Raw genomic sequence first — 57,347 nt, 5'->3', positions numbered from 1 at the left:
TGACCGTGCGCCGATTGGCGTGGTGCGTCAGCGTATTCATCGTGTACGTGCCAAGCGTGTGGTGCTGGCCACCGGTGCGTGCGAGCGTCCGCTGGTGTACGGCAACAACGACGTGCCGGGCAACATGCTGGCCGGTGCGGTCTCCACTTACGTGCGCCGCTACGGCGTGGCACCGGGCAAGAAACTGGTGCTGTCGACCAACAACGACCACGCCTACCGCGTTGCATTGGACTGGCTGGACGCGGGCCTGCAAGTGGTGGCAGTGGCCGATGTGCGCCACAACCCACGCGGTGCACTGGTTGAAGAAGCCCGCGCCAAAGGTATTCGGATCCTCACCGGCAGCGCCGTGATCGAGGCCCGTGGCACCAAGCGCGTGACCGCTGCGCGTATCGCCGCGATCGACGTCAAGGCGCATAAAGTCACCAGCCCCGGCGAATGGCTGGACTGCGACCTGGTGGCCAGCTCCGGCGGCTACAGCCCGGTGGTCCACCTGGCCTCGCACCTGGGCGGCAAGCCGACCTGGCGCGAAGACATCCTCGGCTTTGTACCGGGTGAAGCCCCGCAGAAACGCGTGTGCGTCGGTGGCATCAACGGCGTCTACGGCCTTGGCGATTCCCTGGCCGATGGTTTTGAAGGCGGCGTGCGAGCCGCCAGCGACGCCGGTTTTGCCCCGGTGGAAGGTACGCTGCCAAAAGCCTTGAGCCGTCTGGAAGAGCCGACCCTGGCGCTGTTCCAGGTGCCTCACGAGAAAGCGACCGCACGGGCGCCGAAGCAATTTGTCGACCTGCAAAACGACGTCACCGCCGCCGCCATCGAACTGGCCACCCGCGAAGGTTTCGAGTCGGTGGAACACGTCAAGCGCTACACCGCGCTGGGCTTCGGCACCGACCAGGGCAAGCTCGGTAACGTCAACGGCCTGGCGATTGCCGCGCGCTCGCTGAACGTGACCATTCCGCAGATGGGCACCACCATGTTCCGCCCCAACTACACGCCGGTGACCTTCGGCGCGGTAGCGGGCCGGCACTGTGGGCACATCTTCGAGCCGGTGCGCTACACCGCCCTGCAAGCCTGGCACGTGAAAAACGGCGCCGAGTTCGAAGACGTCGGCCAATGGAAACGTCCATGGTACTTCCCGCGCAACGGTGAAGACCTGCACGCCGCGGTGAAACGCGAATGCCTGGCCGTGCGCGACAGCGTCGGCCTGCTGGATGCGTCCACCCTCGGCAAGATCGATATCCAGGGCCCGGATGCCCGTGAGTTCCTCAACCGCATCTACACCAACGCCTGGACCAAGCTCGACGTGGGCAAGGCGCGCTACGGCCTGATGTGCAAGGAAGACGGCATGGTCTTCGACGATGGCGTCACCGCCTGTCTCGCCGACAACCACTTCCTGATGACCACTACCACCGGCGGCGCCGCCCGTGTGCTGCAGTGGCTGGAAATCTACCAACAGACCGAATGGCCGGACCTCAAGGTGTACTTCACCTCGGTCACCGACCATTGGGCGACCATGACCCTGTCCGGCCCCAACAGCCGCAAGCTGCTGGCGGAAGTCACCGACATCGACCTGGACAAGGACGGCTTCCCGTTCATGACCTGGAAAGAAGGTTTGGTGGGTGGCGTACCGGCGCGGGTGTTCCGTATCTCGTTTACCGGTGAGCTGTCGTACGAAGTCAACGTGCAGGCCGACTACGCCATGGGCGTGCTGGAGCAGATCGTCGCGGCCGGCAAGAAGTACAACCTGACCCCGTACGGCACCGAAACCATGCACGTACTGCGGGCCGAGAAGGGCTTCATCATCGTCGGCCAGGACACTGACGGCTCGATGACCCCGGACGACTTGAACATGGGCTGGTGTGTCGGTCGCACCAAGCCGTTCTCGTGGATCGGCTGGCGCGGCATGAACCGGGAAGACTGTGTGCGTGAAGAGCGCAAGCAACTGGTGGGCTTGAAGCCGATCGACCCGAACGTGTGGCTGCCGGAAGGCGCGCAACTGGTGTTCGATCCGAAGCAGACCATTCCGATGAAGATGGTCGGTCACGTCACCTCCAGCTACGCGCATAACTCCCTGGGTTATTCGTTTGCCATGGGCGTGGTCAAGGGCGGCTTGAAGCGCATCGGTGAGCGGGTGTTCTCGCCCCAGGCGGATGGCAGCGTGATCGAGGCGGAGATTGTGTCCTCGGTGTTCTTCGACCCTAAGGGTGATCGGCAGAACATCTGATAGACCCAGTCGCCTGCATCGGGGGCAAGCCCCCTCCCACAGGGGAATGCATTCCAAATGTGGGAGGGGGCTTGCCCCCGATGAGGCCAGAACAGTCACCACAGAATTCAAGACAGGTGCTTTATGACAGCAGCCAATGTTTACCAGCAACGCCCCACCTCCGGTGCCAAGGCCGAATCGTCGCTGCACCATGCCGACCTCGCCAGCCTGGTCGGCAAGGGCCGCAAGAACGCCGGCGTGACCGTGCGCGAAAAGAAATTGCTTGGTCATCTCACGATCCGTGGCGACGGCCATGACGCCGCTTTCGCGGCTGGCGTGCACAAGGCCCTGGGCATCGAACTGCCCGGCGCCCTTCAGGTCATCGTCAAAGGCGAAACCAGCCTGCAATGGCTCGGCCCGGATGAGTGGTTGCTGATCGTGCCAGGCGGTGAGGAATTCGCCGCCGAACAAAACCTTCGCGCCGCCCTGGGTGACCTGCATATCCAGGTCGTCAACGTCAGCGGCGGCCAGCAGATCCTCGAACTCAGCGGCCCGAATGTGCGCGATGTGCTGATGAAGTCCACCAGCTACGACGTGCACCCCAACAACTTCCCGGTGGGCAAGGCGGTGGGCACAGTGTTCGCCAAGTCGCAGCTGGTGATTCGCCATACCGCTGAAGACACCTGGGAGCTGGTGATTCGCCGCAGCTTCTCGGATTACTGGTGGTTGTGGTTGCAGGACGCCTCGGCCGAATTTGGCCTGAGCGTTCAAGCCTGAGGAATGACCCATGAGCCGCGCACCCGATACATGGATTTTGACCGCCGACTGCCCCAGCGTGCTCGGCACGGTGGACGCGGTTACCCGCTATCTGTTCGAGCAGGGCTGCTACGTCACCGAGCACCATTCGTTCGATGACCGCCTCTCGGGCCGGTTTTTTATTCGCGTGGAATTCCGTCAGCCGGATGGCTTCAATGAGCAGGCGTTCCGCGATGGCCTGGCCTCGCGGGGTGAAGCCTTTGGCATGATCTTCGAGCTGACGGCGCCGAACTACCGGCCAAAAGTGGTGATCATGGTCTCCAAGGCCGATCACTGCCTCAACGACCTGCTGTACCGCCAGCGTATCGGCCAACTGTCGATGGACGTGGTCGCGGTGGTGTCCAACCATCCCGATCTCAAACCTTTGGCCGACTGGCATCAAATTCCCTACTACCATTTCCCCCTCGACCCTAACGACAAACCGTCCCAGGAGCGTCAGGTGTGGCAAGTGGTGGAAGAGACCGGCGCCGAACTGGTGATCCTTGCGCGCTACATGCAAGTGCTGTCGCCGGAGCTGTGCCGCAAGCTGGACGGCAAGGCCATCAATATCCACCACTCGTTGCTGCCGGGGTTCAAGGGCGCCAAGCCGTATCACCAGGCCTACAACAAGGGGGTGAAGCTGGTGGGGGCCACGGCGCATTACATCAACAACGACCTGGACGAAGGCCCGATCATCGCCCAGGGCGTGGAGGTGGTGGATCACAGTCACTATCCCGAGGATCTGATTGCCAAGGGGCGGGACATCGAAGGGCTGACATTGGCCCGGGCGGTGGGGTATCACATTGAGCGGCGTGTGTTCTTGAATGCCAATAGGACTGTGGTGCTCTGACTGCCGCCGATGAGGCCCTCACAAACAACACAAGAAACAGCATCTGTACCCGAGCACTTAAACGCGCTGCCCACCCAAAAGGGCAACGCAGTTCCATAAAAACAACAGCGAGGTGAAAGCATGTCTGGTAATCGTGGTGTCGTGTATCTCGGCAACGGCAAGGTCGAAGTACAGAAAATCGACTATCCCAAAATGCAGGACCCCCGTGGCAGGAAGATCGAGCACGGCGTCATCCTGCGCGTGGTCTCCACCAACATCTGCGGCTCCGATCAACACATGGTGCGCGGCCGTACCACCGCCCAGACCGGCCTGGTGCTCGGTCACGAGATCACCGGTGAAGTGATCGAGAAGGGCAGCGACGTCGAAAACCTGAAGATCGGCGACCTGGTTTCCGTGCCCTTCAACGTCGCCTGCGGCCGCTGCCGCTCGTGCAAGGAGCAACACACCGGCGTGTGCCTGACCGTCAACCCGGCCCGTGCCGGTGGCGCCTACGGCTATGTCGACATGGGCGACTGGACCGGCGGCCAGGCCGAGTACGTGCTGGTGCCGTACGCCGACTTCAACCTGCTCAAACTGCCGGACCGTGACAAGGCCATGGAGAAAATCCGTGACCTGACCTGCCTCTCCGACATTCTCCCCACCGGCTACCACGGCGCCGTCACTGCCGGCGTTGGCCCTGGCAGCACCGTGTACATCGCCGGTGCCGGTCCGGTCGGCCTGGCGGCTGCCGCGTCTGCACGCCTGCTGGGTGCCGCGGTGGTGATCATCGGCGACGTCAACTCCATCCGCCTGGCCCACGCCAAGGCCCAGGGTTTTGAAATCGTCGACCTGTCCACCGATACGCCGTTGCATGAACAGATCGCCGCGCTGCTCGGCGAGCCGGAAGTGGACTGCGCCGTCGACTGCGTGGGCTTTGAAGCACGCGGTCATGGCCACGACGGCGTCAAGGCCGAAGCCCCGGCCACAGTGCTCAACTCACTGATGGGCGTAGTGCGCGTGGCGGGCAAGATCGGTATCCCTGGCCTGTACGTTACCGAAGATCCGGGTGCCGTGGATGCCGCCGCAAAAATGGGCAGCCTGAGCATTCGCTTCGGCCTGGGCTGGGCCAAATCCCACAGCTTCCACACCGGCCAGACGCCGGTGATGAAGTACAACCGCCAACTGATGCAGGCGATCATGTGGGACCGCATCAACATTGCCGAGATCGTCGGTGTGCAGGTGATCAGCCTGGATGACGCGCCACGTGGGTATGGCGAGTTCGATGCGGGCGTGCCGAAGAAGTTTGTGATTGATCCGCATAAGTTGTTCAGCGCGGCATAAATCCCGGGCACAAGAAACCCAAATGTGGGAAGGGGCTTGCTCCCTCCCACATTTGGGTTTTCGTGTTTGGGATATCTACGGTTGGCCAACGCACTTGGTATACGGTCGTGCCCGTTGGCCGCTTACTCACTGATCCTCCTTTGCTTTCCGAGCTCACTATCAGTCCCCCGGGGTTGCTGATCGATTGCTGCTGACGCGGATTCAGGCCGGCTTATTCCGATGGGGTTGCAGAGGTGCCTGGAACAACCGACGGGATACCCAGTCCAACGCCTGCGTTCACCCCGACATCCAGAGGTTGCTCCAATGAAGATTTCACGCGGTTTCGCCCTTTCCTGCCTGATGAGCCTGGCCGCCACCCCGGTGTTTGCCGCAGGGTTCAGCCTTGGCGATGCGGCCAATGCCATCGCGGGCATGCAAGGGGGCAACAACAAGGCCGCAGCTGCCGCACCGTCGTCCGAGACGGCCGGCCTGCTCAGCGCCCTGACCTCGCAACTGAACATCACCCCCGAACAAGCCGTAGGCGGTACCGGTGCCATGCTGGGGCTGGCCAAGAACAAACTGAGTGGCAACGACTATTCGCAACTGGGCAACAGCGTGCCGGGCCTCGACCAACTCTCGGGTAACAATGCATTGGGCAGCCTCGGGGCCTTGAGCGGGATGCTTGGCCAGGCCGGCGGCAGCAAGACCAGCGGCCTGGACGGCCTGCTGGGTAACGTGAAGAACACCAACGACCTGAACACCGCGTTCAGCGCGCTGGGGATGGACAGTGGCATGGTCGGCCAGTTTGCCCCGGTGATCCTGCAGTACCTGGGCGGGCAGGGTGCCAATAGCTCCGTGCTCGGCAAGCTGGCGCAAGCGTGGGGCACCGGTAGCTGATACATCCGTCGACGTCGACGCAATGGCGCTCCTACAATCAGGACGCCTTTGTTTGTCTCGAAATGCCGAGTTTTCCCGCGAAACGTTTTCTGATGAGAGGGCAGGAACCGTAGGAAAGAAGAGCACCACCCAGGACTGTCCTTACTCGCTATCGCAACAAGCGACTGCTGGACGCCAATCCAACTGACTTCAATGGTGCTCTCATGAATTCAACCGCCACGCCGGGACTGTCCCTGCCCTCTCACTTTACCTATGACCGTTATGAGCCGAACCACACAGTTGACGTTGCCAAGAATCAGCGGCTTGGCCTGCCGTCCGGGTTGATCTCGGATTTACGCAATGCCCTGGATGCTGTGATGCATGGCAAGAACCCTGAGCAGGCCTCGAAGCATTTGCTCGCGGACTTGCGCCGTTTACATCAGCACCTCGTGCCGGAAAGGTCGCCTGAGCATCCGCGCAACCAGCCACACCAACCGCTCATCATGACGGTCGATGATCTGAAGGCGCAGGCCAAGTTGGCGGAGCAACTGCAAAACGATCCGAACCTCAAGCTTGAGAGTTTGCCTGGCAATAGCGGGCAAAAAGGCGTGACTGACGATGATCTGAAGGCGCTGGCCAAATTGGCGGAGCAACTGCAAAACGATCCGAATGTAATAAGAGACCTGGAAGGTCGAAAGGTGGATCTGGCCAGCTGGGACGCACTGACAGAGCATGCGAGCTTCCTTCATGACCATCCAGTCGCGGATAAGGTAATTTGCGAGCTGCGGGCTTTCCTCGATGCTGACCGTTCGGGAAAGGATATTGATCGGTTCGTTGCGGCCCTGCGGACCGACCTGGAAGCGTTCCTTGCGAACACCCAGCGCAGTGATGCTGACTTACAGCTGGAACTCATGGCAGCCCTCAGGAATACGTAAGACGCAGGCACCTTCGGAACGTTTAGCCACGCAGTCGCCGAATACGCTGATCCTTTTCGCTCCAGAGCTGGTTGACCCAGTTCTGGACGGTCTGGCGAAACGCCGGATCATTCTCGTAATCCCCCTGCCACAACGCCGGGTCCAGCTCACGGGTCTGGATGTCGATGATCACCTTGGGCACCGCGCCGCTGATCAACTCCCAGAACCCCGGAATCTTTTGCTGCGGATACACCACGGTCACGTCGAGCACGGCGTCCAGTTGTTCGCCCATTGCCGCCAGCACAAACGCCACGCCGCCCGCCTTGGGCTTGAGCAAGTGAGTGAATGGCGAAGCCTGCTGCTTGCGCTTGGCCTCGCTGAACCGCGTGCCTTCGAGGTAATTGACCACGGTCACCGGCTGGCGCTTGAACAGCTCGCACGCCTCCTTGGTGATCTTCAAGTCCTGCCCTGCCAGCTCCGGGTGTTTGGCCAGGAACGCCTTGGTGTAGCGCTTCATGAACGGGTAATCCAGGGCCCACCAGGCCAGGCCCAGGAAGGGCACCCAGATCAGCTCTTTTTTCAGGAAGAATTTGAAGAACGGCGTGCGGCGGTTGAGGGCCTGGATCAGCGCCGGGATGTCCACCCAGGATTGATGGTTGCTGATCACCAGATAGCTGGTGTCTCCGCGCAGCTCATCACCGCCGCGAATGTCCCATTGGGTGGGGATGCACAAGGCGAAAATAAGCTTGTCGATCTCGGCCCAGGTCTCGGCGATCCACATCACCGCCCATGAGGCGTAGTCCCGATAGCGACCGGGCGCCACCAGTTTGAGCAGGGCAAACACCAGCAGTGGCCCGATCAGGACGAGGGTGTTGAGCAACAGCAGCAGTGAAACCAAACAGCCGGTGAGCAGGCGGCGCATAAGTAACTCTTGGAATCGTGTGGGCGGGCCATCATAAGCAAGCTGAGTCTAGAGGCCAAATCGCAAATGGCCGTACGAATGTTTCACAATGTGCCGGTTATGGTGGGCGTGACTAACTAAGTGCTGTCTTTGCGGTCTAGAATCCGCCTACTTCTTTCCGAGGAAATCACTTCGTGAAACTGCTTCTTGCCTCCCTCGCCCTGGTTGCCCTGCCTGTCATGGCCGCCGAGCCGACCCTTTACGGTCGCTATGAATACATCCAGTTGCCGGAGATCGGCGAAACCTTCAAGGCCAAGATGGACACCGGCGCGCTGACCGCTTCGCTGTCGGCCCGTGACATCGAGACCTTCACCCGTGACGGTGACGACTGGGTGCGCTTCCGCCTCGGCGGCAAGGACGCCACCAACAAGGTCTACGAACACAAGGTGTCGCGCATCAGCAAGATCAAGAGCCGCGCCGATGAAGACGACGACAAGGACGAAGCCACTGTGGCCAAACGCCCGGTCATCGACCTGGAAATGTGCCTGGGCAACGTCAAGCGTACCGTCGAGGTCAACCTCACCGACCGCAGCAGCTTCAATTACCCGTTGCTGATCGGCGCCAAGGCCTTGCGTGAATTTGGCGCAGCAGTAAACCCGGCCCGTCGCTACACTGCCGACAAACCGGACTGCTGATTTGAACCCATGCCCCACATCCTGATTGTCGAAGACGAAGCGGCGATAGCCGACACGCTGATATTCGCCCTGCAAGGCGAGGGCTTTACCACCACCTGGCTGAGCCTCGGCCAGGAGGCGTTGGCCCATCAGCGCCAGACCCCCGCCGACCTGATCATCCTCGACATCGGCCTGCCGGACATCAGCGGTTTTGAAACCTGCAAGCAATTGCGCCGTTTCAGTGAAGTGCCGGTGATGTTCCTCAGCGCGCGGGATGGCGAGATCGACCGCGTGGTGGGGCTGGAGATCGGCGCCGACGATTACGTGGTCAAGCCGTTCAGCCCACGGGAAGTGGCGGCGCGGGTGCGGGCGATCCTCAAGCGCGTCGGCCCCGGTGTGGCGCCGGCGCTGTTCCAGGTCGATCTGGAGCGCATGCAGATCAGCTATCGTGGCCAACCCCTGAGCCTGACCCGGCATGAATTCCGCCTGCTGCAAAGCCTGCTGGAGCAACCCGAGCGGGTGTTCAGCCGCGAGCAGTTGCTGGACGCGGTGGGCGTGGCGGCCGACGCCGGTTACGAGCGCAATATCGACAGCCATATCAAGAGCCTGCGCAGCAAGTTACGCAGCGTGGCCGCCGATGCCGAGCCGATCCAGACCCATCGCGGCCTCGGCTACAGCTACAGCCCGAGCAACAGCTGATGCGCCTGGGGCTGCGGATTTTCCTGGTGTATGCGCTGTTTATCGGCCTCACCGGTTATTTCGTGCTCAGCACCGTGATGAAGGAAATCCGCCCCGGCGTGCGCCAGTCCACCGAAGAAACCCTGGTGGACACTGCCAACCTGTTGGCCGAAATCCTGCGCGAAGACGTGAAGAACGGCACCCTCGGCCAGAGCCACTGGCCCGAATTGCTCAAGGCCTATGGCAACCGCCAGCCCGGCGCGACCATCTGGGGCTTGCCGAAAAACCAGGTCAACCACCGTATCTACGTGACCGACGCCAAGGGCACCGTGCTGCTCGACTCCACGGGCGAAGCCGTGGGCCAGGACTACTCGAAGTGGAACGACGTCTACCTGACCCTGCGCGGCGAATACGGCGCGCGCTCCACCCGCAGCGCAGCGGATGACCCCACCTCATCGGTGATGCACGTCGGCGCGCCGATCCGCGATAACGGGCAGATCATCGGCGTGGTCACCGTGGCGAAACCGAACAGCTCGTTGCAGCCGTATGTCGACCGCACTGAACGCCGCCTGCTGTGGTACGGCGCGGGCCTGGTCATCCTCGGCCTGTTGCTCGGTGCGTTGCTGTCGTGGTGGCTGAGCGTTGCGCTGCGTCGCCTGACCGCCTACGCCGAAGCCGTCAGTGAGGGCCGAAGGGCAGAGCTGCCGCATTATCGCGGCGGCGAGCTGAAGCAGCTGTCCACCGCCGTCGAGCACATGCGCACGCAACTGGAGGGCAAGGCCTACGTCGAACATTACGTGCACACCCTGACCCATGAATTGAAAAGTCCGCTGGCTGCGATTCGCGGCGCGGCCGAGCTGTTGCAGGGCGAGATGAGCCGCGAACAGCAGCAGCGCTTCGTCGGCAATATCGACAGCGAAAGCGCGCGCCTGCAGCAGTTGATCGAACGCCTGCTGAACCTGGCGCAGGTCGAGCAACGCCAGGGGTTGGAGGCGCAGGCGAGCATCCCGCTGGCGGCCTTGGTCGACGCTGTACTCAACGCCCAGTGTGCGCGAATCGAAAGCGCCGGGCTGCACGTCGAGCAAGGGATTGCGGCGGATGTGAGGGTGTTTGGCGAGCCCTTCCTGTTGCGTCAGGCACTGGGCAACTTGCTGGACAACGCGCTGGACTTCACACCGCCCGGTGGCGTGTTGAGATTCAGCGCACAGACGCTGCACAACGACGTGCAGGTGAGCCTGTTCAACCAGGCCGCACCGATCCCCGACTACGCCCTGCCGCGCCTCAGCGAGCGCTTCTATTCCTTGCCGCGTCCCGGCAGCGGGCGCAAGAGCACCGGCCTGGGCCTCAACTTTGTCGAGGAAGTCATGAAGCTGCACGGCGGCGCCTTGCAGATCGGCAATGTGCCGGGCGGTGTGCACGTGGTGCTGCATCTCCACACAGTCTCCACATTGCCCACATAAATCCCCCACACAGGCTGCCCAGACTCTCCCCATCAAAACAGGGAGAGACCCATGAACCGCAGCCTGCTTTTCAAACTTGGCGCGATTGCGCTGCTGATCCTGCTGTTGCTGATTCCGTTACTGATGATCAACGGCATCATCAGTGACCGCCAGCAACTGCGCGACGGCGTCCTGATGGACATCGCGCGCAGTTCCAGCTACGCCCAGCGCCTCACCGGCCCGGTGATGGTGGTGCCGTATCGCAAGACCGTGCGCGAGTGGAAGCTCAATGAAAAGCTCAACAAGCGCTACGAGGTCACCCGTGAAGAGCGGGGTCGCCTGTATTTCCTGCCGGACCGTTTTGAGCTCGACGGCAAGGTGCAGACCGAACTGCGCGCACGGGGGATTTACCAGGCGCGGCTGTTCCATGCCGACAACCGTATCAGCGGGCGTTTCGAGCTGCCTGCGCAGTTGGGCATCACCGAAGACTTTGCCGATTACCGCTTTGAGCCGGCGTTTCTGGCGGTGGGGATCAGCGATATTCGCGGCATCGAAAATGCGCTGAAGCTGGAGCTGGGCAGCCAGCGCCTGGAGTTCGAACCGGGCTCCCAAGTGGACTGGCTGGGGGAGGGCGTGCATGTGGCATTGCCGGAGCAGGACAGCAGGAAACCGGCTGTAGTGGACTTCGCCTTCGACCTGCGCCTGCAAGGCACCGAGCAACTGCAAGTGGTGCCGGTAGGCAAGACCAGCCAGGTGTCCCTGGCCTCCAACTGGCCGCACCCCAGCTTTATCGGCAACTTCCTGCCGGCCCAGCGCGAAGTGACTGACAACGGCTTCACGGCCAACTGGCAGACCTCATTCTTTTCCACCAACCTCGAACAGGCCCTGCAAACCTGCCTGGACGGCCAGGGCTGCAACGACTTCAACAACCGCAGCTTCGGCGTGAACTTCATCGACCCGGTGGACCAGTACCTCAAGAGCGACCGCGCGATCAAATACGCGCTGCTGTTCATCGCCCTGACCTTTGCCGGTTTCTTCCTGTTCGAAGTGCTCAAGAGCCTGGCGGTGCACCCCGTCCAGTACGCATTGGTGGGCGTTGCCTTGGCGTTCTTCTACCTGCTGTTGTTGTCGTTGTCCGAGCACCTGGGCTTTGCCTTGGCCTACCTGATTTCGGCGAGTGCCTGCGTGCTGTTGATCGGCTTCTACGTGTGCCACGTGCTGCGCAGCGTTGCCCATGGCCTGGGGTTTTCGGCGGGGCTGGCGGCGCTGTATGGCTTGCTGTACGGGCTGTTGAGTGCCGAGGACTACGCACTGCTGATGGGCTCGCTGCTGCTGTTCGGGCTGCTGGGTACGGTGATGGTGCTGACGCGCAAACTGGATTGGTATGGCGTGGGCAAGCGCAAGGCGGCCGAGCCCCTGCAGTTCGACCTGGAGGCGGTGCAATGATCGGGTTGCGGGAGGATCAGCAAGTGGGGGCGCAGTTAGCCGCAAGGATCGTTACATTCCTCAATACCACCACCGTCCAATGTGGGAGTGGGCTTGCACGCGATAGCGGTGGTTCAGAAACAGCTGTGCTGAATGACATACCGCGATCGCGGGCAAGCCCGCTCCCACATTGGGTCGGTGTGAACGTCACACGGGCGGCTGGGTCTCCAGCATCGAAGGCCGCTGGCTGACCTCGGCGTACCAGGCGGCCAGCTTGGGGTTGTCCGAGCGCCAGTGCATGTCCGGATGGCGGAAGTCGAGGTAACCCAAGGCGCAGGCCACGCTGATCGAGGCGATATCGAAGTGGCTGGTCAGCTCGGCGATGGCGTCCTGTTCCAGCTCGGCGAGGGCGCGGTGGATCTTGTTGCGCTGCTCGTCGAGCCACGGCGCCCAGTGTTTTTCCACCGGGCGCAGGGCGGTCTCGTAGCGCACCAGCACGGCGGCATCCATGATGCCGTCGGCCATCGAAGCCAGGGTCAGCCGCCGCCAGCGGGCCGAGCCATCGCGGGGGATCAGCGGGTTGCCGACGTGCTGGTGGTCGAAGTAGTCGAGGATCACCCGGCTGTCGTGCAGCACGCTGCCGTCGGCCAGGCGCAGGGCCGGGATCTTGCCCACGGGGTTGTCTTGCACCAGCTGCGCATCGGGGTTGACCGGGGTCGGCATGCAGCCATGCAGGGCGACGCGGTCCTGCTGGCCGGTTTCAGCCAGCAGCACGCGGACTTTACGCACGAACGGTGACGCGGGGTTGTGGAATAAGGTCATGCTGGGAGCGGACATGGGCGAACCTCACAATGGACTGTGGCTAGCCTAGAGGGTTGCGCGGTGGCTGGCGAGGGGGAGTGCGGGTGTTTTTGAGGGCCTCATCGGGGGCAATCCCCACATGTGTCCCGCGTTCGTCATAACCACGCGGTCAACTGTGGGAGGGGGCTTGCCCCCGATAGCGCCCTCAGCCACGCCGCTTGAACAACGCCCAAATGCCAATGGTGGCCGGGATGCCCAACCCCACCCAACTCAACGAATCCCACAGCCCATCCCCCAGCAACGCCGCAAACAACCCGGCGGCGCTGAGCAGGCCAATCCCCAGGGGAATGCCAAATACCTTCCAGAAACTCGACTGCCTTGGCTTCATGCCTTGCCCGCCTTGCGCCGCACGATCCACAAGTAAATCCCACTCACCAGGACGACGATGGTCAGCACATCCAGCGCCGCCCAGAGGATCTTCATCGGCATGCCGCCGTAGTCACCGAAGTGCAGTGGCTGCGACATGCCCATGGCGTCCATGTACCACGGCCGTTCGGCGATGGCGGTGACGGCCAGGGTGCTGGCGTCGATCAGGACCGGCGTGAGCAGGTGCGAGGTCAGGTGTGTGCTGCCCTTCATGAACACCGCGTAATGGTGCTCGCTGGAAAAGCGTGTGCCGGGGAAGGCGATAAAGTCCGGCTGCATGCCGGGCGCGGCCTTGGCGGCGATGCTCAGCAGCTCGCTCGCGGGGGCGCGTTGGGTCAGAGGCGGGGCGTTTTTGTAGGGTTCGATCATCGCGCTGAGGCTGTCGGTGCGCCAGGCGGCGATGATCAAGTCGGCACAGGCGCTGATCACGCCGGTCACGCCCACCACCAGCGCCCAGGTCAACGTGACCACGCCAATCAGGTTGTGCAGGTCGAGCCAGCGCAGGCGCGTGGACTTGTCCTGGCGCACGGTGGCGAACTTCAAGCGGCGCATGAACGGCAGGTACAGCACCGTGCCCGAGACAATCGCCAGCACAAACAGAACGCCCATGAATGCCAGCAGCAACTTGCCCGGCAGGCCGGCGAACATATCCACATGCAGGCGCAGCAGGAACAGGGTGAACCCGCCATTGGCCGACGGCATCTCGACCGCATCACCGGTGCGCGCGTCGAGCATGAAGGTGTGGGACGAGTTGGGCTCGGTCCCCGCTGTGGCGGCCATGATCGCGATCACGCCGTTCTTGTCATCTTCATCCCACGCCAGGTATTGCATGGCCTCGCCCGGGCGATGGGCCTGGGCCTTGCTCACCAGTTGCTCAAGGTCGAGCTGTGGCGTATCGGCAGGCATCTGCGCCAGCTCGGGCTCGTTGCCCAGCAGGTGGTCGATCTCATGGTGAAACACCAGCGGCAGGCCGGTGAGGGCGAGCAGCAGCAGGAACACCGTGCAGATCAGGCTGGTCCAGGTGTGGATGAAGGACCAGCGGCGGATGGTTTTGCTTTTCATGTTCTAGCCTTCAGACACGCCAAAGCCGCCCACAAGGGCGGCCCGATGGTTAACTCAGCCGATTACCACTGGTAGGTGGCGCTGGCGACGACGCTGCGCTGGTCGCCGAAGTAGCAGTAGTTGCCATCACAGGTCGACAGGTAGTCCTTGTTGAACAGGTTGGTGGCGTTCAACTTGACCGATGCACCCTTAAGGCTGTTGTCCAGGCGGCCCAGGTCGTAATGCACCGCACCGTCAAACACGGTATAGGCGTTGGCCTTTCCCAGCCAGGTGTTGGCCTGGTCGCCATAGGTGTTGCCGGTGTAACGGGCGCCAAAGCCGATGCCGAAACCGTCAAGCACACCGGTGTGCCAGGTGTAGTCGGTCCACAACGAGGCTTGCTGGTTGGGCATCAGTGTCAGGCGGTTGCCTTTGTAGATGCCTTTCTGCACTTCGGATTTTGCCAAGGTGTAGGCGGCGATGACTTTGAGGTTCTCGGTCACATCGGACACGGCTTCCAACTCCAGGCCCTTGACCTTCACTTCGCCGGTCTGGCTGTTGATTTGCTGGCCCCCAGCGCCGAGGGTGGTCACCTGCACATTCTTCTGGGTCAGGTCGTAGACCGCTGCACTGAGCAACGTATTGGAGCCGGGCGGCTGATACTTGACCCCCATTTCCCACTGCTTGCCTTCGGTGGGCTTGAACGTCTTGAGCGCGTTTGTATCGGCGTTGCTCGCCGGTTGAAACGACTCGGCGTAGGACAAGTAGGGTACGAAGCCCGAGTCGAATACATAGCTCAGCGCCGCGTTGCCGCTGAAGTGTTTGATGCGGTCAGTGTTGGTCGCATCGCTGTCGTTGAAGTAGGTGGTGCCCTGATGCACCCAATCTTCACGCCCGCCCAGGGTCAGGCGCCACTTATCCAGGGCCATCTGGTCCTGCACGTAGAGACCGGTCTGCACGGTTTTCTGGTTGTAGTCGTAAAAAGGTCGGACATCGGTCGGGCGCAGGGTTGGCTGGGTATTGATCGGGTTGAAAATATTGGTGCCCGAGGCCGTCCCGAATATCGCGCGATAGGAGGTATCGGTGCGCTGGTGGTCCAGGCCGAGCAGCAGGGTGTGGATGACATCGCCAGTGGCAAAGTCTGCCTGGAAGTTGTTATCCACCGCGAACTGGCCGATGTCCTCGTCGACGTTGGTGGTCGAGCGGCTGATATTGCCCGCTGCATCCGCGGGGGAGAACGCGTAGGAACCCACGGTCAGTTGCTGGAACGACAGATCCGACTTGGTATAGCGCAGGTTTTGCTTGAACTGCCAGGTATCGTTGAAACGATGCTCGAAGGCATAGCCCAGCGCGTAGTAGGTGCGATCGTAGAACTCGTAGTCCGGGTCGCCCAGGTTCTTGTGGTGGGAGACCTCGCCCAGCGGCGATTTGATCTTGGTGCCCTGGATCGGCATGAACTGGCTGGTGGTCCCGGTATCGTCACGGGTGAACTGCGAGAGCAGGGTCAGCTTGGTGTCGGTATCGATGTTCCAGGTCAGGCTCGGCGCAATGTTGTAGCGTTTATTGTCGATGTGATCGACCTGGGTGCCGGCATCGCGTACCACGCCGCTGAGGCCATAGAGGAATTGGCCTTCATCATCGATCTTGCCGGTGCTGGCGAAGTTGATCTGGCGGTAGTTGTCGCTGCCGTATTGCACCTGGATGGCGTTGCTCGACTCTGCGCTGGGGCGTCGGCTGACCATGTCCAGCAGGCCGCCCGGTGGGGTCTGGCCGTACACCGACGAGGCCGGGCCACGCAGCAGGGCGAGGCGGTCGAGGTTCCAGGTTTCCGCTTTGGGGTTGGCGTACACGCCGCGCGGCAATGGCAGGCCGTCGAGGAACTGGGTGGGCTCGAAGCCGCGCACGCGCATCCAGTCGTAGCGGGTGTCGCTGCCATAGCTGGCGGACACGATGCCGGGCATGTATTTGACCGCGTCGTCCAGGTTCTGCACGTTGCGATCCTGCATCTGCTCGCGGGTGGCCACGGAGATCGAACGCGGGGCCTCCACCAGGGCGGTGTCGGTCTTGGTGCCGGCGGCGGTCCGTGTGGCCAGGTAGCCTTGTACCGGGCCCCAGGCACTTTCCTGGTTGCCATCTTGCCCTGTGATGTTAGTCACCGGCAGCGCCATCACACCCTCCGGAACCGCCACCAGCGTGTACGTGCCCGCGCTGCTCTGCTCCAGCTGCAACCCGGTGCCACGCAAGGCTTCACGCAGTGCACCCGGTGCATCGAACTGGCCCTGGACCGGGGCCGAGGTCTTGCCTGAGGCCAACGCTGGGTTGAGGGTCAGCGCCAGGCCGGCCTGGCTGGCGATCTGGTTCAGGGTGCTGGCCAATGAAGCGGCCGGCAGGTTGTAGGCGCGCACGCTGGAGGCTTGTTCGGCGGCAATCAGCGCAGTGCTGGCCAGCGGGGCGCTGAGGGCAATGGCCACGGCTAACAGGCTGGGGCGCAACAAGGTGTCTAGCGTGCGGGACATAGGGCGGCTCCTGAATGGAAGTAATTCGCAATTGCCTATGTGCCGAGCGAGATTTCAAAAGTGATAGGGCCGGTGGAAAATATTTTTTATTTGGCCTCAGGTGTCTTGGCGACAACCGTCACCCACCACGGCGTGTGCTGTTCGATCTGCACCGGCAGGGTGGGCAGCAGCGCGTTGAGCGCCAGGGTGGTGTCGTGCAGCGGGAAGCTGCCGGTGATGCGCAGGTCCGCCACGGTTTTATCCACACCCAGATGGCCGCTGCGGTAGCGACTGAGTTCCTGCACCACATCGCCCAGACGGGCGTTGTCGACCACCAGCATACCGCGGGTCCAGGCATCGCTGGCGGGGGTGACGGCCAGTGCGGGGCCGAGGCCGTCACTGCGCATCAACACTTGTTGGCCTGCCTTGAACACCTGTTCCCGTTGCAGCGCTTCGGGCTGGGCGCCCACCGCCGATTGCAGCACGCTCAGGCGCGTCGCGTCGTCTTCGCGCTTGACGATAAACCGCGTGCCCAGCGCGCGCAGGCTGCCGTCGCGGGTTTGCACATAAAACGGGCGCGCATCGTTGTGGCCGGTTTCGACGAGGATTTCGCCTTCCTGCAACACGATCAGCCGGCGCTTCTCATCGAAGCGCACGTCGATGGCGCTGTGGGTGTTGAGGTTGATCAACGTACCGTCCGCCAGTTTCAGCGTGCGCTGCTCCCCGGTGGCGGTGCGCTGGTCGGCCAGCCAATAGTGGATCGGCACGTAGCGCTCGCCGGCAAACAACGCCAGGCCGCACACCAGGGCAATGCTCGCCAGGCCGCTGCCGAGCTTGCGCACGCGCTGGCGAATGCCTTCGCGCGACTGCAACAACGCCGCCCGCGCCGGGCCCGAGGCCACGCTGAAACGCTGGTCGAGCATGCCCAGTTGACGCCAGGCACGGGCGTGCTCCTCATCGCTGGCCAGCCATTTGCTGAATTCTTCGCGCTCTACCGCGCTGCCATCACCCGAATCGAGGGACAACTGCCAGGCAATGGCCGCATCCAGGACACGGGCCGACACGGGCTTGGAGCTGATCACGTTCACAGCGGCTCGCCATACAGGGCGATGTAGCACTGGCGAATGCCCTGGGCCAGGTACTGGCGCACACGCGGCACCGACACCCCCAGGCGCTGGGCAATTTCGGCATGGCCCAGGCCGTCGAGGCGGTTATACAGGAAGGCGGCGCGGGCCTTGCTCGACAGCTTGCCGAGCAGGCGGTCGATGGCCTTGAGGTCTTCGAGGATCAGTTGCTGTTCTTCCGGCGATGGGTGTTCGCTTTCCGGGATCAGCATCAGTTCGCTGAGGTAGGCCTGTTCAAGGGCCGCGCGGCGGAAGTAGTCGAACAGCAAACCCTTGGCGATGGCCACCAGAAATGCCCGTGGTTCGCGGGGCTCGCGCAACTCGTCACGCCCGAGCAGGCGCATGAAGGTGTCCTGGCTCAGGTCTTCGGCACGGCTCGGGCAGGCCACATTGCGCCGCAGCCAGGCCAACAGCCAGCCACGATGGTCGCGATACAACGCACCAACAAGCTCACTGTGTGGGTTCTGGACCGACGACAAGGCATCACCGAATAAACAAAAGGTTTAAACTAACGAGAATTATTCGCGATTGTGTCAGAGGCGTGGAGCGGGCGCAATTGGCGTCCGTCGGGAGATGACATTAAAACGATGGCGCGTGTTTACGCCGTTTCCATTGGCTCAAACGCTCCTGCAGCGCCTGAGGCGTGTCGATCTGCTGCTGACGCGCGCGGCTGAACAGGATCAGCATCAGCTCCGCCGTGGCCAGGGCATCGGCGCTGGCGTGATGGCGTTCGCCCACGTGCAGGTTGAAGTGGTTGATCCAGTCGTCCAGGCCGGCCTCGCGGATATGCGCCTCGGGGCACAGCAGCGGGGCGATGTCGGCTACATCGAGGAACGGATGGGCCAGGCGATACCCCAGGCTGTCCTTGAGCGCGCGGCCCAGCATGTGTTGATCGAATGGTGCGTGGAAGGCGAGCAGCGGGCTGTCGCCGACGAACTCCATGAAGTCCAGCAGGGCCTCGGCCGGGTCGCTGCCCGCCGCGATGGCGCTGGGGCCGAGGCCGTGGATCAGCACACTGGGGCTGAGTTTGGTGTCGGCGCGGTGCAGGGTGCGCTCGAACAGTTGGGAAAAATCCACTGCGCCGTCCTCGATCACCACCGCGCCGATGGACAGCACCTGGTCACGGTTGAGATTCAGGCCGCTGGTTTCCAGGTCCACCACCACCCAACGCTGGCTGCGCAACGTGCTGTCGCCCAACACTACGGGCCTGGGTAATTGCTCCAGGCGCCGTTGTTGCGTTGTATCGAGTCTGGGCTTGGCCGCGCGCAGCCAGTCAAACAAGCTCACAGCTGATACCGCAAGGTCAGGCTGCTTTGCAGGCGCTGGGCCTGGCGCAGGGATTCGCGCAGGATGCGGCGGTCCAGGTGGTTGAGGCTGTCGGGGTCGACGCGGTTGGAGTACGGCTGGTTCTCGCGGGTCTGCAACTGATGCTGCTGCATACGGGTTTGCTGGATAAAGTGATAGGCCTCTTCATAGGCGGCGCCGTCCAGGGGCTCGATCACTTCCTTGACCACCAGCTGGCGCAGGCGCTCCAGGGTATTATTGGCGTGGATGCCGTTGGCCAGGGCCAACAGGCGTGCGCCGTCGACAAAGGGGGTCAGGCCCTGCACCTTGAGGTCGAGGGTGGCCTTTTCCGCGCCTTTGCGGGTCAGCACAAAATCGCGGAAACGCCCTACAGGCGGGCGCTGGCGCAAGGCATTCTCGGCCAGCATGCGCTGGAACAGCCGGTTATCCCCGACCTGGTCGAGAATGCCCTGGCGCAGTTGCTCACAGCCGCGTTCATCGCCCCACACCACGCGCAGGTCGAAATAGATACTCGAGCCCAGCAGGTTCTCCGGCGTCGCCTCGCGAATAAACGCCGCAAACCGCCGCGCCCATTCCGCCCGCGAGAGGCACAGCTCGGGATTACCGGCCATGATGTTGCCCTTGCACAGGCTGAACCCGCACAGCGCCAGGCTCTGGTTGATCTGCTGTGCCAGGGGCAGCAACCGCCCGCGAATCTCGGCGGCTTCCACCGCGTCCCTGGCTTCGAACAGGATGCCGTTGTCCTGGTCGGTGTACAGCGTCTGCTCGCGCCGGCCTTCGCTGCCGAAACACAGCCAACTGAACGGCACGCCGGGGTCGCCTTTTTCGGCCAGGGTCAGCTCGATCACCCGGCACACGGTGTGATCGTTGAGCAGGGTAATGATGTGGGTGATCTGGGTCGACGACGCGCCATGGGCGAGCATGCGCTCCACCAGTTGGCCGATCTCACCGCGCAGCGCTACCAGGTTCTCCACCCGTGGCGCATTGCGGATGGTGCGGGCCAGGTGCACCAGGTCGACCCGTTGCAGGGAAAACAGGTCGCGCTCGGACACCACGCCGCACAGGCGCTGGTCCTTGACCAGGCAGACGTGGGCGATATGCCGCTCGGTCATGGCGATGGCCGCATCGAAGGCGCTGTGGTCCGGCGTTAAAAAGAACGGCGCCTGGGTCATATGGCCTTCAATGCCCTGGCTGAAGTCGCCGGTGCCGTCGGCCACCACCTGGCGCAGGTCGCGCAGGGTGAAAATGCCCAGGGGCGCCTTGTGTTCATCGACAATCACAATGCTGCCCACCTGCTGCTCATGCATCAGCGTTACCGCTTCACGCAACGGTGTCTGCGGGCTGCAGGTGACCGGATGGCGCATCGCCAATTCGCCCAGGCGGGTATTCAAGGAATATTGGGTGCCGAGGGTTTCCACGGCTTTTTGCTGCACTTGCTGGTTGACCTGGTCGAGCAGGCTGCTGACACCGCGCAGGGCGAAGTCGCGGAACGGGCTGGACAGCGCGAACAGCTTGATAAAGGCCGGCTTGTTCAGTTGCAGGCAGAAGGTGTCTTCGGCGGCTTTATGCTCGGTGCGGGTGGCACGTTCACCTAACAATGCAGCGAGGGGGAAACACTCGCCGGTGGTGATTTCGAAGGTGGCTTGCGTGGCGTCCGGCCGTTCACCCACGACGCGGCCCTGCTTGACGATGTAGAAGTGTTCCACCGGCCCGCCCGACGGCTTGAGGATGCTCTCGCCGGGGCCGAAGAAGCGCAGTTGGCACTGTTCCACCAGAAACGCCAGGTGCGCGTTTTCCATCTGGTTGAACGGTGGGAAGCGTTGCAGGAACTGCAGGGTGCCGTGGATGTTCTGCAAGACAGCAGTTTTTCCCGCCTGGGCGAAGGCATCAGCTTTACTCATAACCATGACCGCAATTTTTTTGTCGTTATCGTCCTGCATGGTCGACTCCTGAGCGGCGGGTGCCCATTGGACGTAAGTCTAGGTCGATGAAAACGCCGCAGAACTAGGGAAAAACCTTACACGACTATCGTCCAAACCCCGTAGAACACCCACTAGGCAAACTTTCCGACGAAGTGCACATTGAACGCCCTTCCGTAGATGTCTGACGAGTGTGCTGGAAGATTGTCGAAAACCGCTGAGAAACGTATGTCCGACCACGATATTTTGAGTGATGCCGAGCGCGAGGCGCTCAGCGCCGTGATGCTGGAGCCTGATTTACCGCCACAACGCGTGTTGATTGTTGATGACGACAAGGACGCGCGTGAACTGCTGGCGGAGATCCTGGGCTTGGACGGTATTCGCTGCATGACGGCCGACAGTGGCGAGGCCGCGTGGGATTTATTGAAGTCCAGCAGTTCCATCGGTTTGCTGATCACCGATCTGCGCATGAAACCCAGCAATGGTCTGGAGTTGATCAAGCAGGTGCGCGAATCCACCCGCGCGGCGCTGCCGATCATCATCATGTCGGGGGATGCCGAAGCGCCGGATGTGATTGATGCGATGCATTTGAGTGTGGTGGATTTTTTGCTCAAGCCGATCGACAGCGTGAAGTTGGCGAAGCTGGTCAAGCGGGAGTTGGGGATGGCGCAGTAGACGGCTGACACCGTTGGTCGGGACTGTCAGATTTCACAGTATCGGCGTTTTAAGTGTGGCCTGTTTAATCGTTGCGAGGGGGCTGGTTGGGATCGATGCCCCTACTTGATGAGTTAAACAGGAGTTTATCATGAGTACTGAAAAACAAACGGTTAGCAAGATTGAGCAGTCCCATCGTGGCTCCGGGTCATCAACCATCACCGTCGTAACGGACGGGCACTCTGAAGGCTTTCACGCGAATTACTTTTCTGGAGATCGATTTTATATTCATATGGAAGTGAATAGCGTGGAGCTGCGTATTCAATACGGCAAGCGCTTGTCGGATGGACTGAATGAACTGCCAGCGGGGTCTTTTGGTCTCGAGTACAAGAGTCCGGCAGGCGCAGATTTTGACAATGTAACCGGTGGAACAATCAGCGTGACTGTTACCGGTGGAACCTTTAAGGGTGAGCTGAAAAATGTGACCGTTACCGGGTCGGGTGGAACTGCGACGTTCTATGGTAAATATGATATGACGGTCTAGTTATTAGCTTTTTTCAATGTAAATAAAGAGTCCTTATCTTCAGGGCTCTTTATATTCAGCAGCTATTTATGAGGTTTTGGATTAAGCAGGTCAGTTGCTGGGGTTGCAAAGTTTCTAATCGACCTGCGGTCTCTGATTCAAGCTGGTCTTGATAATAGGCAATTCTGATTGAGTGCCGCGATTAAATAATGGTGGATATCAAGACCGAAGCCCTGATCGAGTGATCAGGGCTTCGGCATTGCTAGCTTTTACTCAAAGGCCATTCCTGGCCTTGAACTCCCGACGCCGACGGTGCAACACCGGCTCGGTATAGCCATTCGGCTGTTTGGTCCCTTCAATCACCAACTCCACCGCTGCCTGGAACGCGATATTGCTGTCGAAATCCGGTGCCAGTGGGCGGTACAGCGCATCCCCGGCATTCTGACGGTCCACCACCGGCGCCATGCGCTTGAGGCTTTCCATCACCTGGGCTTCGTTGACGATGCCGTGGCGCAGCCAGTTGGCAATGTGCTGGCTGGAGATGCGCAGGGTGGCGCGGTCTTCCATCAGGCCGACGTCATTGATGTCCGGCACTTTCGAGCAGCCCACGCCTTGGTCGATCCAGCGCACGACATAGCCGAGGATGCCCTGGGCGTTGTTGTCCAGTTCGTTACGGATTTCTTCGTCGGACCAATCGGTGTTGCTGGCCAGGGGAATGGTGAGGATGTCGTCCACCGACGCGCGTTCGCGCTTGGCCAGTTCGGCCTGGCGTGCGAATACGTCGACCTTGTGGTAGTGCAGCGCGTGCAGTGCGGCGGCCGTCGGCGATGGCACCCAGGCGGTGTTGGCGCCGGCCAGTGGGTGGGCGATTTTCTGTTCGAGCATCGCCGCCATCAGGTCGGGCATCGCCCACATGCCTTTACCGATCTGCGCACGGCCTTGCAGACCGGTGCTCAAACCGATATCGACGTTCCAGTTCTCGTAGGCGCCGATCCATTTTTCCGCCTTCATCGCCGCCTTACGCACCATCGCGCCGGCTTCCATGGAGGTGTGGATTTCGTCGCCGGTGCGGTCGAGGAAGCCGGTGTTGATAAACACCACGCGCTCGCTGGCGGCCTTGATACAGGCCTTGAGGTTGACCGTGGTGCGGCGCTCCTCGTCCATGATCCCGACCTTGAGGGTGTTGCGTGGCAGGTTCAGCACGTCTTCGATGCGGCCGAACAGCTCGTTGGTGAACGCGGCTTCTTCCGGGCCGTGCATCTTCGGCTTGACGATGTACACCGAGCCGGTGCGGCTGTTCTTGCGTGTGTTGTTGCCGTTGAGGCTGTGGATCGCCGCCAGGCTGGTGAGCAGGCCGTCGAGGATGCCTTCCGGTACTTCGTTGCCGTGTTTGTCAAGGATCGCGTCGATGGTCATCAAGTGGCCAACGTTACGCACGAACAGCAGCGAACGGCCGTGCAGCGTCACGTCCTGGCCGTCGACGCCGGTGTAGACGCGGTCGGCGTTCATGGTGCGGGTGAAGGTCTTGCCGCCCTTGGCCACTTCTTCGGCGAGGTCGCCCTTCATCAGGCCGAGCCAGTTGCGGTAGATCACCACCTTGTCATCGGCATCGACGGCGGCGACGGAGTCTTCGCAGTCCATGATGGTGGTGAGTGCGGCTTCCATCAGCACGTCTTTGACACCGGCGGCATCGGTCTGGCCAACCGGGGTGCTGGCGTCGATCTGGATTTCGAAGTGCAGGCCGTTGTGTTTCAGCAGGATCGCGATCGGCTCGGCCGCAGGGCCCTGGAAACCGATCAACTGGGCGTCGTCACGCAGGCCGCTGTTGCTGCCGCCCTTGAGGCTGACGATCAGCTTGCCGTCGGCGATCTTGTAGCCGGTGGAATCGACGTGGCTGCCGGCGCTCAGTGGCGCGGCTTCGTCGAGGAAGGCGCGGGCGAAGGCAATGACCTTGTCGCCACGCACTTTGTTGTAGCCCTTGCCCTTCTCGGCGCCGTCGGCTTCGCTGATGGCGTCGGTGCCATACAGGGCGTCGTACAGCGAGCCCCAACGTGCATTGGACGCGTTGAGGGCGAAGCGGGCGTTCATCACCGGCACCACCAGCTGCGGGCCGGCCATGCGGGCGATCTCGTCATCGACGTTTTGGGTCGAGGCCTGGAAGTCTGCGGCTTCTGGCAGCAGATATCCGATGTCTTGCAGGAAGGCTTTGTAGGCCACCGGGTCATGGGCCTGGCCGGCGTGGGTCTGGTGCCAGGTATCGATCCGCGCCTGGAAATCGTCGCGTTTGGCGAGCAGGGCTTTGTTCTTCGGCGCCAGGTCGTGGATGACCTTGTCGGCGCCGGCCCAGAACTGGTCGGCAGTGATGCCGGTACCGGGAATGGCTTCGTTGTTCACGAAGTCGAACAGGACTTTGGCGACCTGCAGGCCACCGACTTGAACGTGTTCAGTCATTGCTTGCCTCACTCTGCGGAGCTTATGCGCTGTTTCGGATTTTCATTATGTAGTGCACGGGAGGGCATACTACATGATGACTTGCGGTTGTGAAAATTAGACTAAATACGTCGTTTAGCGACCCACTTTGGTCGTACGGTCACAGCGGAGAACCGGATGTTCTCAAAAAACTATTGGATTGTTCCAGATAAATATAAAAATGGTACACGATTTGTTTTCGCGGGCCCCCGGGTCCACCTTGTAGATTGAATTCAGAGGGCTTCGCCATGGACCATCTTGTACTCACTATTATCGCCGCCGACAAACCCGGCCTGGTGGAACGCATCGCGCAGAACATCGCGGCCCACGGCGGCAATTGGCTGGAAAGCCGAATGGCGCATATGGCCGGGCAGTTCGCCGGGATCCTGCGGGTCAGCGTGCCTGCCGAGAGTCGTCAGGCCTTGGTGGGGGCTTTGGAGGATTTATCCACACACGGTATTCGCGTGCTGGTGGGCGAGGGCAGCAGTGGCCAGGCATCGGCGTCCAAGTCGATCGTGATGACGCTGCTGGGCAACGACCGCTCGGGCATCGTGCGCGAGATCACGGCGCTGTTGAGCAAGCAGGGCGTCAACCTGGAGCGCTTGAGCACCGATGTACGCCCGGCACCGATGAGCGGTGATCCGCTGTTCAGCGCCGAGGCGTTGTTGCAGGTGCCGTCGAGCTTGTCCTTGGAGGCGTTGCAGGAATCCCTGGAAACCCTGGCGGATGATCTGATGGTGGAACTGCACAGCGAGGAATAACCACCCACAAGGTTATGCATGGAAATCTTGCATGGGCCTGTGGATAACCTGTAGAGACCCGGCGCCAGGCCACGCCCACCGGGCTTCTCCGCCAACTGCGCAAAAAACGAGCAATTTCAAGGGCTTGTGCACAAATGGCGGGGACCAGGTTGTGGATAACCTTGGGGTGGATCTCTGCAAGCCAGGCCGGCTGGGGCTTGCAGAGGTTTGTACGTTATTTGATCAGCGTTTGCGCACGCTCAACCAGGCATCGACGCTGTAGACCACCAGCCCGGCCCAGATAAAGGCAAACGCGATCAGCGTGCTTGACGCCAGGTGCTCACCGAACAGCAGCACCGCTTCCAGCAACACCAGGGTCGGTGCCACATACTGCAAAAAGCCCAAGGCGGTGTAGGGCAAATGCCGTGCGGCGGCGTTGAAGCACACCAGCGGGATCAACGTCACCGGGCCGGCCGCCACCAGCCACCAGGCTTCGGATGTGCTCCAGAACGCCAGTTGCGCACTGTGGGCCGACGGGTTGAACAACAACCAGGCCACCGCAATCGGCACCAGCATCCAGGTCTCCACCACCAGCCCCGGCAGCGCCTTGACCGGCGCCTGCTTGCGGATCAGGCCGTAGAAACCGAAGGTCAGCGCCAGTACCAACGATACCCACGGCAAGCTGCCCACCTGCCACACCTGTTGCGCCACACCCACTGCGGCCAGCCCCACGGCCACCCATTGCAGGCGGCGCAGGCGCTCGCCGAGGAGCAGCATGCCCAGCAGCACATTCACCAGCGGGTTGATGTAGTAACCCAGGCTGGCTTCAAGCATACGCCCGCTGTTCACCGACCACACATAGGTCAGCCAGTTACCGGCAATCAACGAACCGCTGAGGGCCAGGATTGCCAGGCGCCTGGGGTTGTCGCGCAGTTCGCGGAACCAGCCCGGGTGCTTCCACACCATCAGCAGCAAACCACCGAACAGCGCTGACCACAGCACCCGGTGCACGATGATTTCGGCGGCGGGCACACTGGCGATGGCTTTGAAGTAGAGCGGGAACAGACCCCAGATGACATAGGCGCTCAGGCCCAGGATGTACCCCTTGCGGGGGTTGGCGGCTTGCATGCGTAATCCTTGCTTAGGCAGCTAACAAAGGGCGATTGTAAGGATATTTGTCAACCAATGGGACTGGCTTGGTAATGCGGTCTGCTTTGTGTGGGAGGGGCTCCCTCCCACATTAAAAGCAATCAGAAGAGTTTCAGCGGCTCTTCGTTGAGCGCTGAGAGTTGCTCGCGCAGCGCCAGCACCTGGTCGCCCCAATACCGCTCGCTGCCGAACCACGGGAAGCTGTGGGGGAAAGCCGGATCATCCCAGCGCCGTGCCAGCCACGCGCTGTAGTGCATCAGGCGCAACGCGCGCAGCGGCTCGATCAGCGCCAGTTCACGCGGGTCGAAGTCGTGGAATTCCTGGTAGCCGTCCATCAGTTCCGACAGCTGGCCCAGGCATTCCTGGCGATCACCGGCGAGCATCATCCATAAGTCCTGCACCGCCGGGCCCATGCGGCAGTCGTCGAGGTCGACGATGTGGAACATCTCATCGCGGCACATCATGTTGCCGGGGTGGCAATCGCCGTGCATGCGGATGTTCTTGTGCGGCGTGGCTTTGTAGACCTCTTCCACGCGCTTGAGCAGGTCGCGGGCCACGGACTCGTAGGCTGGCAGCAGGCTCTTGGGAATGAAATTGCCTTCGAGCAGGGTGGTGAGGGAGTCGTGGCCGAAGTTCTTCACACCCAAGGCTTCGCGGTGTTCGAACGGGCGGGTGGAACCCACGGCGTGCAAGCGGCCGAGCAGTTGCCCAAGGCGATAAAGCTGGTCAAGGTTGCCCGGCTCCGGTGCGCGGCCGCCACGGCGGGGGAACAGGGTGAAGCGGAAACCGGCGTGTTCGAACAGGCTTTCGCCGTTATGAATCATCGGCGCGACCACCGGCACGTCGCACTCGGCCAACTCGAAGGTGAAACGGTGCTCTTCGAGGATCGCTTCGTTGGTCCAGCGCTGGGGGCGGTAGAACTTGGCGATCAGCGGTTCGGAGTCTTCGATGCCCACCTGATACACGCGGTTTTCGTAGCTGTTGAGCGCCAGAACGCGGGCATCGCTGAGGAAACCGATGCTTTCGACAGCGTCGAGTACCAGGTCGGGGGTGAGGGTTTCAAACGGATGGGCCATGCGAACTCCTGCGCGCAGCAGGGCGCCGCGTCCGGCCGGGTATGGTACCGCACCAGGCTGGAGATAGGGGGCGCCTGTGCCATTGTCATCGGGGTGTAGAACCCTCCCACAGGTGACCGCGTTTATCTCCAGTGTGGGAGGGGGCTTGCCCCCGATAGCGGACTATCAGGCGCCGACAATCCCGCCATCATCCCGCCGAATCGCCATCACCGAGGAACGCGGCTTGCCATTCGGCAGATGCTCCGGCCAGGTCGAACCCCCGGTTTCACCCGGGTGCTGAATCCCCACAAACAGGGTTTTCTGATCCGGCGAGAAGCTGATGCCCGTCACCTCACAGGCCACCGGCCCGACCATGAAGCGACGGATTTCACCGGTGCTCGGGTCGGCGCAGAGCATCTGGTTATTGCCCATGCCCGCGAAGTCGCCGGCGTTGCTGTAGTCGCCATCGGTGAGGATCCACAGGCGCCCGGCCTTGTCGAACCCCAGGCCGTCGGGGCTGTTGAACATGTTCTGCGGGTTGATGTTGGACGAGCCGCCTTTTGGCGTGCCGGCATGCGCGCCCGGGTTGCCGGCCACCACAAACAGGTCCCAGTTGAAGTCCGCTGCGCCGTGGTCATCGGCGTTGGCCTTCCAGCGCAGGATCTGGCCGTAGACGTTTTTCTCACGCGGGTTGGGCCCGCCCACCGGTTGGCCGTCTTCGCCGCGCTTGGCGTTGTTGGTCAGGGTGCAGTAGACCTGGCCGTCGGTGGGGCTGACCACGATCCATTCCGGGCGGTCCATGCGCGTGGCTTTCACCACACTGGCGGCCAGCCGTGCGTGGATCAGCACTTCGGCCTGGCTGGCGAAGCCGGTGCTGGCGTCGATGCCGTTTTTGCCATGGGTCAGCTCGACCCATTGCCCTTTGCCCTTCGGATGATCGGCGTTGCCATCGCCCGCATCGAAGATGGCCACGTACAAGGTGCCGTGGTCGAGCAGGTCTTTGTTGGCCTTGGGGTTCTTGTGGTTGATCTTGTCGCGGCTGACGAACTTGTAGATGAACTCGCCGCGCTCGTCGTCGCCCATGTACACCACGGCGCGGCCGTCACGGGTTTGCGCGAGGGCGGCGTTCTCGTGCTTGAAGCGGCCCAGGGCGGTGCGTTTTGCCGGGGTGGATTGCGGGTCGAACGGATCGATTTCCACGACCCAGCCGTGGCGGTTGAGTTCATTGGGGTTCTTGGCCAGGTCGAAGCGCGGGTCGTGCAGGTGCCAGTTGATCTCTTTGCTGGCGGCCACCACGCCATAGCGTTTCTGCCCGGCATCGAACGCTTGCTGCGGGTTGCTGCTGCCGAAGCAGTCGGTGAAGTTCTCTTCGCAGGTCAGGTAAGTGCCCCATGGGGTCTGGCCGTTGGCGCAGTTCTGGAAGGTGCCGAGGGCTTTTTTGCCGGACTTGTCGGCGCTGGTTTTCAACCATTCATGGCCGGCGGCGGGGCCGCTCAGGCGGATCGGCGAGTTGCCGTGGATGCGGCGGTTGTAGCGCGAGTCCTGGACGAATTGCCAAGTGTCACCTTTGCGCCGTACTTCGATCACCGACACGCCTTCGCTGGCCTGGGCCTTGTGCACGTCTTCGGCCGATTGCGGCGCGCCGCCGTGGGCGAAGAGGTAGCGGTAGTTGGTGTATTCGTTGTTGATCGCCATCAGCGCGCGGTTGTCGTCGCCGGGGAAGGCGAACAGGCTCATGCCGTCGTTGTTGTCGCCGAACTGTTGTTCCTGGGCTTTGGCGGTGCCGTTGCCGGACGGGTCGAAGGCCGGCGCGCTCTTGTGCAGCGGCTGGCCCCAGCTGATCAGCACCGAAGCGCTGTAGCCCGGCGGCAGGGTGATGGTGTCGCTGGTGGCTGCGGCGATGCTGGTAAAGCCCAGCAGCGGGCTGGCGGAGGCGGCGTTGACGGCCAGGGCGCTGCGGCTCAGCAGGTTGCCGCCGAGGAACATCGCCGCACCGCACAGGGCGCCGGCACCGATGAAGCGGCGGCGGGTGAGGCCGACCATCTGTTCGAGGTCGGTGGCTTGGTTTTCTTCTAATAGGTTCATGTCAGGCTCCCTGCGGTTTTTGCAGACACCATAAGGAGCGGGCGTGACGAAATTGTTGCAGTTTGAAGCGCCGCCCGGCTTAGACCGGCGTGCCGAGCAGCACATTGCTGGCGGCAAATTGCACTTGGAGCGTCCTGCCAGCGGCGGCGCCCAGGGCCTCGAGCGCGGCGGGCTGCGCCAAGGCGCATAAAACCTGGCCATTGGGCAGGGCGATGCGCACTTCGCTGGGGCCGTCCTCGGCGGCGAGAATAGCGTCGACGGTTCCGCTCATGCAATTGTGTCCAGGTGTTGCAGGTTTGTCGGGCGCCAGCAGTTCCAGCCAGCCGGCCTTGATCAGCGCGACAACTTCCACGCCGACCTCCAGCTCCAGCCGTTGCGTACTGTCATGGGTGATTTGTGCCGCCAGGGTCAGCCCACCGGCGAGCTGCAAGTGAATCAGGTCGTTGCGGCCATGCTGTTCAATCGCAATGACCTGGCCATGCAACTGGTTACGGGCGCTGGTGCGCAGCATCAAGCGGCCGAGCAGGTTGAAGTCGCTGGCGGCTTCGTCCGAGCCAAGCACTTCGGCCTGCAACACTTGCAGGCGCTGGTAGAGGCGCAACACCCGTTCACCCTCGGCCGTGAGTTTGGCGCCGCCGCCGCCCTTGCCGCCGACACTGCGTTCGACCAAGGGTTTTTGCGCCAGGTTGTTCAGCTCGTCAATGGCGTCCCAGGCGGCCTTGTAGCTCAAGCCCGCACTTTTGGCGGCGCGAGTGATGGAGCCCTGCTCGGCGATATGCCCCAGCAGGGCGATACGCTGGGGGCGGCGGACAATATGTTGGCTGAGCAGCGTCGGTAGGGACATGGGCATTCGCTGTGGTGGGATGAGCGGACGTTGCGGCCGCGAGGCATGAGAGTCAAGTGCCAGGCTTTGGTGTGCGGGCCAGGCAGTACACGTCTACCTGTCGCGCGCCGGCGTTGATCAATAACCGCGCCAGGCTGTGGGCGGTGGCGCCGGTGGTGAGCACGTCGTCCACCAGCGCCAGGTGGCGGCCGCGCACCTCGGCACCGGGGGCCAGGGCGAAGGCGTTGAGCAGGTTGCGTTTGCGCGTCTTGGCGTCGAGGGCTTGCTGCGCGACGGTTTCATAAGGGCGTAGCAATAGATGTGCATCGTGGGGAAGGTCGAGGTCGGCGCTGAGCCAGCGCGCCAGCATCAGCGCCTGGTTATAGCCCCGTTCACGCAGGCGCCTGCGGGCCATGGGCACCGGCAGCAGCATGTCCGGGCGGGTGAGTGAGTGGTTGTCGAAGCGATGTTGCAAGTAGTGCCCCAGCAAGCGCCCCAGCATATGCCCGAGGGGCCAGCGTGCCTGGTGCTTGAAGCGACTGATCAGGGTGTCTACCGGAAAGCTGTAGGTCCAGGGTGCGATCACGTGTTTAAAGGCGGGCGGTTGTCTCAGGCACTGGCCGCAGACCAGGCCGTCCATCGCCAAAGGCAAGGCGCAGATTTCGCAATGCTCCATCAGCCAGGGCAGCTCGGTTTCGCAGACGTTGCACACACAGTCAGTGGTTTCAGTCGTCTCGTCGCAGATTAAACATTTCTGTATGTTTTTTGACCAGATGTAAACTTCGTGTTTGTAGCTTGGTTGACAGTGCATGAATCTTCCTTAAATATGCCGAGCATCCGTGTCGTGCCTGTGGGTATTGCCCTTCCCGCAGCGTTTGCCAAAGCATAATCAAGGAATCGCCCATGAGCGCCAGCACCACCGCCACCTTGCGTCACGATTGGTCTTTAGCCGAAGTCAAAGCGTTGTTCGTGCAGCCGTTCAATGACCTGTTGTTCCAGGCGCAGACCGTGCACCGCGCGCATTTCGATGCCAACCGTGTACAGGTGTCGACACTGCTGTCGATCAAGACCGGTGCCTGCCCGGAAGATTGCAAATATTGTCCGCAGTCGGGCCACTACAACACGGGCCTGGAAAAAGAAAAGCTGATGGAGGTGCAGAAGGTCCTCGAAGAGGCCGCTCGCGCCAAGGCCATTGGTTCGACCCGTTTCTGCATGGGCGCCGCCTGGAAACACCCGTCGGCCAAAGACATGCCCTATGTGCTGCAGATGGTCAAAGGCGTGAAGGCCATGGGCCTGGAAACCTGCATGACCCTCGGCCGTCTCGACCAGGACCAGACCCAAGCCCTGGCCCAGGCCGGCCTGGATTACTACAACCACAACCTGGATACGTCGCCGGAGTTCTACGGCAGTATCATCACCACCCGTACCTACAGCGAGCGCCTGCAAACCCTGGCCTATGTGCGTGAGTCGGGGATGAAGATCTGCTCCGGCGGCATCCTCGGCATGGGCGAGTCCCTCGACGACCGCGCCAACCTGCTGATCCAGTTGGCCAACCTGCCGGAGCATCCGGAGTCGGTGCCGATCAATATGCTGGTGAAAGTCGCCGGTACACCGTTGGAAAATGCCGAGGACATCGACCCGTTCGATTTCATCCGCATGCTGGCCGTGGCGCGCATCCTGATGCCGCAGTCCCATGTGCGCCTGTCGGCGGGGCGCGAAGCGATGAACGAGCAGATGCAGGCCCTGGCGTTCTTTGCCGGTGCCAACTCGATCTTCTACGGCGACAAACTGCTGACCACCGCCAACCCGCAGGCCGACAAGGACATGCAACTGTTCTCGCGCCTGGGCATCCTGCCGGAAGCCCGTGAAGAGCATGCGGATGAAGTGCACCAGGCGGCCATCGAACAGGCGTTGGTGGAGCAGAAGAGCAGCGAGCAGTTCTATAACGCGGTTGTTTGATTCCCACCTGTTTTGACCGAGTTGCACCTGCCACCCCGAGGCCTGCATGTCTTTTGATCTCTCCGCGCGCCTCGCTGCCCGCCGTGCCGAACACCTTTACCGTCAACGCCCGCTGCTCCATAGCCCCCAAGGCCCGGAGGTGGTGGTTGACGGTCAACCCCTCCTGGCATTCTGCAATAACGATTACCTGGGCCTGGCCAATCACCCGCAAGTGATCGAGGCCTGGCGCGCCGGGGCGTCCCGTTGGGGCGTGGGCGGCGGGGCTTCGCACTTGGTGGTGGGCCATGCCACGCCGCACCATGAGCTGGAGGAGGCGCTGGCCGACTTTACCGGGCGCCCGCGAGCGTTACTGTTTACCACCGGCTACATGGCCAACCTTGGTGCGGTCACGGCGTTGGTGGGGCAGGGCGATACGGTGCTGGAAGACCGGCTCAACCATGCTTCGCTGCTGGATGCCGGCTTGCTGTCCGGTGCGCGTTTCAATCGCTACCTGCACAACGACGCGATCAGCCTGGCCAAGCGCCTGGAGAAAGCCACTGGCAATACGCTGGTGGTCACCGATGGTGTGTTCAGCATGGACGGCGACCTGGCCGACCTGCCGGCACTGGCCCGTGCAGCCAGGGCCAAAGGCGCCTGGTTGATGGTGGATGATGCCCATGGCTTTGGTCCGCTGGGTGCCAATGGCGGCGGGATCGTCGAGCATTTCGGCTTGAGCCAGGACGACGTGCCGGTATTGGTCGGCACCCTGGGCAAAGCGTTCGGCACGGCGGGCGCGTTTGTCGCGGGCAGTGAGGACCTGGTCGAAAGCCTGATCCAGTTTGCCCGGCCCTATATCTACACCACCAGCCAACCGCCGGCGCTGGCCTGCGCCACCCTGAAGAGCCTGGAGCTGCTACGCACCGAACATTGGCGGCGCGAGCACCTCGACCGCCTGATTCGTCAGTTTCGCCAGGGCGCCGAGCAGCTTGGCCTGGACTTGATGGACAGCTTTACACCGATCCAGCCGATCCTGATCGGCGACAGTGCCAAGGCCGTGCGCCTGTCGCAGCTGCTGCGTGAGCGCGGCCTGATGGTCACGGCGATCCGCCCGCCCACCGTTCCCGCCGGCAGCGCGCGTTTGCGCGTGACCTTGACCGCAGCCCACAGCGAGGCGCAGGTACAGCTATTGTTAAACGCATTGGAAGAGTGTTTCCGCTTGTCTGGTGCCACGGAGCCCGACCATGCGTGATCGACTGATCCTGCTGCCCGGCTGGGGGCTCGGCGTATCGCCGCTGGAGCCTTTGGCCGCCGCCTTGCGTGGCCTGGACGCACACCTGCAGGTGCAGGTCGAGCCATTGCCGGCGCTTGCTTCCAGCGACCTCGATGAATGGCTCGACGAACTCGACGCTACCCTGCCCGACAACGCCTGGCTGGGCGGCTGGTCCTTGGGCGGCATGCTCGCTGCCGAACTGGCGGCGCGGCGCGGCGAGCGTTGCTGCGGGTTGCTGACCCTGGCGAGCAATCCGTGTTTCGTCGCCCACGAGGGCTGGCCCCATGGGATGCCCGCCGAGACCTTCGATGCGTTCCTGGCCGGCTGCCATGCCGATTCCCAAGTCACCCTCAAGCGCTTCGGCCTGTTGTGCGCCAAGGGCGCCGAGGACCCGCGCGGGCTGTCGCGCCTGCTGGTCAGCGGCGCGCCGCATTCAGCGTCCAGCGTGTTGATGCCCGGCCTGGAACTGCTGGCCCAACTGGATACCCGCGAAGCCTTGCTGGCTTATCGCGGCCCACAGTTGCACCTGTTCGCCGGCATGGACGGGTTGGTGCCCGCCGAAGCCGCCAGCGACCTGCTAAGGCTGCTGCCGGATGTGGAAATCGGCCTGATTGAACAGGCTGGTCACGCTTTTCTTCTGGAAGACCCCCACGGTGTAGCGGGGGCCATCCAGGCTTTTTTGCATGAGTGCGTCGATGACTGATTTATCCCAGCCCTCCCTGCCGGGCGCCTTGCCGGACAAACGCCAGGTGGCGGCGTCGTTTTCCCGTGCGGCGGCCAGTTACGACAGCGTCGCCGAGTTGCAGCGCGCCGTAGGGCATGGGCTGCTGGCCCGGCTGCCATCAGCGTGTGCGCCACGTCACTGGCTGGATATGGGCTGCGGCACGGGTTATTTCAGCCGTGTGCTGGGCGAGTTGTTGCCCGCCAGCCAAGGCGTGGCGCTGGATATTGCCGAGGGCATGCTTAACCATGCGCGGCCTTTGGGTGGCGCACATCATTTTGTCGCGGGCGATGCAGAACGCTTGCCGCTGAAAGCCGAGAGCTTCGAGCTGCTCTTCTCCAGCCTGGCGGTGCAGTGGTGTGCGAACTTCGAGGCGGTGCTCAGCGAGGCCTATCGCGTGCTGCGGCCGGGTGGCGTGCTGGCGTTCGCCAGTTTGTGCGTCGGGACGCTGGATGAGCTGCGCGAAAGCTGGCGGGCGGCGGATGGCCTGGTGCACGTCAATCGCTTCCGCACCTTCGAGGCGTACCAGCACTTGTGCGCGGCCAGCGGTTTGCGCGTGGTCAGCCTGGAGCGACGTCCCCATGTGCTGCATTACCTGGATGTGCGCAGCCTGACCCATGAGCTCAAGGCGCTGGGGGCGCATAATCTCAACCCAGGCCGCCCGGGAGGGTTGACGGGCCGTGCGCGGATTGTTGCACTGGTAGACGCCTACGAGCAGTTCCGTCAGGCCGAGGGACTGCCGGCCACGTATCAAGTGGTGTACGCCGTCCTGGAGAAGCCCCTATGAGCGCCGCCTATTTCATCACCGGCACCGATACGGATGTCGGCAAGACCACTATCGCCGCCGGCCTGTTACACGCCGCCCGGCAAGCGGGCAGAAGCACTGCGGCTGGAAAGCCCGTGGCTTCCGGCTGCCAGGTCACGGCCAAGGGCTTGCGCAACGCCGATGCCCTGGCGCTGCTGGCCGAGTGTTCATTGCCGTTGAGTTATGCCGAGGTCAACCCGGTGGCGTTCGAACCCGCCATCGCGCCCCACCTGGCCGCGCGGGAGGCCGGCGTCGCGCTGACGGTGCAGTCGTTGTTGAAACCCATGCAGCAGATTCTGGCGCGTCAGGCGGATTTCACCCTCATCGAAGGCGCAGGCGGTTGGCGGGTGCCGTTGGCTGACCAGGACAACCTGTCGGACCTGGCCATGGCGCTGCAACTGCCGGTGATCCTGGTGGTGGGCGTGCGCCTGGGATGCATCAGCCATGCCTTGCTCACCGCCGAAGCCATCGCCCGGGACGGTTTGCCCTTGGCCGGTTGGGTGGCGAATATCATCGACCCCAAGACCTCTCGTCTGGAAGAAAACCTCGCGACCCTGGCCGAGCGTTTGCCCGCACCATGCCTGGGCCGAGTGCCAAAGCTCAAGCACGCCGGCGCCGAGGCGGTAGCTGAGTACCTGCAACTGGACCTGCTTGACTGATTCTGGCTATCGGCAAGGCATTATGCCATTAGTGTTTTTAACGGGCTTTTTGCCAGTATGTCTGCTTCAATTCAACTTCACGATTCTCTAAAGGCAGGTTGAAGCCATGGACATCTCTGGCAGCAGCGCGTTTTACTCGGGGCTGAGCACCATTCAGGCCGGGCAGAGCCGTGTCGACCAGGCCGCCGGCAGGATTGCCAGCGCCGCGACCACCCAGCCGTCTGACGCACAGAGCGACCGATTGCAAGCCAATGACCGCGCCCAGCCGACGAATTCGGCGAGCAATATGGTTGAAATGGCCCAAGGCAAGTTTCAAGTGGAGTTGGGCGCCAAGGTCGCCAAGGCTTCAGACGAAATGCTCGGTACCCTGATCGACACCTTCGCTTAACCCCTCTTTCGTACGACCGGCTTCTTCCTGGGGCTGGTCGCCTTTGCGCAATCCTCCATTTTCTTCTGAACACCTTGTGGCATCCCGCCGCAGGCCTCGCCATGCCTGCCATTGACCCGCGTCATGACAAACGGTGTCTGGACGACGCTTGACATCCCCAGGTCGTAAACGTATGTTTCAAACACCTGTTTGACCGCCACAACACATCCACGCGGTTGTTCATTCCAGATACATCAGCAGAGGTTTATCGCTATGCCTGACTACAAGGCCCCCTTGCGTGATATTCGCTTCGTTCGTGACGAACTGCTCGGCTATGAAGCGCACTATCAGAGCCTGCCGGCTTGCCAGGACGCTACCCCGGACATGGTTGACGCCATTCTCGAAGAAGGCGCCAAGTTTTGTGAGCAAGTGCTGGCACCGTTGAACCGCGTGGGTGACATCGAAGGGTGCACCTGGAGTGAGTCTGGCGTTAAAACCCCTGCTGGTTTCAAAGAAGCCTACAAGCAATTCGTCGAAGGCGGCTGGCCAAGCCTGGCCCACGACGTGGAGCACGGTGGCCAAGGCCTGCCGGAATCCCTGGGCCTGGCCGTGAGCGAAATGGTCGGCGAAGCCAACTGGTCATGGGGCATGTACCCGGGCCTGTCCCATGGTGCGATGAACACCATTTCCGAGCATGGCACCCCCGAGCAGCAAGAGGCTTACCTGACCAAGCTGGTATCGGGCGAGTGGACCGGCACCATGTGCCTGACCGAACCACACTGCGGTACCGACCTGGGCATGCTGCGCACCAAGGCCGAGCCTCAGGCTGACGGTTCCTACAAAGTCTCCGGTACCAAGATCTTCATCTCGGCCGGTGAACACGACATGGCCGACAACATCGTCCACATCGTGCTGGCCCGCCTGCCGGACGCACCGGCGGGTACCAAAGGCATCTCGCTGTTCATCGTGCCCAAGTTCCTGCCCAACGCCGACGGCTCGATCGGTGCGCGCAACGCGGTGAGCTGCGGTTCCCTGGAACACAAGATGGGTATCCACGGTAACGCCACCTGTGTGATGAACTTCGACGCGGCTACCGGTTTCCTGATCGGCCCGGCGAACAAAGGCCTGAACTGCATGTTCACCTTTATGAACACCGCTCGCCTGGGCACCGCGCTGCAAGGCCTGGCCCACGCCGAGATCGGCTTCCAGGGCGGCCTGAAATACGCCCGCGATCGCTTGCAGATGCGTTCCCTGACTGGCCCGAAAGCGCCGGAAAAGGCCGCCGACCCGATCATCGTGCACCCTGACGTGCGCCGCATGCTGCTGACCATGAAAGCCTTCGCCGAAGGTAACCGTGCGATGGTGTACTTCACCGCCAAGCAAGTGGACATCGTCAAATACGGCACCGACGACGAGGCCAAGAAACAGGCCGACGGCCTGTTGGCATTCATGACCCCGATTGCCAAGGCGTTCATGACCGAAGTCGGTTTTGAATCCGCCAACCACGGCGTGCAGATCTATGGCGGCCACGGCTTTATCGCCGAGTGGGGCATGGAGCAGAACGTTCGCGACAGCCGTATCTCCATGCTGTATGAAGGCACCACCGGCATCCAGGCACTGGACCTGCTCGGCCGTAAAGTGCTGATGACCCAGGGCGAAGCGCTCAAGGGCTTCACCAAGATCGTGCACAAGTTCTGCCAGGCCAACGAAGGCAACGACGCGGTCAAGGAGTTCGTGGCACCGCTGGCTGCGCTGAACAAAGAGTGGGGCGAGTTGACCATGAAGGTCGGCATGGCCGCGATGAAAGACCGCGAAGAAGTGGGGGCCGCTTCGGTGGATTACCTGATGTACTCCGGTTACGCCTGCCTGGCTTACTTCTGGGCCGACATGGCGCGCCTGGCTGCCGAAAAACTCGCCGCCGGTACCAGCGAAGAAGCGTTCTACACCGCCAAGCTGCAAACCGCGCGCTTCTACTTCCAGCGCATCCTGCCGCGGACCCGTACTCACGTGGCCACCATGCTGTCGGGCGCCAGTAACCTGATGGACATGAAAGAAGAAGACTTCGGCCTGGCTTACTAAGCCTTACCGGGTTCATCTGAAACCGTCGCTTCCCTTGGGAGCGGCGGTTTTTTCATGGGGGGATAAAAAACACAGTGCAGCGCTCAGGGATTTTCTCCGGCTGCCGTTACAGTGATGGCAATGTGATACATGGCGGGCAGGGTGTGCTTAACTGTTCGCATCAAGGCACAGTGCCACTACTTTTTGCGGGTCGGAGTTTTACCCTTGTCACGCGTGTCTGCTTTACGTTTCAGTCACTTTCTTCCTTCGTTGCTGCTGTTGCTGGCCGGGCTCTCGGCTGCGTACGTCAAGGACCTCAGCGTCTTCTTCACCTCGCTGTTCAATGTGTTGCCGACCCTGGTGCTGTTGCTGGGCGGTTCGTACTGCGCGGTTTATCGCCGCCAGCGTGAATTGTTCCTGATGATCACGGTGTACATCGCCTACTTCCTGCTCGATACCCAGACCGATTTCTATCGCGACAATGGCCGCGTGCGCGAAGACGCGGCCGTGGTGTTTCACCTGTGTTGCCTGTTATTGCCGTTGCTGTTCAGCATCTACGCGCTGTGGCAGGAGAAGACCCACCTGTTTCGCGACTTCGTTGCCCGTTGTGCGGTGCTGCTGGCAATCGGCAGTGTGGCGCTGGCCCTGGAGCAAAGTTATCCCCAGGCACTGCTGAACTGGCTGGCGGAGATCCGCTGGCCAGCCCTGCATGGGACCTGGATGAGCCTGATCCAGCTGTCATACCCGATGTTCCTGGTCGGCTTCCTCACTCTGGCGGCGCAATACTGGTACCAGCCGCGTCCGCTGCATGCGGCGCAACTGGTCGGGTTGCTGGGGATGTTCTGGATGTTGCCGCAGACCTTCATCCTGCCGTTCACGCTGAATATCATGTGCAGCCAGGTCATGCTGATGATCGCCGCCGGCGTGGCCCACGAGGCTTATCAAATGGCATTCCGCGATGAACTGACCGGCCTGCCGGGGCGCCGAGCCTTGAACGAACGCATGCAGCGGCTGGGGCGCAACTATGTGCTGGCGATGACCGACGTCGATCACTTCAAGCGCTTCAATGACACCCATGGTCACGATGTGGGCGACCAGGTGCTGCGCCTGGTGGCGAGCAAGCTGTCCAAGGTCAATGGGGGTGGGCGTGCCTACCGCTACGGCGGTGAAGAATTCGCCGTGGTGTTTGCCGGCAAGACCCTGGATGAGTGCATGCCGCACCTGGAGGAAATCCGCGAGATCGTCGCCAACTACGACATCAAGTTGCGCAACTCGGACCGGCCCCAGGATGATCAACAAGGCCGTCAACGCCGGGCGGGCAGCGGCGCGTCGAGTGTGTCGGTGACGGTCAGCATCGGCGTGGCCGAACGCCAGATCGACCAGCGCACGGCGGAAGAAGTGCTCAAGTCCGCCGACCAGGCGCTGTACGCCGCCAAGGGCGCGGGGCGTAACTGTGTGGTTGCGGCCGGGCAGACCCGCCGTGGCGCGGTGCGCATGCAGAGCGCTGCCGGTTGAGTGATGGCGCTGTATTCAGCGGTTCTACAATGATTGTCCGAGGCGTTGGCCGGCAGTAGGTTGAAAGGATCTGCCGCCGGAGACACCGCCATGCCTGAGTACAAAGCTCCCCTGCGCGACATGCGCTTTCTGATCGACAACGTGTTTGATTTCCACGGCCACTACGCTGCCCTGGGCGCCACGGATGCCAGCCCGGACATGGTCAGTGCAATCCTGGAGGAAGGCGCCAAATTCTGCGAGAACGTGCTTTCGCCACTCAACCGCAGTGGTGATGAAGAGGGCTGCCATTTCGACAACGGCGTGGTGACCACGCCCAAGGGCTTCAAGGAAGCCTTCGCCCAGTACGTCGAGGGCGGCTGGCACGGGGTGGCGGCAGACCCGGCCTACGGTGGCCAGGGCCTGCCGCAATCGTTGGGCCTGGTGCTCAGCGAGATGATCGGCTCCAGCAACACCTCGTGGGGCATGTATCCGGGCCTGACCCACGGCGCGATGTCGGCGATCCACGCCCACGGCACCGAAGAGCAGAAGGCCACGTTCCTGAGCAAACTCACCGCAGGCGAATGGACCGGCACCATGTGCCTGACCGAAGCCCATTGCGGCACCGACCTGGGCCTGATCAAGACCCGTGCCGTGCCCCAGGCGGATGGCAGCTACGCGATCACCGGCAGCAAGATCTTCATCTCGGCCGGTGAGCACGACATGAGCGCCAATATCATCCATCTGGTGCTGGCCAAGCTGCCGGACGCGCCGGCGGGCACCAAGGGTATCTCGTTGTTTATCGTGCCCAAGTTCCATGTGGATTCGGCTGAGCGCAATGCGGTGCACTGCGGCTCCATCGAGCACAAGATGGGCATCAAGGCCTCGGCCACGTGCGTGCTCAACTTCGACGGCGCCAAGGGCTTTTTGATTGGCGAGGCGAACAAGGGCCTCAACTGCATGTTCACCATGATGAACCACGCCCGCCTGGGCACCGGCATGCAGGGCCTGTGCAATGGCGAGGCGAGCTTCCAGGGCGCGATCAAGTACGCCAACGACCGCCTGCAGATGCGCGCGCTGACCGGCGCCAAGGCCCCGGAGAAAGCCGCCGACCCGATCATCGTGCATCCCGATGTGCGCCGTATGCTGCTGACCATGAAAGCCTTCAACGAAGGCAACCGCGCACTCACCTATTTCACCGCGCAGTTGCTCGACACCGCGCACCTTTGCAACGACGCCGGCCAGCGCCAGGAGGCCGAAGACCTGTTGGCGTTCCTCACCCCCATCTGCAAAGCCTTTATGACCGACACCGGGCTGGAGGTGACCAACCACGGCATGCAGATATTCGGCGGCCATGGCTACATTCGTGAGTGGGGCATGGAGCAACTGGCACGCGATGCGCGGATTGCACCGATCTACGAAGGCACCAACGGCATCCAGGCCCTCGATCTGTTGGGGCGCAAGGTGCTGGGCAGCCAGGGCAAGCTGCTGCGCGGTTTTACTAAAATAGTGCATAAGTTTTGCGCGGCGAATGCCGAACATGCGCAGCTCAAGGGCTATGTGGTGCAGCTTAATCAACTGAATCAGGAATGGGGCGAGCTGACTACCCAGGTCGGTATGGCCGCGATGAAAAACCCGGATGAGGTGGGCGCAGCGGCGGTGGATTACTTGATGTACAGCGGTTACATCATCCTCGCCTACCTGTGGCTGCGGATGGCCATTGCCGCGCTGGCGCAGGATGACACTGAGTTTGCCAAAGCCAAGCTGGCCACTTGCGACTTTTACTTCAAGCGTCTGCTGCCACGTACCGCAACCCATCGCGCCGCCGTGGAAGCGGGCAGCGAATGCCTGATGAGTCTGCCTGCGGAGTCGTTTGCGTTGTGATGACTTAAAAATACCAATCAGTCACAAGTGGACCCTATGTGTCTGAAAAGTTGTTCGGGTACACTCGGAGCCTGTAAAACCGATCCTATCGAATCACTTTTCACGTTCTCACGAGGTTTGCCATGGCTGATTACAAAGCGCCGCTGCGTGATATGCGCTTCGTCCTCAACGAAGTCTTTGAGGTCGCCACCACTTGGGCCCAATTGCCGGCATTGGCAGACAGCGTTGACGCCGAGACCGTAGAGGCCATCCTCGAAGAAGCCGGCAAGGTCACCGCCAAATCCATCGCCCCGCTCAGCCGCGGTGGCGATGAACAGGGCTGCCGTTGGGATAACACCGCGGTGTTTACTCCGGAGGGTTATCCACAGGCCTACAAGACCTACGCTGAAGGTGGCTGGGTCGGCGTAGGCGGCGACCCCGTGTTTGGCGGCATGGGCATGCCCAAGGCGGTATCGGCCCAGGTCGAGGAGATGATCAACTCGTCAAGCCTGGCGTTCGGCCTGTACCCGATGCTGACCTCCGGCGCCTGCGTGTCGATCAACACCCACGCCAGCGAGGAACTCAAGGCCATCTACCTGCCGAAGATGTATTCCGGCGAGTGGGCAGGCTCCATGTGCCTGACGGAAGCGCACGCCGGTACCGACCTGGGGATTATCCGCACCAAGGCCGAGCCGCAGGCAGACGGTTCCTATACGATCAGCGGAACCAAGATCTTTATCACTGGCGGTGAACACGACCTCACCGAGAACATCATTCACCTGGTACTGGCCAAGTTGCCGGACGCACCGGCCGGTCCCAAGGGGATTTCGCTGTTCCTGGTGCCGAAATTCATGGTCAACGCCGACGGCAGCCTGGGCGCGCGCAACCCGGTGAGCTGTGGTTCCATCGAACACAAGATGGGTATCCAGGCATCCGCCACCTGCGTGATGAACTTCGACGAAGCCGTGGGTTACCTGGTGGGCGAACCCAACCGTGGGTTGGCGGCGATGTTCACCATGATGAACTATGAGCGCCTTGGCGTGGGTATCCAGGGCCTGGCGTCCGGCGAGCGCTCCTACCAGAACGCGATTGAATATGCCCGCGACCGCCTGCAAAGCCGTGCGCCGACCGGTGCCCAGGCCAAAGACAAAGTGGCCGACCCGATCATCGTCCACCCCGACGTGCGCCGTATGCTGTTGACCATGAAAGCCGCCAACGAAGGCGGTCGCGCGTTTTCCACCTATGTGGCGACGCAGCTGGACATCGCCAAGTTCAGTGACGATGCCGCTGCCCGCGAGCGGGCCGATAACCTGGTGGCCTTGTTGACGCCGGTCGCCAAGGCGTTCCTCAGCGACCTGGGCCTGGAAACCACCGTGCTCGGCCAGCAAGTGTTTGGCGGCCACGGTTACATTCGCGAATGGGGCCAGGAGCAACTGGTGCGTGATGTACGCATCACGCAGATCTACGAAGGCACCAACGGCATCCAGGCACTGGATTTGATGGGGCGCAAGATCGTCGGTAGCGGCGGTGCGTTCTACACCTTGTTCGCCGACGAGATTCGCCAGTTCATCGCCTCGGCGGGGCCCGAACTGGCTGAGTTCAGCCAACCGTTGAGCGCAGCGGTGGATAACCTGGACGAATTGACCGCCTGGGTGCTGGATCGCGCCAGGACCAACCCGAACGAGATCGGCGCAGCCTCGGTGGAGTATTTGCATGCATTTGGTTACATGGCCTACGCCTATATGTGGGCACGTATGGCCAAGGCCGCGTTGGGCAAGGAGACTGAGGAAGACTTCTACGCCAGCAAACTGGGCACCGCGCGCTTCTACTTTGCGCGTCTGTTGCCACGTATTCACTCGCTGAGTGCGTCGGTAAAAGCCGGTAGCGAATCCTTGTTTTTGCTGGATGAGGCACTGTTCTAAGGGCTTGGAGGGCGTGTAAGCATTCTCTTACATGACGTACTGCTAATCGTCCTCTATCGCCAAATTGGATCCACGGATAATCTACTTCACATGGACGTCGCGCAGGAAGCGCAAAGCAACAACACGGACACGTAGGATTCTGCCAGGATGGCGGAGTGAAATGGATGTCAGGGAAACAGTCTGCAAAGCCCCGCTTCGGCGGGGTTTTCTTTTGCCCGCGAAAAAGTCAGGCGCCGAATTTCACGGCAGTGCCTGCGGCGCATTCATCACGTCTTCCAGCAAGGTGCGCAGCAGCGCCATGGTTGCCTGCTGGCGCTGTACATCGCGACACACCAAACCTACCTTTAGTGGCACCCTGGGTTCACTCAAGGGCTTCCAGAGCAGCGACTGGCTGTTGTGTTCGTCCTGGGAGCGTCCCGGCAGCACCGTGGCCAATTTGGTGTTAGGCAAGCTGTCGAGAATCCCCACCATGGTATTCAACTCCGCCTGTACCTGCGGCCGGCGTCCGAGGTTGGATAACTGACCCTGCCAGATCTGTCGAACCTGGAACTCTTCCCCCAGCAACAACATCGGCAGTTCGGCGGCCTGTTTCAGCGAGACTTTCTTGAATTCGCGCAGGGGATGGTCCTCGGGGATGACCACCTTCAGCTCATCCTCATACAACAACACGCCGTGCAGCCCCGGCTGGCGTGGCGGCAGATAGCTGATGCCGATGTCCAGCGAGCCGTTAAGCAACCGCCGTTCAATCTCGATCCCGGTCAATTCGTAGATCTGCACCACCAGGTGCGGCTGGGCCTTGCGCACGCGCTCGAGCATTTGCGGGACCAGGCTGGTGTGCACGGTTTGCAGCACGCCGATGGCCAGGGTGCGCATGGCCTGGCCCTTGAAGTTACGCAAGGCTTCGACGGCTTGCTGCATGCCATCGATCAGCGGCAAGGCATGGTTGTACAGCGTATGGGCGGCCAGGGTGGGCAGCAGGCGTTTGCTGCTGCGTTCGAACAGGCTCACATCGAGGTTGCGCTCCAACTGGCGGATCTGTTGTGAGAGCGCCGGCTGGGAGATCGACAGGCGTTCAGCGGCACGGCCCACATGGCCTTCTTCATACACCGCGACGAAATAACGCAGTTGCTTAAAATCCATAAGGCTTACTTATCGAAAAAGCTGGAAAATCGAAATGGCCGGTAGCCCCCGAGGCGCCTAGTCTAGCGCCTATTCGCAGGGCTTACAGGGCCGGATCGGGCAATGAACAGCGTTTATGTTGATGGCGTTTACATAGGCAAGGCAACACACCCGCAGACAGTGATTGCAGGGAAAACCGACCAAGGCCCGGTTGCCACTGGGGGCAAGCTGTGAATCTCTTCAATATGCGTCGCCCCGTGCCCAGCCTGGACGACCTGGTGCTGGAGGCTTCACCCGATACGCTGTCCAGCGAGGCGCTGATGCCCACTGTGGCGAGGCCGCCTCAGGTTTTCGTACGTGGCCAGGGCTCCTGGCTGTGGGACAGCGACGAGCGTGCTTACCTGGATTTCAGCCAGGGCAACGCTGCCAACAGCCTCGGCCACAGCCCGCAGGTCTTGATCAAAGCCCTTGCCGACCAGACCCAGGCCCTGATCAATCCAGGCCTGGGTCTGCATAACCGCGCTCAACTCAATCTTGTCGACCGCCTGTGCCATCGTACCGGCAGCGACCAGGCCTACCTGCTCAACAGTGGCGCAGAGGCCTGCGAAGCGGCGATCAAGCTGGCGCGCAAGTGGGGCCAACTGCATCGCGGCGGGGCCTACCGCATTATCAGCGCGAGCAATGGTTGCCATGGTCGCAGTTTCGCGGCACTGGCGGCGTCGGGGGGAACGCTGGAAAACCGCTTTGAACCGCAATTGCCCGGCTTCAGCCATGTGCCGTTCAACGATCTGCCGGCCCTGCATGCAGCGGTCGATGCACAGACAGTCGCCATCCTGCTGGAGCCGGTCCAGAGCGAAGCCGGTGTGATCCCCGCGACGGAGCATTACCTCAAGGGGGTTGAACGGCTGTGCCGCGAACTGGGGATCCTGCTGATCCTCGACGAAGTACAAACCGGCCTTGGCCGTTGCGGCACCTTGCTTGCCGAACAGCAATACGGCGTGCGAGCCGACATCATCACCCTCGGCAAAGGCCTGGGCGGCGGCGTGCCATTGGCTGCGCTGCTGGCGCGCGGCAACGCCTGTTGCTTCGACGTGGGTGAGCTGGAAGGTACCCATCATGGCAACGCATTGATGGCATCGGCCGGGCTGGCGGTACTCGATACGGTGCTGGAGCATGGCTTCCTGGAACACGTACGTGAATCCGGCCTTTACCTGGGCGAAGGCCTTGCCCGGCTGGCCTACCGCTACGACCAGGGCCCATTGCGCGGCCACGGCCTGATGTGGGGCCTGACGTTGTCGGATGATTCTGCAGATGCAGTGGTAAAAGCCGCCCTGCACGAAGGCCTGATCCTCAACGCCCCGCAACCTGACTGCCTGCGCTTCACCCCGGCGCTTACGGTGAGCAAAAGCAACATCGACGAAATGCTCCTGCGCCTGGCCCGCGCTTTTTCCCGGGTGCGCACCGCCCAGTTGCAATGCCGCAAGGGCATCGCCGTCTGACCCACATTCCTGAACCGTCTCGCGGTATACGCGGCGCCTCCAGCCTGATTTTTTCGGCTGGGGGCGTTTTTTTGCGTGTGAAATTTTTGGATTGAAAGCGTTGATTGATCGCCTGTGAAAACAATGGCTTTTAGCGTGCGTCGATAAGGACTGTCGACGGAGCACGGGTTGCTCCACTTCTAATCTATACCACTGGGTGGTATGTTTGTGGGAAGGGATATCCATGAGGCTTAGGTTATTTAAAACACGGCAGTTTGCTGGTGCGGCCAGCAAGTCCTGGATCTACGATTCGGAGTTGAGGGACGCGTTTGGCCAATTGCTCAGGGGACAAGCTGACAATTTGGGAGGCGGTGTCTGGAAGAAACGCCTCAACCAGAATAGGCATCGCTCCATAGTGTTGGCCAAGGGCAGGCAATACTGGGTTTATCAGTTGCTGTTCGCCAAGCAAGACCAAAGCAATATCAGTCAGAAAGATTTGGCTTGGTTTCGGGCGATGGCAAAAGTTTATGAAGGCTTAAACGAAACGCAGATCCAGCAGCTCTTGGATCTCAGGGAGTTTGTGGAGATACATCATGACCAAAAAATATGAAAGTGAAGCGCTGGAGTCCATTCACCAATCCGCCAAAGCGCTTTATGCCATCGGTGCTATTAGTAAAACTACCCTTCGTGAATACGACGAAGCGTGCTTCTCTGCCGTCCCGGAACAAATACCTGCCGAACAGATCAAGCAGCTACGTGAAAGTAGCCATGTCAGCCAACCGGTGTTTGCTCGTTACCTGAATACCAGCGCCTCCACGGTGAAGAAATGGGAATCTGGCGAGAAGCAACCCAGCGGCATGGCGCTCAAACTTCTTAGCATCGTGCAAAAGCATGGGTTAGAAATTCTGGCCTGAAGGATGGCCCGGTGCCAGATCCCACTGAACCCTCACGAACGCCCAAGGTCGATTAGCTACACGGTTCACACGAGCCGATTTTCTGGAGCTGACCCATGGACTTCATTCGTATCATCATCGCCATTCTGCTGCCGCCACTGGGTGTGTTCCTGCAAGTGGGTTTCGCTGGCGCGTTCTGGCTGAATATTCTGCTGACCTTGTGCGGTTACTTCCCAGGCATCATTCACGCCGTGTACATCATCGCCAAGCGCTGAGCCCGTCAGCCTTTTGCGATGAGCCGTGAATTGCGCTCATTGCGAAAGGCCAGTTGCTCGATGGTCTGGGTAGCGTGCTCGGCTTCTTCCCGCGCCTTGAGGATGATGCCGTGCTGCTCGGACTTGCTGCACACCGGGTCGGCATTGCTCGCATCCCCCGTGAGCATGAAGGCCTGGCAACGGCAGCCACCGAAATCCTTTTCCTTTTCATCGCACGAACGACACGGCTCGGGCATCCAGTCGTAGCCGCGAAAGCGGTTGAACCCGAAAGAGTCGTACCAGATGTGCTGCATGCTGTGGTCGCGCACATTGGGAAACTGCACCGGCATCTGTCGGGCGCCGTGGCAGGGCAGGGCGGTGCCGTCTGGCGTCACGGTCAGAAAGATACTGCCCCAGCCGTTCATGCAGGCTTTCGGGCGTTCCTCGTAGTAATCCGGCGTCACGAATATCAACTTGCACGGATGACCTTCGGCTTCGAGCTTGGCGCGGTATTCGTTGGTGATGCGTTCGGCGCGCACCAGTTGTTCCTTCGTCGGCAATAAACCCACGCGATTGAGTTGCGCCCAGCCGTAGAACTGGCAGGTGGCAAGCTCTACAAAATCCGCCTCCAGCGCAATACACAGCTCGATGATGCGGTCGATCTTGTCGATATTGTGCCGATGGGTGACGAAGTTCAGCACCATCGGGTAGCCATGCGCCTTCACTGCGCGGGCCATTTCCAGCTTTTGCGCGAAGGCTTTTTTCGAACCCGCCAGCAGGTTGTTCACCTGTTCGTCGCTGGCCTGGAAGCTAATCTGGATATGGTCCAGGCCGGCTTTCTTGAAATCGCTGATCTTCTGCTCGGTCAGGCCGATGCCCGAGGTGATCAGGTTGGTGTAGAACCCCAGCTTGCGCGCCTCGGCGATCAACTCGGCGAGGTCCTGGCGCACCAGCGGCTCACCGCCGGAAAACCCCAGTTGCGCCGCGCCCATCTCGCGGGCCTCGCGAAATACCTTGACCCACTGCTCGGTGCTCAGCTCCTTGCCCTGCTCGGCAAAGTCCAGCGGGTTGGAGCAATACGGGCATTGCAGCGGGCAGCGGTAGGTCAACTCGGCGAGCAACCACAGCGGCAGGCCGATGGCGGGTTTCTCAGGCAAGGGTGATCCAGTGCTCAGCACGGGCGACCTCCATGAATTGCTCGATGTCGTCACCCAGCTCAGGTACGCCGGGGAACTGTTCTTCGAGGGCGGCAATGATCGCCGCCACGTCGCGCTCACCGTCAATCAGGCCTCCAATCAGCGCGGCGCTGTCGTTGAGCTTGATCATGCCTTCGGGGTAGAGCAACACATGGCCTTTTTGCGCGGGTTCGTACTGGTAGCGGTAGCCCTGGCGCCAGGTCGGTTTTCTGCTGCGATCGAAGCTCATAGGGTGATCCCTTTATGCCACATCCGCTGCTCGGTCACGCTGTGATACGGCGGGCGTTTCAGTTCGTAGGCCATGCTCATGGCATCCAGCATGCTCCACAGGATGTCGAGTTTGAACTGGAGGATTTCCAGCATGCGCTCCTGGCCTTCACGGGTGGTGTAGTGCTGCAAGGTGATTGCCAGCCCATGCTCCACATCGCGCCGCGCCTGGCCCAGGCGGGTGCGGAAATACTCGTATCCGGTGGGGTCGATCCACGGGTAGTGCTGCGGCCAGCTGTCGAGGCGCGACTGATGGATCTGCGGCGCGAACAGCTCGGTGAGCGAGCTGCTGGCGGCTTCCTGCCAGCTGGCGCGGCGCGCAAAGTTGACGTAGGCGTCTACCGCAAAGCGTACGCCGGGCAGCACCAGTTCCTGGGAGCGCAACTGGTCGGGGTCGAGGCCGACCGCCTGGCCCAAGCGCAACCAGGCTTCGATGCCGCCGTCCTCACCGGGTGCGCCATCGTGGTCGAGCAGGCGCTGGATCCACTCGCGACGGATCTCGCGGTCCGGGCAGTTGGCCAGGATCGCCGCGTCTTTCAGCGGGATGTTCACCTGGTAATAGAAACGGTTGGCGACCCAGCCCTGGATCTGCTCGCGGGTGGCACGGCCTTCATACATCGCCACATGGTACGGGTGATGGATATGGTAGAAGGCGCCTTTGGCCCGCAAGGCGGCTTCGAACTCGGCGGTGCTCAATGGTGTGTCAGTCATGTCGTCTGCTCCTACAATTCAATGCTCATGCCGTCGTAAGCGACTTCGACATTGCGCCGCACCAGTTCCGCGCGCTCGGGAGAATCTTCATCGAGGATCGGGTTGGTGTTGTTGATGTGGATAAGCACCTTGCGCTGCTTGGGCAATTGCTCCAGCACTTCGAGCATGCCGCCGGGGCCATTCTGCGCCAGGTGGCCCATCTCGCGGCCGGTACGGGTGCCGACGCCACGGCGCTGCATTTCATCGTCGTCCCACATCGTACCGTCCACCAGCAGGCAATCGCTGCCGGCCATGATCTCCAGCAACGGCGCGTCGACTTTGCCCAGGCCCGGGGCGTAGAACAGTTTGCCGCCGGTGCGCAGGTCTTCGACGATCAGGCCGATATTGTCGCCTGGGTGCGGGTCGAAGCGGTGCGGTGAGTAGGGCGGGGCAGCGCTGCGCAGTGGCAGCGGGGTGAAGCGCAGGTTGGGGCAGGCCGGGATGGTGAAGCTGGCATCCAGCTCGATGCGGTTCCAGGCCAGGCCGCCGTTCCAGTGGGTGAGCATGGTGAACAGCGGGAAGCCGGTGCTCAGGTCTTCATGGACCATGTCGGTGCACCACACCTGGTGCGGGCAACCTTCGCGCAGGCTCAACAGGCCGGTGGTGTGGTCGATCTGGCTGTCCATCAGGATGATGGCACTGATGCCGGTGTCGCGCAGTGCGCGGCCGGGCTGCATCGGCGCAAAACCCTGGAGTTGCGCGCGGATATCCGGTGAGGCATTGCACAGTACCCAGTTCACGCCATCGTCGGAAATGGCGATGGACGACTGGGTCCGCGCCTGCGTCCGCAGGCTGCCGTCACGAAAACCTGCGCAGTTCACGCAGTTGCAGTTCCACTGCGGGAAGCCGCCGCCAGCGGCGGAACCTAGAATCTGGACAAACATGGCCGCTCCATCAAGCAAAGCTCAAAACAAAAACGCCCCGGGCGAACCGAGGCGTTGTATTACCCAGCGGCTTAGCGGCTGGCGAAGTACATGGTGACTTCGAAGCCGATGCGCAGATCAGTGTAAGCAGGTTTGGACCAGGTCATATTCTTACTCCTACGAAGGGATGGGACGTTTACTACCAAGTAATACATATAGTCCACCTCCAGTCGGAGATGTTCAGATGTGTGCGTGGGAATGTTACGCAATTCTTCTCAAGTTAGCGCTGTCTTGGTGGAAAAAGCCTGTTGCAGGGTTGGCAATGATCAGCTCGCCGGTTGCCAGCTCTCGTCGACAGGCGGGCCGTTGGCGATGCAGCGCCAGCCGCCGGTCGCATCCTGCAGCTGTTGGGCCGCGTGTTGCAGGTCCTCCCGTGTGCGGGCCTGGATCAGTTGTTGAAGCCGGTACAGGTAATCCGACGGATGGCCCGCCAGGCGCGCGTGCCAAAGCAGTTCGGCGCTTTGGGTGATCGGTAACGTCGCAGCGCAGAACTGCTGTGCCAAGGCGTGATTGCCCACGTCATCGGTGCCGTCGATCAACAACGGTAGGTGTTTCAGGAAGGCTTGCAGGTGATCGACGATACCTGCCAGTGAAACGCTGGGTGATTGCACACCCAACAGCAGGCCGGTTTGCCCGTTGATCTGTCGGACACCGCTGAATACGGCGTAGCCCAATTGCAACTCGACCCTCAGGCGTTGGTAGAACGGCCCTTGGAGCACGTGCCCAAGCAGCCGCCATGAGGCTTCATCGGCCAGGGATTGGCTGGGTGCCGGGCAAAACAGCAGCACGGCGGCTTCGGTTGAGTCAGTTTTAACCGTATGCCACACACGTTGACCGCCGAGGTGTTGAAGAGAAGGTTCGAAGTGTGCAGGTTGCCCAGGCAGACGGGCGGCGGCTGCCTTTATCAACGTTTCACATGCGGCGGGCAGACTCAGCCCCAGGCCGTGCCAGCGCGCAGTGGCCCAGGATCCAGGCTGTTCGCTGGCGTCGGCACGGCCGGTGGCGCAGCACGCGGGCAGGGCCTGGAGCAGTTTCCGGATAGCGATCATGGGCGCAGGTGCCGGGGCAGTTTCCTGCGGCAGGTTCAGGCGCTGCGCCAACGCCTCCAGCACGGCCGGCATCGGCTCGTGCAGCCCAGTCATCTTCACCAGCCAATCATGGCCGGTGGCTTCGAGAGATAATTCGACGCCCGCCTGGCGCGCATATTCACGCAATGGCTGCAAGGTGTTTTCCAGCCCGGCAGGCGCTGGCGCGTCGAAGCGCCACTGCACATACAGCGCACCTTCATCGCCGTCATCCGCCAAGGCCTGGCTGAAGGTCAGCGCCGATACGTCCCTTCGCCCCCGTGAACGATCCTGGGCAAACGTGCGCAAGCCTCGGTGAGCGCTGGTTTGGCCACGGATCAGGCCGGCGCGTTCTTCTTTGACCGGTGGGCGCAGGAACGGGTTGTTCGGGGGCAGTTGCCAACGGTGTTCGGCGGGCGGCAAGTGCAGTGAATCAAGCAGGGCCTTGAGCGCGGCGACGCCCAGTTCACTGAGGTCTTCGCTGTTGTTTCGAGCCAATGCCAGGGCGCCCTGGACCTGTTGTTGGCGAGCGTTCAGCAGGGCGAACTCTTCGCGCAGTGGCGTCCAATCGCTGTGTGCGAAAAAGCTCAGCCAGTCGTGCAGCAGCGCCTCAATGGGTGTGGTCGGTTCGTCCTTGCTATCGAGTGTAAAGTCGATGTCCAGCACGGCTTGTCCGGCGAAGTGGTACAGCACCGATGCCTGCAGGGCGCTGGCCAAGTGTCGGGTTTTTAACTCGGCGAGCAGCCCGCCCGGCGCAGAGGCATTGAGCCAGGTGCAGAGGAAATCCAGGGCTTCACGGGGCGCGTCACAGGTGATGACGTGGTGCAGGTGGTTGTTGTCGATGTGTTGATAGCGCCGAGCCTGGCCTCGCATCAAGGCCGGTGGTGAGGCCTGCGGATGCAAGGGGCCAGCGATCAGTTGCGCGCTGAAACGCTGCGCCAGGGCTTCCAGTTCTTGCAGCGGTTGCGGGCCGGCGAGGCTCAAGGTCATCTGCCCGCTTTGATAGAAATATCCGTGGAATTCCCTGAGTGCCTTTTGAAATTCCTCGCGCTCCACCGGCAGGCTGTCGCGGTTGCCCGCGTGAAAGCCGCGCAGTGGATGATCCGCTGCCAAGCCTTCTAGCAGCGCCACCTGCTGCTGTGCCTTGGCATCCTGGGACCAGGCGACGTACTCGGCGTGCAGCACTTCGCGCTCGCGCCGTTGATCTTCCGGGGTCAGGCGCGGATGGGTCAGCATGTCCGCCAGCCGCTCCAGCCCGTGGGCAAAGACTGAAACCGGGAGTTCAAAGAAGAAGTCCGTGGTGCGTTCGCGGGTGCTTGCATTCACTTGGCCGCCGTGGCGCTGCACGTAGGCCATCAGCCCTTCTCCGGCGGGAAAACGCTCGGTTCCCAGAAACAACAAATGCTCAAGAAAATGCCCCAACCCCGGCCAGGCCAACGGCACGTCGTGGCTACCGGCAGCCACCCGCAGCGCCGCCGCGCAACGTTTTAAGCGCGGTGCATGGCGCAGGGAAACCCGCAGGCCATTGGCCAGGGTCAGGTGAACGGGATAAAGGTGGGCCGGGGCGGGCATGGGCACTTCCAGAACGGGGCAAGTGCCTATGCTAACAAACCCATTCAATCAGGGCTTGTGCAGCGGGCCGTAAAGCTCGGGACGCCGGTCTTGCAGGTAATGGTTGGCGGCGCGGGCGTCGAGGATCGATTGCCGGTCCACTGTCCCGACAATCAAGGCTTCATCCAGACCCGCCTGGGCGATTCGCTGGCCATCCGGTGCGGCAATGCTGCTTTGCCCGCAGTACTGGATATCGCCTTCGTGCCCGCAGTAATTGGCGTAGGCCACATAGCACTGGTTTTCGAAGGCCCGCGCCCGCACGGTGACATCGGCGACAAAGTCGAACGGCGCCATATTGGCGGTGGGCACCAGGATCAGCTCGGCACCGGCCAGGGCCAGGCGTCGGGTGTTTTCCGGGAACTCCAGGTCATAGCAGATCAGGAACCCCAACTTCCATCCGTTGAGTTCCACCAGCGGGAAATCATCGTCGCCGGCACTGAACATCGAGTGATCCAGATCCCCGAACAGATGGGTCTTGCGGTAGTTGCACAGGCGCTGGCCGTGGGCGTCGATCAACTGCACGGCGTTGTAGATCTGCCCGTCTTGGGCCCGCTCCGGATAGCCGTACAGAATGGCCCGCCCGGCGTTTTGTGCGATTTCGGCAATGGCTTGCGCAGACTCCCCATCCTGCGCTTCGGCCAATGCACCTACGGCTTCGGCGCCGATGTTGTAACCGGTGAGGAACATCTCCGGTAGCACCAGCACATCGGCATCGGTCGCTTCATGCGCTAGCTGGTGCAGGCGCTTGAGGTTCCCGGCTACATCCAGCGGTAGCGGCGGGCATTGGTACAGGGCGACACGCATGGCGTAACTCCTTAATCGGCCAGGGCGATCGGCCCGATCTCATCGAACACATCACCCGGCCCCGGGTTCTCGGGGTGAGTGCTGCCACCAAAGTGGGTCATGATGCCCCACACCGCGTTCAATGAGGTTTGTACCGCGCCCTCCACCCATGCTGGAGTCCAGGACACGTCGTCACCGGCGATAAAAATCCCACGCTGTTCAGCGGGCATGTCCTTCTGCATGAAGTGCGCATACATACGCTGGTTGTAGCGGTAGTGACCTGGCAACGCGCCTTTGAAGGCCCCGAGGAAATGCGGGTCGGCTTCCCAGGACACGGTGATCGGGTCGCCGATGATGCGCGCCTTGATGTCGACTTTCGGGTAGATCTTGTTCAATGCGTCCAGCGCCAGTTTCACCCGCTTGTCGATGGGCTGCGGGAGCATTTTCAGCGCGTCGCTCATCCACGAGTACGACAGGCAGATCACCCCTGGTTTGTCGTCGCCGTTGTCGAATAGGTAAGTGCCGCGCGTGAGGCGATCGGTGAGGGTCATGCTCATCAGGTCGCGGCCGGTCTCCGGGTCTTTGTCTTTCCAGAATGGGCGGTCGACCATCACGAAGGTCTTTGACGATTGCATGTAGCGGGTACGGTCCAGGGCCATCCACATCTTTTGCGAGAACAAGGTTTCATCGCACTCGATCTGGGTGGTCAGCAGCCAGCTTTGGCAGGTGGTGAGCACGGCCGCGTATTCGCGGGTATCGCCGTAGTTGTCGGTCACCGCGAAACGGCCATCGGCAGCATGGGCGATGCGTTTTACCCCGGCCCGTGGTGCACCGCGGTGCAGCGAGCTCAGGCTGGTACCGGCGGGCCAGTGGGCGCATCGTTCCGGCACATGGCGCCAGATGCCCAGCGGCACCTGGGCTACGCCGCCGACCACCAGGTGCTGGTGATCGTCACAGTTGGTCATGACCACGCGGAATATTTCCAACATGGAGTTGGGGAAATCCGAGTCCCAGCCGCCGGTGCCGAAACCTACCTGGCCAAACACCTCGCGGTGGTGGAACGACAACTTGGCGAAGGCCTTGGAGGTGGCTACGAAGTCGTAGAAGGTGCGGTCGTCCCACAAGGGCACCAGCTTGTTCCACAACGCTTTGAGGCGCGGCACATCACGATCGCGGATGGCTTGCTGGATATCGCCGAACTGCGAGCCGGCTTCCAGGGCGTCGGCCCAGGCGTCAGCCACTTCCTGGAACAGCGCGGGTAAATCGGACAGCTTTTGTGCGTAGTGGGTCTGGCCTTCCAGATCGATCACCGTACTGCCGGAAGCTGGCGTCAGCGGGTTGGGGAAGGGTTTGGTTTCCAGGCCCAGCTTGTCGACGTAGTGATAGAACGCGGTGGACGACACCGGAAAGCGCATGCCGCCCAGCTCGGCGATGATGCCTTCGGCGCCTTCGAAGGCCTGGGAACGCAAACGGCCGCCCATCTTCGAGGCCTCATACACCACGGGCTTGAGGCCCAGCTTCATCAGCTCGTAGGCGGCGACCAACCCGGCGATACCGGCGCCGACGATGGCCACTTCGGCGCCATGGTTGGCGGCGGGGATACTGCCGAGTCCGGCGGGGTGTTCGATCCAGTCATCGAAGGCGAACGGGAAATCCGGGCCAAAGATGGTGATGGGTTTTTTACCGTCGGCAGGGTGGCGATGGGTCTTGCTGATGGTGCTGGACGGAATGCTCATGGCGGGCCCTTGCTGACGACTCGGCGGGAAGTGACCCGCTGAGTATAGGAAAAGATGGCAGCCAGTTTAGGGAGCGTTACGTTCGTTAATAAGACGCAAAGTGTCGTCGGAATGAATTGTTTTTAGTCATAGTGACGAATTAGGTGGTCAGATGGGTTGGCCGCGATCCAATTTGTTACTGAGGATGATCGATGTGGTGGTTTTCTCTACGCCATCGACACTGCCAATCTGGTCCAGCAATTGATCGAGCTGTTCCGGCGAATCGGTGCGCAACCAGGCCACGTAATCGAACTCGCCGCTGACCGCGCACAATTGTTGAACCTGGGCCATGGCGCTCAGCCTGCGCAGCACTTCTTTGCCCGAGCGCGGTTGCACGGTGATCCCCACATAGGCCTGCAAGCCCCCATCTACCACGCGTTGACCCAGGCGCACACCATAACCGGTGATCACCTGGGTTTTCTCCAGGCGCGCAAGGCGCGACGTCACCGTGGTGCGCGCAATGCCCAACTGCCGGGCGAGCATGGCCACGCTTTCGCGGGCGTTGATCTGCAGGGCGGCGATCAACTGGCGATCGATTTCATCTAGAACAGGCACGTGAGGCTCCGTGACGGGCGGCAATGGGAACGCATGTTACAGGCTTGGATCGGCCAGCAGGCAGCGGGCAAACAGTTGTGGCACCGGCAGGTGACGTTGGCTGTAGCGGCCCAGCAGGATGATCTCGCGGAAAAAAGTCAGCTTGCCCAGCGGGATTATTCTTACTTGGGGCGAGCGCTCCAGCCACAAGCCTGCCTTTGGAATCAACGATACGCCCAGGCCACACTCCACCATCCTGACGATGGCTTCGAGTTCATCCAGCTCCAGCGCCACTTGCATCTCAAGCTTCTGCTCGCGCAGAAACCGGCTCACGAGTCGGCCGCCAAACGAAGCACGGTCATAGCGCACATGGGGCTGGGTGTTGAGTAGGTGCAAAGGGTCGTCGCCCACCAATGTGTTCGGCACGACCAACACGAACGGCTCCTTGCGCAGCACCTGCACATACAACTCCTTGGGCAGGTCGAAGGGCGGTCGAATGATGATTGCCGAATCCAACTCTCCAGCGTCGACCTGGTTCAACAGCTCCAGGGAGACACCAGGCACCAACTTGCACTCAACCGTTGGTGCGGCCTGGCGCAAGCGCACCAACGCCTGGGGCAGCAAACCGGTTTGAGCCGTAGTGATAGCACCGACTTTCAACTCACCCCGGTATTCATTGGTATTCACCGGCACCGCCATGCGGTTGAAGGTCTCCAGAATCTCCTTGGCCAAGGGTAATGCGCGCAAACCGGCGGCATTCAGGGTGGCCTGGCGGCCGGTGCGGTCGAACAACTGCACGCCCAGCGCTTGCTCCAACTGACGAATCTGGGCACTCACCGCTGACTGCGTCAGCCCGATATGCATGCCCGCTGCCGCAAACGTCCCGTGGCGCGTTACCGCAATAAAGGTCTTCAATTCACGCAACATGGGGGTCTCGATTCATCAA

The 57,347-nt window shown here is 61.7% G+C and carries 53 protein-coding genes (1 of these 53 running past the window's edge); 27 read left to right on the top strand and 26 right to left on the bottom strand.

The genetic code is table 11. The annotated features are described in order from the left end of the window. The 6 genes from B9N88_RS21225 to B9N88_RS21200 all read left to right on the top strand — a co-directional run. Window positions 1-2,221, top strand: partial view of a sarcosine oxidase subunit alpha gene (locus tag B9N88_RS21225; RefSeq protein WP_027605978.1) — the 3' portion only. It extends 797 nt beyond the left edge of the window; only the last 2,221 of its 3,018 coding nucleotides appear in the window; the start codon falls outside the window, past its left edge; it ends in the stop codon at window positions 2,219-2,221. A 123-nt stretch (window positions 2,222-2,344) separates the two neighbouring features. Continuing rightward, window positions 2,345-2,977: a sarcosine oxidase subunit gamma gene (locus B9N88_RS21220; RefSeq protein WP_027605977.1), complete on the top strand. Its 633-nt coding sequence runs from the start codon at window positions 2,345-2,347 to the stop codon at window positions 2,975-2,977. A gap of 10 nt (window positions 2,978-2,987) precedes the next feature. Further along, window positions 2,988-3,845, top strand: a complete 858-nt coding sequence (purU, locus tag B9N88_RS21215) for a formyltetrahydrofolate deformylase (RefSeq protein ID WP_027605976.1) — start codon at window positions 2,988-2,990, stop codon at window positions 3,843-3,845. 120 nt (window positions 3,846-3,965) lie between these two features. Continuing rightward, window positions 3,966-5,165 carry a formaldehyde dehydrogenase, glutathione-independent gene (fdhA, locus tag B9N88_RS21210; protein WP_005792122.1) on the top strand — a complete coding sequence of 400 codons (1,200 nt, stop codon included), beginning with the start codon at window positions 3,966-3,968 and terminating at the stop codon, window positions 5,163-5,165. Window positions 5,166-5,468: 303 nt separating this feature from the next. Beyond that, the gene (locus B9N88_RS21205) at window positions 5,469-6,041 is read left to right on the top strand and encodes a DUF2780 domain-containing protein (RefSeq protein ID WP_027605975.1); all 573 of its coding nucleotides are present in this window, start codon (window positions 5,469-5,471) and stop codon (window positions 6,039-6,041) included. 203 nt (window positions 6,042-6,244) lie between these two features. Beyond that, window positions 6,245-6,955: a hypothetical protein gene (locus B9N88_RS21200; RefSeq protein WP_027605974.1), complete on the top strand. Its 711-nt coding sequence runs from the start codon at window positions 6,245-6,247 to the stop codon at window positions 6,953-6,955. Between the two features lie 22 nt (window positions 6,956-6,977). Here B9N88_RS21200 and B9N88_RS21195 read toward each other — a convergent pair whose 3' ends face one another. Further along, the gene (locus B9N88_RS21195; RefSeq protein WP_027605973.1) at window positions 6,978-7,856 is read right to left on the bottom strand and encodes an acyltransferase; all 879 of its coding nucleotides are present in this window, start codon (window positions 7,854-7,856) and stop codon (window positions 6,978-6,980) included. A gap of 173 nt (window positions 7,857-8,029) precedes the next feature. Between B9N88_RS21195 and B9N88_RS21190 the strand changes: the two genes are divergently transcribed. The 4 genes from B9N88_RS21190 to creD are packed head-to-tail and all read left to right on the top strand — an operon-like array spanning window position 8,030 to window position 12,072. Beyond that, on the top strand, window positions 8,030-8,530 hold the full coding sequence (locus tag B9N88_RS21190) for a retropepsin-like aspartic peptidase RloA2 (protein ID WP_027605972.1): 501 nt from the start codon (window positions 8,030-8,032) through the stop codon (window positions 8,528-8,530). 9 nt (window positions 8,531-8,539) lie between these two features. Next, window positions 8,540-9,208: a two-component system response regulator CreB gene (creB, locus tag B9N88_RS21185; protein WP_027605971.1), complete on the top strand. Its 669-nt coding sequence runs from the start codon at window positions 8,540-8,542 to the stop codon at window positions 9,206-9,208. Next, entirely contained in the window at window positions 9,208-10,647 is a 1,440-nt protein-coding gene (creC, locus tag B9N88_RS21180; protein ID WP_027605970.1) for a two-component system sensor histidine kinase CreC, read from the top strand. Before creB ends, creC begins: the two co-directional genes overlap by 1 nt. Before the next feature lie 51 nt (window positions 10,648-10,698). Continuing rightward, a complete protein-coding gene (gene creD, locus B9N88_RS21175; protein WP_027605969.1) occupies window positions 10,699-12,072 on the top strand; it encodes a cell envelope integrity protein CreD in 1,374 nt (457 codons plus the stop codon). 186 nt (window positions 12,073-12,258) lie between these two features. Here the strand turns inward: creD and B9N88_RS21170 are convergent, their stop codons facing one another. The 8 genes from B9N88_RS21170 to B9N88_RS21135 form a co-directional block, all read right to left on the bottom strand. Next, window positions 12,259-12,888, bottom strand: coding sequence for a glutathione S-transferase (locus tag B9N88_RS21170; RefSeq protein WP_027605968.1), 630 nt, complete (start codon window positions 12,886-12,888; stop codon window positions 12,259-12,261). Window positions 12,889-13,057: 169 nt separating this feature from the next. Then, window positions 13,058-13,240: a hypothetical protein gene (locus B9N88_RS21165; protein WP_027605967.1), complete on the bottom strand. Its 183-nt coding sequence runs from the start codon at window positions 13,238-13,240 to the stop codon at window positions 13,058-13,060. Further along, entirely contained in the window at window positions 13,237-14,340 is a 1,104-nt protein-coding gene (locus B9N88_RS21160) for a PepSY-associated TM helix domain-containing protein (protein ID WP_027605966.1), read from the bottom strand. The genes B9N88_RS21165 and B9N88_RS21160 overlap by 4 nt, the downstream gene beginning before the upstream one ends. Before the next feature lie 62 nt (window positions 14,341-14,402). Further along, window positions 14,403-16,835 carry a TonB-dependent siderophore receptor gene (locus B9N88_RS21155; RefSeq protein WP_027605965.1) on the bottom strand — a complete coding sequence of 811 codons (2,433 nt, stop codon included), beginning with the start codon at window positions 16,833-16,835 and terminating at the stop codon, window positions 14,403-14,405. A gap of 86 nt (window positions 16,836-16,921) precedes the next feature. Continuing rightward, window positions 16,922-17,902, bottom strand: coding sequence for a FecR domain-containing protein (locus tag B9N88_RS21150; protein ID WP_027605964.1), 981 nt, complete (start codon window positions 17,900-17,902; stop codon window positions 16,922-16,924). Beyond that, a complete protein-coding gene (locus B9N88_RS21145) occupies window positions 17,899-18,417 on the bottom strand; it encodes an RNA polymerase sigma factor (RefSeq protein WP_027605963.1) in 519 nt (172 codons plus the stop codon). The genes B9N88_RS21150 and B9N88_RS21145 overlap by 4 nt, the downstream gene beginning before the upstream one ends. A 100-nt stretch (window positions 18,418-18,517) precedes the next feature. Further along, window positions 18,518-19,225 (bottom strand): 3'-5' exonuclease, encoded by a 708-nt coding sequence (locus B9N88_RS21140; protein ID WP_027605962.1) that lies wholly within the window; start codon window positions 19,223-19,225, stop codon window positions 18,518-18,520. Continuing rightward, a complete protein-coding gene (locus B9N88_RS21135; protein WP_043293577.1) occupies window positions 19,222-21,144 on the bottom strand; it encodes a putative nucleotidyltransferase substrate binding domain-containing protein in 1,923 nt (640 codons plus the stop codon). The genes B9N88_RS21140 and B9N88_RS21135 overlap by 4 nt, the downstream gene beginning before the upstream one ends. Before the next feature lie 246 nt (window positions 21,145-21,390). Between B9N88_RS21135 and B9N88_RS21130 the strand changes: the two genes are divergently transcribed. Together B9N88_RS21130 and B9N88_RS21125 are read left to right on the top strand one after the other, a co-directional pair. Further along, window positions 21,391-21,837: a response regulator gene (locus tag B9N88_RS21130; RefSeq protein WP_027605960.1), complete on the top strand. Its 447-nt coding sequence runs from the start codon at window positions 21,391-21,393 to the stop codon at window positions 21,835-21,837. Between the two features lie 130 nt (window positions 21,838-21,967). Next, window positions 21,968-22,360, top strand: coding sequence for a hypothetical protein (locus B9N88_RS21125; protein WP_027605959.1), 393 nt, complete (start codon window positions 21,968-21,970; stop codon window positions 22,358-22,360). A 252-nt stretch (window positions 22,361-22,612) separates the two neighbouring features. On the opposite strand, the gene B9N88_RS21120 is transcribed toward B9N88_RS21125, so the two are convergent. Then, a complete protein-coding gene (locus tag B9N88_RS21120; RefSeq protein ID WP_027605958.1) occupies window positions 22,613-24,790 on the bottom strand; it encodes a malate synthase G in 2,178 nt (725 codons plus the stop codon). Between the two features lie 266 nt (window positions 24,791-25,056). On the opposite strand from B9N88_RS21120, the gene B9N88_RS21115 reads away from it, so the two are divergent. Further along, window positions 25,057-25,569 (top strand): glycine cleavage system transcriptional repressor, encoded by a 513-nt coding sequence (locus B9N88_RS21115; protein WP_027605957.1) that lies wholly within the window; start codon window positions 25,057-25,059, stop codon window positions 25,567-25,569. 222 nt (window positions 25,570-25,791) lie between these two features. Here B9N88_RS21115 and rarD read toward each other — a convergent pair whose 3' ends face one another. The 5 genes from rarD to B9N88_RS21090 all read right to left on the bottom strand — a co-directional run bounded on the left by rarD (window position 25,792) and on the right by B9N88_RS21090 (window position 31,471). Beyond that, window positions 25,792-26,676 carry an EamA family transporter RarD gene (rarD, locus tag B9N88_RS21110; RefSeq protein ID WP_027605956.1) on the bottom strand — a complete coding sequence of 295 codons (885 nt, stop codon included), beginning with the start codon at window positions 26,674-26,676 and terminating at the stop codon, window positions 25,792-25,794. Between the two features lie 122 nt (window positions 26,677-26,798). After that, window positions 26,799-27,773, bottom strand: a complete 975-nt coding sequence (locus B9N88_RS21105) for a serine/threonine protein kinase (protein ID WP_027605955.1) — start codon at window positions 27,771-27,773, stop codon at window positions 26,799-26,801. A gap of 165 nt (window positions 27,774-27,938) precedes the next feature. After that, window positions 27,939-29,837, bottom strand: a complete 1,899-nt coding sequence (locus B9N88_RS21100; protein ID WP_027605954.1) for a PhoX family protein — start codon at window positions 29,835-29,837, stop codon at window positions 27,939-27,941. Between the two features lie 79 nt (window positions 29,838-29,916). Next, entirely contained in the window at window positions 29,917-30,681 is a 765-nt protein-coding gene (locus B9N88_RS21095) for a TOBE domain-containing protein (RefSeq protein ID WP_027605953.1), read from the bottom strand. 52 nt (window positions 30,682-30,733) lie between these two features. Further along, window positions 30,734-31,471: a ComF family protein gene (locus B9N88_RS21090; protein ID WP_027605952.1), complete on the bottom strand. Its 738-nt coding sequence runs from the start codon at window positions 31,469-31,471 to the stop codon at window positions 30,734-30,736. Window positions 31,472-31,563: 92 nt separating this feature from the next. On the opposite strand from B9N88_RS21090, the gene bioB reads away from it, so the two are divergent. The 10 genes from bioB (at window position 31,564) to B9N88_RS21035 (ending at window position 43,754) form a co-directional block, all read left to right on the top strand. Beyond that, window positions 31,564-32,619: a biotin synthase BioB gene (bioB, locus tag B9N88_RS21085; protein WP_027605951.1), complete on the top strand. Its 1,056-nt coding sequence runs from the start codon at window positions 31,564-31,566 to the stop codon at window positions 32,617-32,619. 46 nt (window positions 32,620-32,665) lie between these two features. Then, complete coding sequence (gene bioF / locus B9N88_RS21080; RefSeq protein WP_027605950.1) at window positions 32,666-33,847, top strand: 8-amino-7-oxononanoate synthase; 1,182 nt, start codon at window positions 32,666-32,668, stop codon at window positions 33,845-33,847. Further along, window positions 33,840-34,571: an alpha/beta fold hydrolase gene (locus tag B9N88_RS21075; RefSeq protein ID WP_027605949.1), complete on the top strand. Its 732-nt coding sequence runs from the start codon at window positions 33,840-33,842 to the stop codon at window positions 34,569-34,571. Before bioF ends, B9N88_RS21075 begins: the two co-directional genes overlap by 8 nt. Continuing rightward, the gene (gene bioC / locus B9N88_RS21070; protein WP_027605948.1) at window positions 34,564-35,376 is read left to right on the top strand and encodes a malonyl-ACP O-methyltransferase BioC; all 813 of its coding nucleotides are present in this window, start codon (window positions 34,564-34,566) and stop codon (window positions 35,374-35,376) included. Before B9N88_RS21075 ends, bioC begins: the two co-directional genes overlap by 8 nt. Further along, the gene (bioD, locus tag B9N88_RS21065) at window positions 35,373-36,053 is read left to right on the top strand and encodes a dethiobiotin synthase (RefSeq protein ID WP_027605947.1); all 681 of its coding nucleotides are present in this window, start codon (window positions 35,373-35,375) and stop codon (window positions 36,051-36,053) included. The genes bioC and bioD overlap by 4 nt, the downstream gene beginning before the upstream one ends. A 106-nt stretch (window positions 36,054-36,159) precedes the next feature. Next, on the top strand, window positions 36,160-36,441 hold the full coding sequence (locus B9N88_RS21060; RefSeq protein ID WP_027605946.1) for a hypothetical protein: 282 nt from the start codon (window positions 36,160-36,162) through the stop codon (window positions 36,439-36,441). Window positions 36,442-36,693: 252 nt separating this feature from the next. After that, window positions 36,694-38,499: a phenylacyl-CoA dehydrogenase gene (locus B9N88_RS21050; RefSeq protein ID WP_027605944.1), complete on the top strand. Its 1,806-nt coding sequence runs from the start codon at window positions 36,694-36,696 to the stop codon at window positions 38,497-38,499. 204 nt (window positions 38,500-38,703) lie between these two features. Then, entirely contained in the window at window positions 38,704-39,993 is a 1,290-nt protein-coding gene (locus tag B9N88_RS21045) for a GGDEF domain-containing protein (RefSeq protein WP_027605943.1), read from the top strand. 90 nt (window positions 39,994-40,083) lie between these two features. Continuing rightward, window positions 40,084-41,853: an acyl-CoA dehydrogenase C-terminal domain-containing protein gene (locus B9N88_RS21040; RefSeq protein WP_027605942.1), complete on the top strand. Its 1,770-nt coding sequence runs from the start codon at window positions 40,084-40,086 to the stop codon at window positions 41,851-41,853. 122 nt (window positions 41,854-41,975) lie between these two features. Continuing rightward, complete coding sequence (locus B9N88_RS21035; protein WP_027605941.1) at window positions 41,976-43,754, top strand: acyl-CoA dehydrogenase C-terminal domain-containing protein; 1,779 nt, start codon at window positions 41,976-41,978, stop codon at window positions 43,752-43,754. A 240-nt stretch (window positions 43,755-43,994) separates the two neighbouring features. Here B9N88_RS21035 and B9N88_RS21030 read toward each other — a convergent pair whose 3' ends face one another. Beyond that, complete coding sequence (locus tag B9N88_RS21030; protein WP_027605940.1) at window positions 43,995-44,894, bottom strand: LysR family transcriptional regulator; 900 nt, start codon at window positions 44,892-44,894, stop codon at window positions 43,995-43,997. Window positions 44,895-45,103: 209 nt separating this feature from the next. Here B9N88_RS21030 and B9N88_RS21025 point away from each other — a divergent pair, with 209 nt between their 5' ends. The 4 genes from B9N88_RS21025 (at window position 45,104) to B9N88_RS21010 (ending at window position 47,519) form a co-directional block, all read left to right on the top strand. Then, window positions 45,104-46,372: an aspartate aminotransferase family protein gene (locus B9N88_RS21025; protein WP_027605939.1), complete on the top strand. Its 1,269-nt coding sequence runs from the start codon at window positions 45,104-45,106 to the stop codon at window positions 46,370-46,372. Between the two features lie 223 nt (window positions 46,373-46,595). Beyond that, window positions 46,596-46,961: a type II toxin-antitoxin system RelE/ParE family toxin gene (locus B9N88_RS21020; RefSeq protein ID WP_027605938.1), complete on the top strand. Its 366-nt coding sequence runs from the start codon at window positions 46,596-46,598 to the stop codon at window positions 46,959-46,961. Further along, window positions 46,945-47,265, top strand: a complete 321-nt coding sequence (locus B9N88_RS21015) for a helix-turn-helix domain-containing protein (RefSeq protein ID WP_027605937.1) — start codon at window positions 46,945-46,947, stop codon at window positions 47,263-47,265. The genes B9N88_RS21020 and B9N88_RS21015 overlap by 17 nt, the downstream gene beginning before the upstream one ends. A gap of 95 nt (window positions 47,266-47,360) precedes the next feature. Beyond that, window positions 47,361-47,519: a YqaE/Pmp3 family membrane protein gene (locus B9N88_RS21010; protein WP_024077743.1), complete on the top strand. Its 159-nt coding sequence runs from the start codon at window positions 47,361-47,363 to the stop codon at window positions 47,517-47,519. Between the two features lie 5 nt (window positions 47,520-47,524). Here the strand turns inward: B9N88_RS21010 and pqqE are convergent, their stop codons facing one another. From pqqE to B9N88_RS20960, 10 genes are all read right to left on the bottom strand, one after another. Then, on the bottom strand, window positions 47,525-48,655 hold the full coding sequence (pqqE, locus tag B9N88_RS21005) for a pyrroloquinoline quinone biosynthesis protein PqqE (RefSeq protein WP_051429358.1): 1,131 nt from the start codon (window positions 48,653-48,655) through the stop codon (window positions 47,525-47,527). Then, a complete protein-coding gene (gene pqqD / locus B9N88_RS21000; RefSeq protein WP_027605935.1) occupies window positions 48,648-48,923 on the bottom strand; it encodes a pyrroloquinoline quinone biosynthesis peptide chaperone PqqD in 276 nt (91 codons plus the stop codon). Before pqqD ends, pqqE begins: the two co-directional genes overlap by 8 nt. Continuing rightward, window positions 48,920-49,672 (bottom strand): pyrroloquinoline-quinone synthase PqqC, encoded by a 753-nt coding sequence (pqqC, locus tag B9N88_RS20995; protein ID WP_027605934.1) that lies wholly within the window; start codon window positions 49,670-49,672, stop codon window positions 48,920-48,922. Before pqqC ends, pqqD begins: the two co-directional genes overlap by 4 nt. Window positions 49,673-49,683: 11 nt before the next feature. Further along, window positions 49,684-50,595, bottom strand: a complete 912-nt coding sequence (gene pqqB, locus B9N88_RS20990; protein ID WP_027605933.1) for a pyrroloquinoline quinone biosynthesis protein PqqB — start codon at window positions 50,593-50,595, stop codon at window positions 49,684-49,686. Between the two features lie 71 nt (window positions 50,596-50,666). Continuing rightward, window positions 50,667-50,741, bottom strand: a complete 75-nt coding sequence (gene pqqA / locus B9N88_RS20985) for a pyrroloquinoline quinone precursor peptide PqqA (RefSeq protein WP_003194766.1) — start codon at window positions 50,739-50,741, stop codon at window positions 50,667-50,669. Between the two features lie 159 nt (window positions 50,742-50,900). Continuing rightward, window positions 50,901-53,270 (bottom strand): pyrroloquinoline quinone biosynthesis protein PqqF, encoded by a 2,370-nt coding sequence (pqqF, locus tag B9N88_RS20980; RefSeq protein ID WP_027605932.1) that lies wholly within the window; start codon window positions 53,268-53,270, stop codon window positions 50,901-50,903. Between the two features lie 48 nt (window positions 53,271-53,318). After that, window positions 53,319-54,113, bottom strand: coding sequence for a carbon-nitrogen hydrolase family protein (locus B9N88_RS20975; protein WP_027605931.1), 795 nt, complete (start codon window positions 54,111-54,113; stop codon window positions 53,319-53,321). Between the two features lie 11 nt (window positions 54,114-54,124). Continuing rightward, the gene (locus B9N88_RS20970) at window positions 54,125-55,807 is read right to left on the bottom strand and encodes a flavin monoamine oxidase family protein (RefSeq protein ID WP_027605930.1); all 1,683 of its coding nucleotides are present in this window, start codon (window positions 55,805-55,807) and stop codon (window positions 54,125-54,127) included. 168 nt (window positions 55,808-55,975) lie between these two features. After that, a complete protein-coding gene (locus B9N88_RS20965; RefSeq protein WP_027605929.1) occupies window positions 55,976-56,422 on the bottom strand; it encodes an Lrp/AsnC family transcriptional regulator in 447 nt (148 codons plus the stop codon). A gap of 36 nt (window positions 56,423-56,458) precedes the next feature. After that, the gene (locus tag B9N88_RS20960) at window positions 56,459-57,328 is read right to left on the bottom strand and encodes a LysR family transcriptional regulator (RefSeq protein WP_027605928.1); all 870 of its coding nucleotides are present in this window, start codon (window positions 57,326-57,328) and stop codon (window positions 56,459-56,461) included. Between the last annotated feature and the right edge of the window lie 19 nt (window positions 57,329-57,347).

The sequence above is a fragment of the Pseudomonas sp. LAMO17WK12:I1 genome (assembly GCF_900177315.1).
GTDB lineage: Bacteria > Pseudomonadota > Gammaproteobacteria > Pseudomonadales > Pseudomonadaceae > Aquipseudomonas > Aquipseudomonas marginalis.
The sequence above is the reverse complement of the archived record's forward strand: the minus strand, read 5'-3'. Positions and strand labels throughout refer to the sequence as shown.

Coding starts and splice junctions, on each gene's coding strand:
- B9N88_RS21220 (WP_027605977.1), top strand. CDS start 2,345: ATGACAGCAGCCAATGTTTACCAGCAACGCCCCACCTCCGGTGCCAAG.
- creD (WP_027605969.1), top strand. CDS start 10,699: ATGAACCGCAGCCTGCTTTTCAAACTTGGCGCGATTGCGCTGCTGATC.
- bioB (WP_027605951.1), top strand. CDS start 31,564: ATGAGCGCCAGCACCACCGCCACCTTGCGTCACGATTGGTCTTTAGCC.
- B9N88_RS20975 (WP_027605931.1), bottom strand. CDS start 54,113: ATGCGTGTCGCCCTGTACCAATGCCCGCCGCTACCGCTGGATGTAGCC.
- pqqF (WP_027605932.1), bottom strand. CDS start 53,270: ATGCCCGCCCCGGCCCACCTTTATCCCGTTCACCTGACCCTGGCCAAT.
- B9N88_RS21120 (WP_027605958.1), bottom strand. CDS start 24,790: ATGACTGAACACGTTCAAGTCGGTGGCCTGCAGGTCGCCAAAGTCCTG.
- B9N88_RS21095 (WP_027605953.1), bottom strand. CDS start 30,681: ATGTCCCTACCGACGCTGCTCAGCCAACATATTGTCCGCCGCCCCCAG.
- purU (WP_027605976.1), top strand. CDS start 2,988: ATGAGCCGCGCACCCGATACATGGATTTTGACCGCCGACTGCCCCAGC.
- B9N88_RS21015 (WP_027605937.1), top strand. CDS start 46,945: ATGACCAAAAAATATGAAAGTGAAGCGCTGGAGTCCATTCACCAATCC.
- B9N88_RS21040 (WP_027605942.1), top strand. CDS start 40,084: ATGCCTGAGTACAAAGCTCCCCTGCGCGACATGCGCTTTCTGATCGAC.
- B9N88_RS21035 (WP_027605941.1), top strand. CDS start 41,976: ATGGCTGATTACAAAGCGCCGCTGCGTGATATGCGCTTCGTCCTCAAC.
- bioC (WP_027605948.1), top strand. CDS start 34,564: ATGACTGATTTATCCCAGCCCTCCCTGCCGGGCGCCTTGCCGGACAAA.
- B9N88_RS21200 (WP_027605974.1), top strand. CDS start 6,245: ATGAATTCAACCGCCACGCCGGGACTGTCCCTGCCCTCTCACTTTACC.
- creB (WP_027605971.1), top strand. CDS start 8,540: ATGCCCCACATCCTGATTGTCGAAGACGAAGCGGCGATAGCCGACACG.
- B9N88_RS21075 (WP_027605949.1), top strand. CDS start 33,840: ATGCGTGATCGACTGATCCTGCTGCCCGGCTGGGGGCTCGGCGTATCG.
- B9N88_RS21125 (WP_027605959.1), top strand. CDS start 21,968: ATGAGTACTGAAAAACAAACGGTTAGCAAGATTGAGCAGTCCCATCGT.
- bioF (WP_027605950.1), top strand. CDS start 32,666: ATGTCTTTTGATCTCTCCGCGCGCCTCGCTGCCCGCCGTGCCGAACAC.
- fdhA (WP_005792122.1), top strand. CDS start 3,966: ATGTCTGGTAATCGTGGTGTCGTGTATCTCGGCAACGGCAAGGTCGAA.
- B9N88_RS21115 (WP_027605957.1), top strand. CDS start 25,057: ATGGACCATCTTGTACTCACTATTATCGCCGCCGACAAACCCGGCCTG.
- pqqD (WP_027605935.1), bottom strand. CDS start 48,923: ATGAGCTTCGATCGCAGCAGAAAACCGACCTGGCGCCAGGGCTACCGC.
- B9N88_RS21205 (WP_027605975.1), top strand. CDS start 5,469: ATGAAGATTTCACGCGGTTTCGCCCTTTCCTGCCTGATGAGCCTGGCC.
- B9N88_RS21130 (WP_027605960.1), top strand. CDS start 21,391: ATGTCCGACCACGATATTTTGAGTGATGCCGAGCGCGAGGCGCTCAGC.
- B9N88_RS21135 (WP_043293577.1), bottom strand. CDS start 21,144: ATGAGTAAAGCTGATGCCTTCGCCCAGGCGGGAAAAACTGCTGTCTTG.
- pqqC (WP_027605934.1), bottom strand. CDS start 49,672: ATGACTGACACACCATTGAGCACCGCCGAGTTCGAAGCCGCCTTGCGG.
- rarD (WP_027605956.1), bottom strand. CDS start 26,676: ATGCAAGCCGCCAACCCCCGCAAGGGGTACATCCTGGGCCTGAGCGCC.
- creC (WP_027605970.1), top strand. CDS start 9,208: ATGCGCCTGGGGCTGCGGATTTTCCTGGTGTATGCGCTGTTTATCGGC.
- B9N88_RS20960 (WP_027605928.1), bottom strand. CDS start 57,328: ATGTTGCGTGAATTGAAGACCTTTATTGCGGTAACGCGCCACGGGACG.
- B9N88_RS21010 (WP_024077743.1), top strand. CDS start 47,361: ATGGACTTCATTCGTATCATCATCGCCATTCTGCTGCCGCCACTGGGT.
- B9N88_RS21170 (WP_027605968.1), bottom strand. CDS start 12,888: ATGTCCGCTCCCAGCATGACCTTATTCCACAACCCCGCGTCACCGTTC.
- B9N88_RS21155 (WP_027605965.1), bottom strand. CDS start 16,835: ATGTCCCGCACGCTAGACACCTTGTTGCGCCCCAGCCTGTTAGCCGTG.
- B9N88_RS21060 (WP_027605946.1), top strand. CDS start 36,160: ATGGACATCTCTGGCAGCAGCGCGTTTTACTCGGGGCTGAGCACCATT.
- B9N88_RS21050 (WP_027605944.1), top strand. CDS start 36,694: ATGCCTGACTACAAGGCCCCCTTGCGTGATATTCGCTTCGTTCGTGAC.
- B9N88_RS21195 (WP_027605973.1), bottom strand. CDS start 7,856: ATGCGCCGCCTGCTCACCGGCTGTTTGGTTTCACTGCTGCTGTTGCTC.
- B9N88_RS21105 (WP_027605955.1), bottom strand. CDS start 27,773: ATGGCCCATCCGTTTGAAACCCTCACCCCCGACCTGGTACTCGACGCT.
- pqqB (WP_027605933.1), bottom strand. CDS start 50,595: ATGTTTGTCCAGATTCTAGGTTCCGCCGCTGGCGGCGGCTTCCCGCAG.
- B9N88_RS21160 (WP_027605966.1), bottom strand. CDS start 14,340: ATGAAAAGCAAAACCATCCGCCGCTGGTCCTTCATCCACACCTGGACC.
- B9N88_RS21100 (WP_027605954.1), bottom strand. CDS start 29,837: ATGAACCTATTAGAAGAAAACCAAGCCACCGACCTCGAACAGATGGTC.
- bioD (WP_027605947.1), top strand. CDS start 35,373: ATGAGCGCCGCCTATTTCATCACCGGCACCGATACGGATGTCGGCAAG.
- B9N88_RS21020 (WP_027605938.1), top strand. CDS start 46,596: ATGAGGCTTAGGTTATTTAAAACACGGCAGTTTGCTGGTGCGGCCAGC.
- B9N88_RS21165 (WP_027605967.1), bottom strand. CDS start 13,240: ATGAAGCCAAGGCAGTCGAGTTTCTGGAAGGTATTTGGCATTCCCCTG.
- B9N88_RS21090 (WP_027605952.1), bottom strand. CDS start 31,471: ATGCACTGTCAACCAAGCTACAAACACGAAGTTTACATCTGGTCAAAA.
- B9N88_RS21030 (WP_027605940.1), bottom strand. CDS start 44,894: ATGGATTTTAAGCAACTGCGTTATTTCGTCGCGGTGTATGAAGAAGGC.